The organism is Hymenobacter negativus, assembly GCF_017571495.1.
Taxonomy (GTDB): domain Bacteria; phylum Bacteroidota; class Bacteroidia; order Cytophagales; family Hymenobacteraceae; genus Hymenobacter; species Hymenobacter negativus.
This window is the reverse complement of record NZ_JAGETZ010000014.1, coordinates 57,672-115,342: the sequence shown is the minus strand read 5'-3', so window position 1 is coordinate 115,342 and position 57,671 is coordinate 57,672. Positions and strand designations below refer to the sequence as shown.

The 57,671-nt window shown below is 57.9% G+C and carries 41 protein-coding genes (1 of these 41 only partly in view); 21 read left to right on the top strand and 20 right to left on the bottom strand.

Going from position 1 to position 57,671, the window contains the following annotated elements:
* The 4 genes from J4E00_RS23420 to J4E00_RS23405 all read right to left on the bottom strand — a co-directional run.
* Positions 1 to 728 carry the 5' portion of a pectinesterase family protein gene (locus tag J4E00_RS23420; protein ID WP_317196665.1) on the bottom strand. It extends 166 nt beyond the left edge of the window, so 728 of the gene's 894 nt are visible here — the first part of the coding sequence; its start codon is at positions 726 to 728; the stop codon falls past the left edge of the window.
* A gap of 339 nt (positions 729 to 1,067) precedes the next feature.
* A complete protein-coding gene (locus J4E00_RS23415; RefSeq protein ID WP_208177793.1) occupies positions 1,068 to 2,762 on the bottom strand; it encodes a sodium/sugar symporter in 1,695 nt (564 codons plus the stop codon).
* A 286-nt stretch (positions 2,763 to 3,048) separates the two neighbouring features.
* Positions 3,049 to 4,977, bottom strand: a complete 1,929-nt coding sequence (locus J4E00_RS23410) for a glycoside hydrolase family 88 protein (RefSeq protein ID WP_208177791.1) — start codon at positions 4,975 to 4,977, stop codon at positions 3,049 to 3,051.
* A 166-nt stretch (positions 4,978 to 5,143) separates the two neighbouring features.
* Positions 5,144 to 6,844, bottom strand: coding sequence for a glycoside hydrolase family 28 protein (locus tag J4E00_RS23405; RefSeq protein WP_208177789.1), 1,701 nt, complete (start codon positions 6,842 to 6,844; stop codon positions 5,144 to 5,146).
* 425 nt (positions 6,845 to 7,269) lie between these two features.
* Here J4E00_RS23405 and J4E00_RS23400 point away from each other — a divergent pair, with 425 nt between their 5' ends.
* A complete protein-coding gene (locus J4E00_RS23400; RefSeq protein WP_208177787.1) occupies positions 7,270 to 8,346 on the top strand; it encodes a T9SS type A sorting domain-containing protein in 1,077 nt (358 codons plus the stop codon).
* A 252-nt stretch (positions 8,347 to 8,598) separates the two neighbouring features.
* Positions 8,599 to 11,919 carry a pectinesterase family protein gene (locus J4E00_RS23395; RefSeq protein WP_208177785.1) on the top strand — a complete coding sequence of 1,107 codons (3,321 nt, stop codon included), beginning with the start codon at positions 8,599 to 8,601 and terminating at the stop codon, positions 11,917 to 11,919.
* Positions 11,920 to 12,027: 108 nt separating this feature from the next.
* On the opposite strand, the gene J4E00_RS23390 is transcribed toward J4E00_RS23395, so the two are convergent.
* The gene (locus J4E00_RS23390) at positions 12,028 to 14,535 is read right to left on the bottom strand and encodes a TonB-dependent receptor plug domain-containing protein (protein WP_208177782.1); all 2,508 of its coding nucleotides are present in this window, start codon (positions 14,533 to 14,535) and stop codon (positions 12,028 to 12,030) included.
* A gap of 382 nt (positions 14,536 to 14,917) precedes the next feature.
* On the opposite strand from J4E00_RS23390, the gene J4E00_RS23385 reads away from it, so the two are divergent.
* The 3 genes from J4E00_RS23385 to J4E00_RS23375 all read left to right on the top strand — a co-directional run bounded on the left by J4E00_RS23385 (position 14,918) and on the right by J4E00_RS23375 (position 18,783).
* On the top strand, positions 14,918 to 15,949 hold the full coding sequence (locus tag J4E00_RS23385) for a LacI family DNA-binding transcriptional regulator (RefSeq protein WP_208177780.1): 1,032 nt from the start codon (positions 14,918 to 14,920) through the stop codon (positions 15,947 to 15,949).
* 802 nt (positions 15,950 to 16,751) lie between these two features.
* The gene (locus tag J4E00_RS23380; protein ID WP_208177778.1) at positions 16,752 to 17,873 is read left to right on the top strand and encodes a T9SS type A sorting domain-containing protein; all 1,122 of its coding nucleotides are present in this window, start codon (positions 16,752 to 16,754) and stop codon (positions 17,871 to 17,873) included.
* A gap of 28 nt (positions 17,874 to 17,901) precedes the next feature.
* Positions 17,902 to 18,783 carry a GEVED domain-containing protein gene (locus tag J4E00_RS23375; protein ID WP_208177776.1) on the top strand — a complete coding sequence of 294 codons (882 nt, stop codon included), beginning with the start codon at positions 17,902 to 17,904 and terminating at the stop codon, positions 18,781 to 18,783.
* Positions 18,784 to 18,910: 127 nt separating this feature from the next.
* Here the strand turns inward: J4E00_RS23375 and J4E00_RS23370 are convergent, their stop codons facing one another.
* From J4E00_RS23370 to J4E00_RS23335, 8 genes are all read right to left on the bottom strand, one after another.
* A complete protein-coding gene (locus J4E00_RS23370; RefSeq protein ID WP_208177774.1) occupies positions 18,911 to 20,698 on the bottom strand; it encodes a T9SS type A sorting domain-containing protein in 1,788 nt (595 codons plus the stop codon).
* Between the two features lie 179 nt (positions 20,699 to 20,877).
* Complete coding sequence (gene prmA, locus J4E00_RS23365; RefSeq protein WP_208177772.1) at positions 20,878 to 21,708, bottom strand: 50S ribosomal protein L11 methyltransferase; 831 nt, start codon at positions 21,706 to 21,708, stop codon at positions 20,878 to 20,880.
* 341 nt (positions 21,709 to 22,049) lie between these two features.
* Positions 22,050 to 25,454, bottom strand: a complete 3,405-nt coding sequence (locus J4E00_RS23360; RefSeq protein WP_208177770.1) for a DEAD/DEAH box helicase — start codon at positions 25,452 to 25,454, stop codon at positions 22,050 to 22,052.
* 44 nt (positions 25,455 to 25,498) lie between these two features.
* On the bottom strand, positions 25,499 to 25,852 hold the full coding sequence (locus J4E00_RS23355; RefSeq protein ID WP_208177768.1) for a hypothetical protein: 354 nt from the start codon (positions 25,850 to 25,852) through the stop codon (positions 25,499 to 25,501).
* A gap of 93 nt (positions 25,853 to 25,945) precedes the next feature.
* The gene (gene tpiA / locus J4E00_RS23350; protein WP_208177766.1) at positions 25,946 to 26,713 is read right to left on the bottom strand and encodes a triose-phosphate isomerase; all 768 of its coding nucleotides are present in this window, start codon (positions 26,711 to 26,713) and stop codon (positions 25,946 to 25,948) included.
* 82 nt (positions 26,714 to 26,795) lie between these two features.
* A complete protein-coding gene (locus J4E00_RS23345; protein ID WP_208177764.1) occupies positions 26,796 to 27,707 on the bottom strand; it encodes a hypothetical protein in 912 nt (303 codons plus the stop codon).
* A gap of 182 nt (positions 27,708 to 27,889) precedes the next feature.
* Positions 27,890 to 30,730 (bottom strand): excinuclease ABC subunit UvrA, encoded by a 2,841-nt coding sequence (gene uvrA / locus J4E00_RS23340; RefSeq protein WP_208177761.1) that lies wholly within the window; start codon positions 30,728 to 30,730, stop codon positions 27,890 to 27,892.
* Between the two features lie 112 nt (positions 30,731 to 30,842).
* Entirely contained in the window at positions 30,843 to 31,409 is a 567-nt protein-coding gene (locus tag J4E00_RS23335) for a hypothetical protein (RefSeq protein WP_208177759.1), read from the bottom strand.
* Positions 31,410 to 31,544: 135 nt separating this feature from the next.
* Here J4E00_RS23335 and J4E00_RS23330 point away from each other — a divergent pair, with 135 nt between their 5' ends.
* From J4E00_RS23330 to J4E00_RS23295, 8 genes are all read left to right on the top strand, one after another.
* Entirely contained in the window at positions 31,545 to 32,930 is a 1,386-nt protein-coding gene (locus tag J4E00_RS23330; RefSeq protein WP_208177756.1) for an alpha/beta hydrolase family protein, read from the top strand.
* A gap of 178 nt (positions 32,931 to 33,108) precedes the next feature.
* Positions 33,109 to 34,590 (top strand): alpha/beta hydrolase family protein, encoded by a 1,482-nt coding sequence (locus J4E00_RS23325; protein ID WP_208177754.1) that lies wholly within the window; start codon positions 33,109 to 33,111, stop codon positions 34,588 to 34,590.
* Between the two features lie 100 nt (positions 34,591 to 34,690).
* Entirely contained in the window at positions 34,691 to 35,743 is a 1,053-nt protein-coding gene (locus J4E00_RS23320) for a helix-hairpin-helix domain-containing protein (protein ID WP_208177752.1), read from the top strand.
* Positions 35,744 to 35,909: 166 nt separating this feature from the next.
* Complete coding sequence (locus J4E00_RS23315) at positions 35,910 to 36,548, top strand: (2Fe-2S)-binding protein (protein WP_208177856.1); 639 nt, start codon at positions 35,910 to 35,912, stop codon at positions 36,546 to 36,548.
* Positions 36,549 to 36,701: 153 nt separating this feature from the next.
* Complete coding sequence (locus tag J4E00_RS23310; protein WP_208177750.1) at positions 36,702 to 37,685, top strand: FAD binding domain-containing protein; 984 nt, start codon at positions 36,702 to 36,704, stop codon at positions 37,683 to 37,685.
* A gap of 75 nt (positions 37,686 to 37,760) precedes the next feature.
* Positions 37,761 to 40,094 carry a xanthine dehydrogenase family protein molybdopterin-binding subunit gene (locus tag J4E00_RS23305; RefSeq protein WP_208177748.1) on the top strand — a complete coding sequence of 778 codons (2,334 nt, stop codon included), beginning with the start codon at positions 37,761 to 37,763 and terminating at the stop codon, positions 40,092 to 40,094.
* A gap of 69 nt (positions 40,095 to 40,163) precedes the next feature.
* Positions 40,164 to 40,772 (top strand): NTP transferase domain-containing protein, encoded by a 609-nt coding sequence (locus J4E00_RS23300; RefSeq protein ID WP_208177747.1) that lies wholly within the window; start codon positions 40,164 to 40,166, stop codon positions 40,770 to 40,772.
* Positions 40,773 to 40,797: 25 nt separating this feature from the next.
* Positions 40,798 to 41,436, top strand: coding sequence for an NUDIX hydrolase (locus tag J4E00_RS23295; RefSeq protein ID WP_208177746.1), 639 nt, complete (start codon positions 40,798 to 40,800; stop codon positions 41,434 to 41,436).
* A 418-nt stretch (positions 41,437 to 41,854) separates the two neighbouring features.
* Here the strand turns inward: J4E00_RS23295 and J4E00_RS23290 are convergent, their stop codons facing one another.
* Positions 41,855 to 43,132 (bottom strand): MFS transporter, encoded by a 1,278-nt coding sequence (locus J4E00_RS23290; RefSeq protein WP_208177745.1) that lies wholly within the window; start codon positions 43,130 to 43,132, stop codon positions 41,855 to 41,857.
* A 128-nt stretch (positions 43,133 to 43,260) separates the two neighbouring features.
* Between J4E00_RS23290 and J4E00_RS23285 the strand changes: the two genes are divergently transcribed.
* The 3 genes from J4E00_RS23285 (at position 43,261) to nth (ending at position 45,670) form a co-directional block, all read left to right on the top strand.
* Positions 43,261 to 43,677 carry a hypothetical protein gene (locus tag J4E00_RS23285; RefSeq protein ID WP_208177744.1) on the top strand — a complete coding sequence of 139 codons (417 nt, stop codon included), beginning with the start codon at positions 43,261 to 43,263 and terminating at the stop codon, positions 43,675 to 43,677.
* Between the two features lie 300 nt (positions 43,678 to 43,977).
* Positions 43,978 to 44,613 carry an RNA polymerase sigma factor gene (locus tag J4E00_RS23280; RefSeq protein ID WP_208177742.1) on the top strand — a complete coding sequence of 212 codons (636 nt, stop codon included), beginning with the start codon at positions 43,978 to 43,980 and terminating at the stop codon, positions 44,611 to 44,613.
* A 379-nt stretch (positions 44,614 to 44,992) separates the two neighbouring features.
* Entirely contained in the window at positions 44,993 to 45,670 is a 678-nt protein-coding gene (gene nth, locus J4E00_RS23275; protein ID WP_208177739.1) for an endonuclease III, read from the top strand.
* Positions 45,671 to 45,759: 89 nt separating this feature from the next.
* Here the strand turns inward: nth and J4E00_RS23270 are convergent, their stop codons facing one another.
* Positions 45,760 to 46,962 (bottom strand): glycosyltransferase family 4 protein, encoded by a 1,203-nt coding sequence (locus J4E00_RS23270; protein ID WP_208177737.1) that lies wholly within the window; start codon positions 46,960 to 46,962, stop codon positions 45,760 to 45,762.
* A gap of 78 nt (positions 46,963 to 47,040) precedes the next feature.
* Positions 47,041 to 48,063, bottom strand: coding sequence for a gliding motility lipoprotein GldB (locus J4E00_RS23265; protein WP_208177736.1), 1,023 nt, complete (start codon positions 48,061 to 48,063; stop codon positions 47,041 to 47,043).
* A gap of 80 nt (positions 48,064 to 48,143) precedes the next feature.
* On the opposite strand from J4E00_RS23265, the gene J4E00_RS23260 reads away from it, so the two are divergent.
* The gene (locus tag J4E00_RS23260) at positions 48,144 to 48,830 is read left to right on the top strand and encodes a porin family protein (protein WP_208177735.1); all 687 of its coding nucleotides are present in this window, start codon (positions 48,144 to 48,146) and stop codon (positions 48,828 to 48,830) included.
* A gap of 208 nt (positions 48,831 to 49,038) precedes the next feature.
* On the opposite strand, the gene J4E00_RS23255 is transcribed toward J4E00_RS23260, so the two are convergent.
* The 3 genes from J4E00_RS23255 to J4E00_RS23245 form a co-directional block, all read right to left on the bottom strand.
* The gene (locus tag J4E00_RS23255) at positions 49,039 to 50,652 is read right to left on the bottom strand and encodes a ribonuclease E/G (RefSeq protein ID WP_208177734.1); all 1,614 of its coding nucleotides are present in this window, start codon (positions 50,650 to 50,652) and stop codon (positions 49,039 to 49,041) included.
* A gap of 343 nt (positions 50,653 to 50,995) precedes the next feature.
* Positions 50,996 to 51,916, bottom strand: a complete 921-nt coding sequence (locus J4E00_RS23250; RefSeq protein ID WP_236050081.1) for a tetratricopeptide repeat protein — start codon at positions 51,914 to 51,916, stop codon at positions 50,996 to 50,998.
* Between the two features lie 149 nt (positions 51,917 to 52,065).
* Complete coding sequence (locus J4E00_RS23245; protein ID WP_196286816.1) at positions 52,066 to 52,374, bottom strand: HU family DNA-binding protein; 309 nt, start codon at positions 52,372 to 52,374, stop codon at positions 52,066 to 52,068.
* A gap of 220 nt (positions 52,375 to 52,594) precedes the next feature.
* On the opposite strand from J4E00_RS23245, the gene mutY reads away from it, so the two are divergent.
* The 4 genes from mutY (at position 52,595) to recG (ending at position 57,154) form a co-directional block, all read left to right on the top strand.
* Positions 52,595 to 53,647 carry an A/G-specific adenine glycosylase gene (gene mutY, locus J4E00_RS23240; RefSeq protein WP_236050079.1) on the top strand — a complete coding sequence of 351 codons (1,053 nt, stop codon included), beginning with the start codon at positions 52,595 to 52,597 and terminating at the stop codon, positions 53,645 to 53,647.
* Between the two features lie 142 nt (positions 53,648 to 53,789).
* The gene (locus J4E00_RS23235; protein WP_208177733.1) at positions 53,790 to 54,221 is read left to right on the top strand and encodes a single-stranded DNA-binding protein; all 432 of its coding nucleotides are present in this window, start codon (positions 53,790 to 53,792) and stop codon (positions 54,219 to 54,221) included.
* A gap of 156 nt (positions 54,222 to 54,377) precedes the next feature.
* The gene (gldD, locus tag J4E00_RS23230; protein WP_208177732.1) at positions 54,378 to 54,965 is read left to right on the top strand and encodes a gliding motility lipoprotein GldD; all 588 of its coding nucleotides are present in this window, start codon (positions 54,378 to 54,380) and stop codon (positions 54,963 to 54,965) included.
* Between the two features lie 89 nt (positions 54,966 to 55,054).
* The gene (recG, locus tag J4E00_RS23225; RefSeq protein ID WP_208177730.1) at positions 55,055 to 57,154 is read left to right on the top strand and encodes an ATP-dependent DNA helicase RecG; all 2,100 of its coding nucleotides are present in this window, start codon (positions 55,055 to 55,057) and stop codon (positions 57,152 to 57,154) included.
* 62 nt (positions 57,155 to 57,216) lie between these two features.
* Here recG and J4E00_RS23220 read toward each other — a convergent pair whose 3' ends face one another.
* Complete coding sequence (locus J4E00_RS23220) at positions 57,217 to 57,444, bottom strand: hypothetical protein (RefSeq protein ID WP_208177727.1); 228 nt, start codon at positions 57,442 to 57,444, stop codon at positions 57,217 to 57,219.
* Positions 57,445 to 57,671 lie beyond the last annotated feature (227 nt).

Below are 57,671 nucleotides of genomic sequence, written 5' to 3'. Positions count from 1 at the left end.
TCCTTGCCCCAGTGGTCCCAGCCCTTGGGATGAATGGCGGCACTTAGCTCGCAGTTGAGCAGCACTGTTTTGGCAAATGGCTTCCAGGGCCGGGCAATGAAGTAGGAGTCGGCCGGGGCATCGCCTACCACCTTGCAGCGCTGCAGCACGAAGCCGTAGCGCACACTATCCGGAGTAGACGGGGCCATGATGACAGTGCCACCATCTTTGCAGAACAGCGTGCAGTCTTCAAACCAAGCCGTAGCGGCACCCAGAATAAAATCGGTCGTGCCCTCGATGTAGCAGTCTTTGTAATACTGCCGGCTGCCGTAACCGTAGGGGTACAGCGTGTCGCGGGTACCCAGAAAGCGGCAGTTCTTAAAGGTGGCTTTGTCGCCGTATACCCACATGGCAGGGCCCTGCCCTATCTTGCCCGCGGTGTTTTCGAAAGTCAGGTTTTCAGCCGTGAAGTCGTTGCCAAATACCCGGAAGCTGGATGCTTCCGAAGTGCCCATTGGCTCAATTGTATCGACGGCACGGCCGTTGTAGTCGTCGTAAGTGAGGATGGTGGTGCTTAGGTCCTCACCTACCAGGTGTACGAAATTCTGCTTTTTGGCTAGGTTTAGCTTCTCCTTATAAGTCCCGCTTTTGATGAAGATGGTAATGAAAGCCCGGTTGTTTTTAGGTACTGCATCGAGGGCGGCTTGTACGGTGCGGTAGTTGCCGCTGCCATCCTTCGCGACTGTCACTCGCTTGACTTGGGCAAAGCCAGCTAGGCTACAAAAACATAAGGCGATAAAAAATATACTGCGTATCAACATAACAAAGGAAAGGGTGGGATTATAAAAGAATGCCGATGGTCAAATAGCCGTGTCGGGCACTACGAAGTAAGCGCTCAATCAACCAACAGTGCAAATTACCAACTTAATATTTGCCAAATTTTCCACTACAGCCACTAAATAACTCAATTCATCTTCCGTTTTATTTTAGTAATGCAGCTAAGGTTGAGGTTATCAAAAAACAAAAAAGAACGGCAGCAAGCTTGCGCCTGCTGCCGTTGAAAATTGGTCGAATTCCTGCCGCCGCTACTACCAGTAGATGGTGTAGAGCACCGTGAGGATAACGATGATGGAAGATGCGCCAATCACAAAGCTGGGCTGCGGTTTAAACATGCTGCTGTCGATTTCCAGCCCTTTGGTTTTCACCCCGCGCGCATTCTCAAACAGGCTGATGATAATCATCATGATGATGCAGATGACAAATACGAAGCCCATGCGGTCGAGGAAGGGAATTTCGTATATACTGGAGCCTTTGGGCTGCACGGCGAAGCCGAATGGGGCCAAGAACGACAAGTCCATGTAGGTGGGCAGGAACTTAAACATCACCGACAGCAGGAAGCCGCCGATGGTGGCAAATAGCGCGGCCGTGGAAGTCGTCTTTTTCCAGAAAAAGCCCAGAATGAACATGGCGAAAATACCCGGCGACACGAAGCCAGTGTATTCCTGAATGTACTGGAAGCCGCCCTTTTTATCGATGCCTAGGTGCGGTGCAATGAGCACACCCAGAATCATAGCCACGACTACGGCAATCTTGCCGGTGGCTACCAATTGCTTCTCAGTGGCATCGGTTTTGAAGACTTTATGGTACACGTCCAGTGTGAAGATGGTCGCAATCGAGTTGGCTTTGCCGGCCAGCGAGGCTACCACGGCAGCCGTGAGGGCAGCGAAGGACAGACCTTTCAGACCCACCGGTAGAATGTTGAGCAGCACTGGGTAGGCACGGTCAGGGTTCAGGTCGGCACCCGAGCCAAACTCAGCAGCCCCGAATACATCCTGCTTGTAAAGAACATACGCGGCGATGCCGGGCAGCACCACAATCACGGGCATCAATAGTTTGAGGAAGGCGGCAAACAAAATGCCAGAGCGGGCCGTGGGCAGGTCGGCGCCCAGGGCGCGCTGGGTGATGTATTGGTTGCAGCCCCAGTAGTTAAGATTCACAATCCACATGCCGCCGAGCAGGACAGTGAGTCCAGGTAAGTCGAGGTAATGCTCGTTGTCGCGCTTGAAAATCATTTGGAAGTGGTCGCTGGCATGGGTGGTCATCAGGTTGAAACCGTTGATGACGCCATGGGTACCGTAGTGTTCCGAAACCAGGTTCAGGGCCAGATAGGTGGTGGCCAAGCCTCCAAGAATGAGGAAGAACACCTGGATAACGTCGGTAAACCCGATAACCTTCATACCACCCAGCGTGATGATGACAGCAAAGCCCGCCAGCATGTACATGCAGAAGTTGAGGTTGAGGCCCGCAATGCTGCTGATGGCAATGGCCCCGAGGTAGAGAATCGAGGTCAAGTTCACCACTACATAGAGCGCCAGCCAGAACAGCGCCATAATCATGGCCACCGTGGAGTTGTACCGCTGGCTGAGGAATTGCGGCATGGTGGCAATATTGTTCTTCAGGTAAACCGGAATGAAGAACACGGCCACGATGACCAGGGTAATGGCCGCCATCCACTCATAAGTGGCAATGGCCAGACCCATGGCAAAGCCCGAGCCCGACATGCCCACGAACTGCTCGGCCGAGATGTTGGAGGCGATGAGTGAGGACCCAATGGCCCACCAAGTCAGAGAACCCTCGGCGAGGAAATAATCCTTGGAGTTGCCCTCCAGAGTACCGTCGTGGCCGCTTTTACGGCGATATACCCAGATGCCGTACCCGGATACGATGATAAAATAGACGAAGAATACGATGTAGTCAATCGTACTGAGGGTGTGCTGATTCATTGAAAGAATAAGTGGGAATTAAGGAGGAGGCTTGCCTCCGAAGCACCTGAGGTGCAAGGGTGGCGAAGCTATGGGAAAGTAATGTTCCGGTAAAAAAACGGCTTCTGAAAGGTTTTTTTTCAAATAGTGCCAATTATGCGGAGGCATTTTTACGCAAACGGTTGCAACGTTTAGCTATCGGTTTCGATTGCGTATGGCAATAGTGGGAGGCATATTTTGGCCAGAATTCATAAAAAAAGCCGGGCAGGCCCGGCTTTTTTAGTCATCCTCAATAAGTAAGCACTCGCTACTTGCTCAGCAGCCAGGTGGCGAGGTCCTTACCTGCCTGAAAGTTTTCAAATGAAGCCGGAATTTTGCGGCCATCGGTGTACTCGTTGTAGAGCCAAGGGTCGCCGAGGATGAAAACCTTCCCTTTACCCAGCCGGGCCGTAGCCATGATGACTTTGCCGTTGTTGGAGACCAACGGTTGGGCTGGCGCCGCTACCGATAGCACCGACAGTTCCTTGATATAGGCCGTCTTGGCAGTTTTGAAAACGGCACTGCCCGAAGCCAAATCCACTTTGCCCTGTTCAAACTGCGAGCCCTGCACCATGTTCACACTTTGGTCGGTAAACTGCACGCCGAAGTTTTTGGCCAATTCGTTGAAGTGCTTGATTTCGCAGTTGGCCGTGTCGTTGGCTAGCAGGACGAGCGTCCCCCCTCCCTTCACCCATTCGGTGATGGCCTTGCTGTCGGTGGGCTGGATGTAGTTGGGCTTGGGGCTTTCCTTGCGCGAGTCCGGGTCGACGATGACGTACACGCTCAGGTTTTTGAGGCTGGCGGCCGTCGGAGCCGTGGGCACGGCTACCGTTTGGGCACCTAACTCGCGGAACTGGTTGCCCCACAGCCAGAAACCACCGTGGGTGTGTTCCTCCCAAGTGTAGTGCCACTGCTCCTGCTCGCCGGTGAGCGGGCTTTTGCGCATCTCGTGGTTGAAGTAGTAATCCAGGCCCACGGTTTTGCCCTGGCCAATGGCATTTTCAGCCGCGATTTCCATCTCGGTGCTAGCCAGGATGAAGGGGCCTACCCCTTTCAAATCGTTCTTGCGGAGCGGCTCAGACAGGTAGTAGTCGAAGGAGCCGTCGCGATAGGGCTTGCCGCCCAGGCCGCCCACGCTCACCGTGCCATTGAAGGCCAGCGCGCCGCCAGCTTCTGTAGCGACAAAGGATTTCAGGATACCATCATAGCCTTTTTTGGCAACGGCCGCGTACTTTTTATCGAGGTAGCCCAAGCGCACAGACTTGGCCAGCGTGTACACAAACATGCTGCTGCCCGAGGCTTCGGCGTAGTTGCCCTTTCGGCCTTCCTGGCCCATTACAATACTCCAGGTGCCAGTTTTAGGGTCCTGGTACTTAGTCAAAGCAGGAGCTAGGCGTTGCAGGGCTTTGATGAGCATGGGCCGCTGCGGGTGGTTCTGGGGAAAATAGTCGAGTACATCGACCAGCGCCATGCCATACCACCCAATGGCGCGGTCCCAGAAATTGGGGCTTTGACCGGTGGTCTTGTTAGCCCAGGCTTGCTCTTTGCTCTCGTCGTAGCCGTGGTAAAGCAGGCCGGTTTTGGGGTCGACCAAGTGCTTTTCAATCAGGGCAAATTGCTTGGCCACGTCATCAAACCCCGCTGCCTGGTTGAAAACCTTGCTGTATTCGGCGTAAAACGGCTCAGCCATGTACAAGCCATCGAGCCACATTTGATTGGTATACACCTTCTTGTGCCAGAAACCGCCTTCCTTGGTGCGTGGCTGGCCGTCGAGCTGCTTGCGCAGGTATTGCGCAGCCTTGATGTACTTGTCGTTGCCGGGCACCGACGTCTGGCTGAGCAGCAGCAAAGCATGGCCGCTAGCCATGTTGTCGAGGTTGTAATCTTCGGGTTTGTAAGTCCGGATGCTGCCATCCTTTTGCACAAACTGGTCGAGGTCTTTTTGAATGTAGGTAAAGTACTTTGGGTCGCCGGTGCGCTGCCACACGCGTTCCAAGGCCCGCATCATCAGGCCTTGTTCGTAATCCCAACGAGCAGTTTTGTTTTTGCCGATTACAATGGAATCGGGATGCCAGCCGATAAAGGCATCGGCCATGCGCTGGGAATAAGCGGCGGGGCGCGCCGTTTGGGCGGAGCTGGTTTCGGCCAGTAGCGCCAGGCCCAGCAGCGGCAACAGGAAGCGGGTGGTTTGTTTCATTAGCAGCACGTCAGGCAGCGCGTAGCAAAGCATCTCTACAGTTGAGCTCCATCATTTCACGCATTGAGCGGCGTAGGGGCCGGGGCAGTCCTCTGTAGTAGAACGAAGTCGTAAAGATGCTTCGCGGTGCTCTGAAAAGTGTGCTCTTGGTTAGTTTCGAAAGAGGCTAGCGTTGCGCTACGGTTACGGTTTTTTTGGCCAACTTATCACCCAACTGCACATCTTTCTTCGCCAGCTTGGTATTGGTGTTGGTCAGGCGAATGTCTTTGCTGCGGTCACCGGTCACGCGGAGCAGCAGGTCCGCTCCGTTGGCGTAACGGATACCATCGAGCGAGATATTGCGGCTGTTCTGCACCTCCATCACCGGCATGGTTTCAGTGGAAAGCAGGGTTACATTTTTCAGGCGGATGTTCTCGGCCTCCTGGCACAGCAGGCCCTTTTTGCTTTCCAGCACGGCGTTTTCAATACTGATGTCCTTGATGCTCATCTCGGGTAGGCCGCGCACCAGAATGCCAGTAGTGGCACCCTTGCAGGTTATGTTCCGAATTTGGAAGCCCTTGAACTGCGGCGTGCCCTCGTTCAGGGGCTGCGCGGCAATGACAGGCGGAGCCATCGATTCGCCGGCCAGCGGCACGGGGTCTTTGGCCGCATAGTACATGTCAAACAGCACGGCTTCGCCGGCAATGTCGGTCATGTCCACGCCATCCACGAACACGTTCTCGACTACGCCGCCGCGGCCCCGGGCCGTCTTGAAGCGCAGGCCAACATCGGTGCCAATAAAGGTGCAGTTGCTCACATACATGTTGCGCACGCCACCCGACATTTCGGAGCCAATCACGAAGCCGCCGTGGGCATGATACACCTTGCAATCGCGGATAATGAAGTTCTCGGTGGGCACGCCGCGCTTACGGCCTTCCTCGTCGCGGCCGCTCTTGATGCATAAGCCGTCGTCGCCCACATCAAATGTGCAGCCTTCCACCAAGCCGTTGCGGCACGACTCAAGGTCAATGGCATCCGTGTTCTGGCCATACCAGGGGTTACGAGCCGTCACATTGCGCACGGTAATGTTCTCGCAGAGCAGAGGATGAATGGTCCAGGCTGGCGAATTTTGAATAGTAAAGCCCTCCAGCAGAACCTGCTTGCACCGCGTCAGGCTCAGCATATTAGGCCGCAGGAAATCCCGAATGTCGTCAAAGTCGGCTGGGTTGAGGCTCTTCCGCGGCTTGCCGGCTGCTGCCAGCTGGTTGCCCTTCAGCGAGGCTGCGGAGGGATACCAATAATCTTTCTTATCGTTGAGCACCCCACCCGATGCTACTAGCTTCTGCCACTGCGTTTCGTTGAGCTTGTTCTTTTTAACGGGGCGCCAGGCGTCACCAGCACCATCAAACGTCCCGTTACCGGTGATGCCGATGTTGGTCAGGTCCACCCCCGAAAGCGGAGCTTGGCTGCGAATAGCATCCTCCCCTTCCCAAGTGGTTTTGATGAGCGGGTACTGGCTGCGGTCAGCCGTAAACTGCACGAGCGCACCGGTGGCCAGGTGCAGGTTCACGTTGTTTTTCAACACAACGGGCCCCGTCAGCCAGAGGCCGCGTGGCACCAGCACGGTACCCCCGCCCACGGCGCAGGCCTCAATGGCTTTGCGGAAGGCTTCGGTATTCAGCGTCTGCCCATCAGCTACGGCACCGTACTTAGCCAGATTAAATGTGTCCTTTTTAAAAGACGCTTGCAGCACCACAGGCAGGTCGCCGATGAGCATGCCCTCAAAGGGTATGTGAGGCGCCTGGATTTTCGGAGTTTCTGCCGGCCGGAAAGCAGCGGTGAGGAAGGCCGCCGAACCTGCCAGCAGCAATGCCAAGGTTGATTTCATGGGTGGGGTGAACGCGGCCACACCCGTCCGTGCAGCCATTTTTAAATAGAAAAAGGCCCTATTGCCCTAACAATATTAGGCCCCTTCCAAGCCGGAACTCCCCTGTAGTGACATGGCAAGGCACCTTTTTTTGCGCAATCGATGCCGGGAACGTTATCGAGTCAGGCTGCTTTGGACGGCAGAGGAGTAAGCAAGTGCTACAAAGCGTTCTAAGATTCGTAATAGGTGCGAAACATTAGTTCGAAAGCGAACCAGTTACGCCATCGTTCCCGGCATCGATTGCGCAACTAAAATCAACCCGTCTGATACGTTTTTCGATATAATCTGGGGAAATTGCATGAGTAATTGCTCACTTATATAACCAAACCAGTTGGCTTTTATCTGTTTCTCATCCATTTCGCATTCTCACTTTTCAATTTAACCACATGGAAAATAAATTACTATCTACTGTTGTTTTACTTGCAGGCCTGGGTTCGGCACAGGTAGCCTTGGCTCAAACGCCGGTATTCGTACAATGGCCGATGACGGCCAACAACAGCGACAACGCTGCGGTACGCTCCACTGGAGTCACTGCAAACACCCCCTTCCTGCACAGCGTGCCTACCACCGCTGCCCCCACGCTTAAACTGGTACTGTCTGATGGTGGAACCACCGGTGGCTCAGTGCCTGCTTATTCGGCGAAAGGACAAGCATTCGGTGCTGCCCCTGATGGCACCGGATTTAGCACCCTAGCTAGCTCGCCTAAAGGTGCCCATTACGAGCAATTTTCTATCACAGCTACGGCCCCGCTACGGGTTGATTCGCTCGGTTTCAACATTCGGACTACCCAAACCACCAACGGCCGTCTGTCGCTGCTATGGTCGCTGAATGGATTTGCGACTGACTCTACCGAGTTCAGCTACGCCAAAGGCCCTGCTACCAATTCTGGTAGCAGCACAAGTGTATCCTCAACACCCGGCGGAACCCTGCCCGCAGCACATAATGGCTCGTTTGGAACCGGCATCACAGGTACCAGCGCCGCGACGGCTTATGTTTATTTGCCTCAGGACAATGCCCTGAACCCCAAGGACGACTTCCACTTTGCCTTTAACAACAACGCCAATGGCCTGACTTTGGCTGCTGGTCAAACCCTCACGGTGCGCCTCTATCCGGCCATCGGCAGCAACACAGCAGGTCGTTATGTGCTGCTGCGTAACGTAACGATTAAGAGCCGCCAAGCCTATACGGCTAACGTTCTCGCCGTTCGTTCCAGCTTGGTTGCCACTAATCTGGCTGCCTATCCCAATCCTACTCAGAACCGCTTGGCGGTGCCTCACGCTGCCGCCAGCCGCGATGCCCGCGTGACGGTGTTCGGTACTACCGGCAACAAGGTGGCTACTTTTGCTGCTCAGCTTGGCACCACGGAAACCGCCGTTGACCTAAGTGCGCTGGCTAATGGCCTCTACCTGGTAGAGTACGCCGACGGCGCGCAGCGCAGCAGCGCCCGCATTGTGAAGGAATAGGTTTCTACGCATTCATAAGCTTGCCATCAAGCGCCTTCTGCTATGCAGGGGGCGCTTGTTTTTTTATACCTGTAACCTGAAAAGAATGGCAGGACCTATCGCAATCAATCATTGCAATCATCAGTGAGTGATTCATCACCCTACTGGCATCGTTGCCGGGAACGATTGCACAAATAAACCCATGAAGTATAGTGGCTTTGGCTGAGGGGCTAGGTAATATTTGGTTAGAATTCCCACTCAACACACTTCTCCATGGTAAACTTTTTCTCTTCGGCCTTCGCCTGGCGCGGGCCAACGGCTAGGTTCTGGACATTCCTGAGCCTTGTTTTATTGGCTTTTGCGTCGCCTGCTTTTGCCTATGACTTCACGGTGGCCAAGGATGGCACCGGCAATTACACCACCGTGCAGGCCGCCATCGACGCGGCCCCGACGGGTCGCACCACACCGTTCACCATCTTCATCAAGAATGGCCGCTATAAGGAGCTGGTGACTGTGGCTGCCACCAAGCCCTTTATTCAGCTGGTGGGCGAAAGCGTGGGCAACACCATTATCACCTACAACAACTCGGCAGGCACCCTCGTGAATGGCGTGGCGCTGGGCACCCAGAATTCGGCCTCGGTTACCATCAACGCGGCCGACTTCTCAGCCCTGAACATCACCTTCGAAAACTCATTTGGCGAGTCGGCATCCAACGGGCAGGCCGTGGCCATTCTGGTGAACAACGACCGGGCGGCATTCCGCAACTGCCGCTTCCTGGGCAACCAGGACACGGTGTACCTGAAGGGCAACGGCGCACCGCGCCAATACTTCCTGAACTGCTACATTGAGGGCAACACCGACTTTATTTTTGGCAGCGCCATCGCCCTGTTCGAGAGCTGCAACATTTATGCGAAGGTGAAGGCAACGGCCTCTACTTCCTACATCGCGGTGCCGAACACGCCGGCCGGGCAGGCCTTCGGGCTGGTGTTTAAGAACTGTAACGTGACCGGGCACTCGGTGGCCGGCGGCACTACCTACGACCTAGGCCGTCCCTGGCAGGCCAATCCTAAGGCGGCCTTCCTGAACTGCAACCTCTCCACACCCCTGATTCTGGCTGAGGGCTGGTCGCCAACCAGCTCGGCCGGCACGGCAACCATCCGCGACTCCTATTTCGTGGAATATCAGAACACGCACTTCAACGGCCGGGCCGTCAACGTGGGCACCCGGGTGCTATCGGGCCAGGGCCTAACGCCCGCGCAGACTTCCACGCAGCTCACGGCCACCGAAGCCGCAACCTATACCAAAGCCAATATCTTCGGTACCTGGGACCCTTGCGCGTTGATTGACTGCACGACGCCATTTGTGAAGACGGTTATTGTCAACAACTTCAAGGGCGTGAAAGGCGCTACCACATCAGCCTTCACTTGGAACACGAGCTGGCCCACCAACGGCAACGTACTGAGCGTGTACCGCGCTACGGCCACGCCGCCGGCCGCCCTCGGCGCTTTTGGCGTGGTGAACACGCAGACCGAGCCCAGCGACACGGTTTTCAATTACTCGTATTCGGATGCGGTGCCGGCTTCGGGCAGCCTGTACAAATACTTCGTGCGGGGCAGCGCGGCCACCCGTCAGACGTCGTCAGACACGGTAACCATCAGCAGCGCACCGACCATTGTGGCGGCTGGTACGCTGGGCAACTTCACGCAGCAGCTGGGGGCGGGCTCGCCGGGCCAGAGCGTGGCCGTTTCGGGTACTGACCTGACTAGCGCCGTGACCGTAACGGCCTCGGCCAACTACCAGGTTTCGCTGACTTCGGGCGGTACCTACGCCAGCAGCTTAACCCTCACTCCTACCGCAGGCACGCTGGCCAGCACCCCGGTTTACGTCCGGCTGAATGCTGCCACGGCTGCTACTTACCCCGGCACGCTTACCCTTACCAGCACCAACGCCACCAATGTGCAACTAACATTGAACGGCACGGCCATCGTAGCTCCTACCGTTACCTCTAACATTCTGCAGCAGTGGCCACTGCGTGTGAACAACGCCGACAGTGCCCAGGTGCGCAGTCCCCGCCTGGCCGCGACCACGCCCACGCTGCGCCGCCTCTACCTCTCCAACGGCACCACGCTGGCTACCGTGCCGGCCTACTCCAATCAGTTCGGGCAGGCTTTCGGACCCTCGGCCAATGGCGACGGCACCTGGACGGCTGTGGGTGGTACGCTCAACCGCATGTACTACGAGCAGTTCACGATGACGGTGCCCGCCGGCACCTCGACGGTGCGCGTGGATTCGCTGCTCTTCAACGCGGCTTTCTACAACACCAGCTCCAATACCAAAATGGCGGTGGTGTATTCGCTTAACGGCTTCAGTTCGCCCGCCGACTCTACGGAAATCACGGGGGTAACCGGCCCTGGTGGGGCTCAGACCCTCTCGGCTAGCGGCAACTTTAACAAGTCGTTTCCGCTGCTGAACCAGACGGCGGGCACCACGGCTCTCTACCGCGTGGCCCTCAACGGCCCCAGCACTGCCAACCCCAGCGGCGGTGTGAGCGTGGCCGGCGGCCAAACGCTGACGTTCCGCCTGTATTTTGCCTGCGGCAGCACCGGCACGCCCCGCTACGCCATGCTCAAAAACCTGCGCATCAAGGGCGACGTGGTTCCGGCCCCTATCGTTTCAACGGTGTTGGAGCAGTGGCCGCTGCGCGTGAACAACGCCGACAGCACGCAGGCCCGCAACAGCCGCGTGGTGCCTACCACGCCTACGCTGCGCCGCCTCTACCTCTCTAATGGTACTACCATGGCCAGCATTCCGGCCTACTCCAATCAATTTGGCCAGGCTTTCGGTGCCAGCGCCAACGGCGATGGTACCTGGACGGCTGTGGGTGGCACGCTCAACCGCATGTACTACGAGCAGTTCACGCTGACTTTGGCCGCCAATTCCACGGGCCGCGTCGATTCGCTACTGTTTAATTCGGCTTTCTACAACACCAGCTCCAACACCAAGATGGCGGTAGTGTATTCGCTCAATGGCTTCAGCTCGCCCGCCGACTCTACGGAAATAGTGGGTGGTACCGGGCCCGGTGGGGCGCTGGTATTTACGCCCAGCGGCAACTTCACCAACTCTTTCCCGCTGCTGAACCAGACGGCCGGCCCAACGGCTCTCTACCGCGTAGCCCTGCGCAATGGCGGCATCACGCTGGCTGGCGGCCAGACCCTGACAGTCCGCCTGTACTTCGCCTGCGGCAGCACGAGTACCCCTCGCTATGCCTTCCTGAAAAACGTGCGTTTTAAAGGAGCTGCGTCGGTGATTACTGCCACCTCGCCGGCCCAGGTGCTCAGCGCCCAGCTCCTACTGTTCCCGAACCCGGCTTCGGCTTCGTTCCGCGTGCAGCTGCCGGCTCTGCATAGCAAAGCCCCCGTAGCGGCCACGCTCATCAATACGCTGGGCCAAACCGTGCGCAGCCGACAGCTGACGGCTACTGCGGGCCAGCCCATCGATGCCGAGTTTGACGTGCGCGGGCTGGCGGCAGGCGTCTATACTCTCCGACTCAACGTAGACGGTACTCCGGTGACGCGCAAGGTGGTGGTGGAATAACCGCCTACCGCTCACCACAAAGGGCGCGAATTCTACCCATTCTCCCGCTCAACAAGAAGCCCCGCCGATGGATTCGGCGGGGCTTTTTTGCTGGCAAGCTTGCGCAGGCTATTTGCCGCGCACCGTGATGGTGCCGCTGCCCAGGGCGGGGCGGCCGTCGCGGCTCAGGCCCTCGGCCACCGCTTGGAAGCTGCCCCCGCCATCGGCGGTGAAGAAGTGCAGTTCGGCTTCGCCTTTGGCATTGGTGCTTATCAGGGGGTTCCAGTAGAGAGTGCTGGTGCGCGGGTCAGCGGGCGGGTTGGTGACCAGGGCGTTGTAGCGCGGCTGATAAAACTCGCGCGTCTCGTAGAAGCCTGGCAGCTTCACCACGGCAATGCCGGGCGCGGGGCCCTTGTCGGCACCTTTGTAATTGGGATTGGCCCGCTTGGTGAAAATAGCAATAGCCCCGCCACTGCCGCCGAAAATTGCCGCCTCAGTCCCCTTAAAGATTTCAACGGACTCAATATCCGCCGAAGACAGCGTACTGATAAAATCAATGTCAACCCGGTTGCCATCCAGAATAAACAAGGGCGAGCCGCTGCCCCGAATCTGGGCCGTCATGTTGGGCGGGTTGCCGCTGATGGTGAGGCCTGCTACCCGGCCTTGCAGGAACTGCAGGATGTTCAGGCCCGACTGCGCGGCTGGCTCGTTGGCAAAGTCAATCACGGTGCCGCCGGTGGCACCGTAGAGGCGGCGGGGGTCGTCGCGGGGCACGGCTACGCGCTTGGCCGTCACCGCCACATTGCTGAGGTTAATATTGCGCACCGCTTTTTCGGGGTGCAGGTCCAGTTCGGCGGCTTGGGCCTGGCGGCTGCGGCGCACAAAGGTGGATACCGCTGCCGGAGCCTGCGCCAGCGATAGCAACGCGGGCAGCGGCTGTCCCTCCGTGGGCGGGCCGGTATCAGGCTTGATGATGACGTTGCTGCCGCCCTGCGAGCGCCGCGCCTGCAGCGTTACTATGGCCGTGTCGCGCACCGGCACCCCGGCAAAGCTGAAGCGCCCATCTGCATTGGTGGTGCCTGTGACGACGGTGCGGGTAGGGCGGCTTTGCAGGAAGGTGAGTTGGCTGTTGGCGATGGGGCGGTTGCCGTGCTCGCTCACCACCTGCCCCACCAGGCTGATGTCCTGCTCGGGTGAGAAGCGCAGCGGCGCGGGCTCACCGCTCAGCACCTGCTTCCACACAAAACGACGCCAGCCCTGGGTCAGCAGCAAGTCGTCGAGGGCTTGGCTGGTGGCAGCCGACTGGTTGCGGAAGTAGTAGCCGGGGTCCTGCACGTAGCCCACCAGGTCGGAAGTCAGCAGCAGGTTGGAGGCAATGGTTTCGGCGTTGGGGTCGAGGGCGGCGAGGCCGGCATCGCTCACGCCCAGCGAGAAAGTAGTAGCTACCGGTTGCCCGGCCTCATCGGTTACGCGTACGGCCAGCTGCACGGGCGCGTGGGCCCCGTAGCCGGCCTGGTCCGGCGTGATGCTGATGCGCAGGCTAGGCGGCCCATTCTGGGCAAAAGCTAGCCGCTCGCACTGCGGCGTGCCCTGCCCATCAAACAGCGTGAAATGCACGATGCCGGTGGGGTAATTTTTCTTGGGCATGCGCCACGTGGCCGGCGCGTCGCTGGTGAGGGGTCGGGGGCCGGGGTAAGCCGCTACGCCGCGCACCTGCGTCATGAGCAGCACCGGGCCGGGCGCCGGGGCACCGGCAGCCCCCCGGTAGCGGGCTTCCACCAGAAAGTTTTCGCCGCCGTCCACTACGTGGAGCGTGTAGCCGGTGGCCTGCGCGGCGGGCAGGGGAAAGTCGGCCGCGCTGCCATCGGGAAAGGTGAGGTGGGCGTGGTAGTGCTGGCTCGCGCCGGGCACGAAGGCGAAGCGCCCCATGCCCCCGTGACGACTGCTGAAACTACTTACCACCACCGCATTCTGGGCGTTTAGAATCTGGCCTTTCACGTCGAGGCTGCGGCCACTGGCATCGGTGGCTTTGCAGGCCACCACGGCGGGCAGGCCTTCCACCAGGTAGCCACCTTCGGGGAAAAACTGGACATCGGGACGCGAGGCAGTCAAGGCCTTGGCGCGGGCGTAGGCGGTGGTGGGCGCGGCAGGCTTTGGGGCCTCCTGGGGGCCGAGGGGCGAGGCGGGCCACACGCTCAGCCGGCGGCTGTACACAAAGTCCTCGCCCGCGTTGCGCATCCAGTTGGTGTAGGCACGCAGCACGTAGGTACCGGCTGCTAGCGTATCGGCAATGTCGATGTCCCCGTTGGCACGGCCGCCCTGCAAGCGAATAGTGCGGCGGGCCACCACCTTGCGCTCGGGCGACAGCAAATCGACGTGCAGCACCGAGCTAAGGGAATCGAGTTGGTGGCGTGAGGCATCGACCACGTAGGCGCTGAACCAGACGGTTTCGCCGGTGCCGTATACCGGCCGGTCGATGTGCAGGTAAGCCTTTTCCTGGCGGGCGGCAGTGTAGAAATCGCCCAGCTGGCGCGCGATGCGGGCCAGCAGCCCGTCGTCGGTGGGCTGGGGCCGGAAGGCCGACAGCGCCACGCCCGCCGCCAGCAAGGCCACGGCCATTCCTTTTTGCAAACGCATTCTTCTCATGTTGACAAGTTGGTCGAAAACGACTGGTTCGGAACGCGCGAACCAAGTCCTAGATTACAGCACAAAGATGGCGAAGCCGTGAAGCCCATGCGGGCGCACTACGCATATTTTGCGCTGGGTGCTGGGTTAATATGTGGGCCGGGGTTCCGATTTAGCCAAAAATTTGGTACTCTTGTGGTGGATTTGGCTTGGTGAAGACTCCCGGGGAGGACGGCCGACTGGCCCCCAGCCCCGCTAGTGGAACGTTGGCGGTGGTGGAAATGGTCGGCCAGGCACGTTTTCGGAACCATCGGGCCAGTCATCTGGTAGTTACCCTAAGGCGGGCAGCATTGGTTGCCAAGGCCCTATCTCGTACTCTCCTTTCCCTAAACGCTTGGACCCCGTTACCATCAAGGACATCGCGCACGCCCTCAACCTGTCGACCTCGACGGTATCGCGGGCCTTGCGCGACAGCTACGAAATCAGCCCCGAAACCAAGCGGCTGGTGATGGAATACGCTGAGCGGCTGAACTACCGGCCCAACCCCATTGCCCTCAGCCTAAAAGGCAACAGCAGCAAGGCCCTGGCTGTCATTGTACCCCAGATTGCGAACAACTTCTTTTCGCAGGCCATCAACGGCATCGAGGCCATTGCCTACAATCGGGGCTACCACGTCATTATCTTCCAAACCCACGAGTCGTACGAGCGCGAGGTGGCCAACGTGCAGCAAGCCATGGCCCGCCGCGTAGACGGCCTGCTGCTCTCGCTGTCCAGCGAAACAGCCGACGTGGCGCATCTCAAGTCCGTCATCAGCCAGAACATGCCCCTGGTGCTGTTCGACCGGGTGTCGGCCGAGTTGCCCGTGACCCAGGTGGTGGCCGATAATTTCGGAGGCGCCTACGCCGCGACCTCTCACCTGCTGCAAACCGGGCGGCGGCGTATTGCCCACCTCACCATTCCGCCTTACCTCAGCATTGCGCAGGAGCGGCTGGCCGGCTACCGCGCCGCCCTGGAGCAATATGGCGTGCCTTATGATGAAAGCCTGGTGCGCTATGGTACCTTCGGTCCCGACGAGGCCGGCACGCTAGTGGATGAGTTGCTGGCCCTCTCGCCGCCCCCCGATGCGTTTTTCACGGCCAGCGACCGGCTGGCACTGGGCTGCCTCGCGGCGCTGCGCCAACGCAACATCGATGTACCTGGCCAGGTGGCGCTGCTCAGTTTCACCAACTCACAGTCGGCCCATCTGCTCAACCCGCCGCTCAGCACCGTGACCCAGCCGGCGCAGGAAATCGGTCAGCTCGCCGCCGAGCGCCTCATTGAGCAGATTGAGCGCAAGAGCAAAAGCACCGGCCCCAGCACCATGAAGCTGCCCACCACGCTGGTGGTGCGGGAGTCGTCGCAGCCGCTGCCGAAGCTGGTGATTTGAGCCAGGATTGAGGATGGCACGGCCCGCCTGACGATGTTGAGCGGGCCGTGCCATAACTGAATTAATCGTTGAAATGTAACTTATCCAAGTTTACAGGCTGACGAGGGCGTAGGTGGCCGTGTACAGTAGGTGTACACTTCCTTCGGACTCAGCTTAGAGTAGGCTTAGCGACAGAAATTTCACATAAGCAACTCCCAGCTACGGCAAGCGAAGCAGTGTATGCCGAAACAACGGTGGACTTGAAACACCTGCCCGCCGGGCAGTACAGCTACCGCTTTGTGGTAGATGGCAAAGCGCAAGCTGCCCATCACCTCGTTATTCAAAAATAAGAACTACGAATGCAGGCAGGTGCTACGAGGAGAATAACAATTCCGATAGCACCTGCCTATATTTAGGCAACTAATTAGCAGCGACAATGCAACGGCGCACGTTACTTCTACTGCTTTTATTGCTCTGCTTTAGGGGTATCCTACACGCCCAACGCATCACGCGGGAGAAGATTCTTGACCGGACTAGTGGCACGCCTTATGTTGGGTGTAGATATACGCCAGCAGGCTTACTACTAGTTAACAGTCTGATTAGTGCACCGCAGCCCGCATCATGGGCTAGTCATTTCCAGCTTTTCTCACGGCAGTTAGACTCGTTAGGTACTGGTCCCTTGGTTTCCAATTCAACTTGGCGAACTCAATCTGTCGTTCTTGCTCCTACTGGTGGGTACACTGTTGCTACTACTGCTATAAGCCTCAACTGGCCTACAGACCTAAGAGATTTGGCGTTCTACCGCTATACCAGCCCACTATCATTGCCTCAAATAACGCTTATTGAGGACATAGACGGTGGTAACACTGATACCAGTACGGATTTACTAGCCGCTCCAAACGGCTATTTTATTAGTGCCAAGGTGGACGGTCCAAGCGTATTCAGTCGCAAATTCTCTAAGCTTATTAAAACCGATACTACGGGCGTCATCCTCTGGCAACGAAACTATGGGCTAAGTGATGGTGATTTCATTTCCGGGATGCGCTACACGGCCGATGGCAATATCCTGCTAGCCGGGCAAAGCGCTCCGGCCCCTGGCTTTGATTCCCGTTTGCGGATGCTATTAGTCAATCAGAACGGCGACTCGCTCAACACCCTGATGTATGCTTACCCCAACGGCTTCCTGCGCGCCAACGGGGCCTTTGAGGACCGGCTGCTGGCGTTGCGAGGGGGTGGGTTTACCATGCTAGCGGAATTGGATACCGTAGGTGCGACGTACTCGATGGTGCTGAAAGTGAACCGGCGCCTGCAACCACAATGGCAATTCACCTACCGGGCACGGCCCTTGTTCGGGTTTCCGCGTCGCATGTTTTTTGCCGGGGCCTGCGAGCTACAAGACAGCTCGGTGCTAGTGTTGACCTCCAACCTGCAAGGCTCTCCTAATAACAATCCCTACTACCTGTTACGGCTGAACGGAACCACGGGTCAGCTGCTGAACACTTACCAGTTCATCAGCACCATCTGCTCGCAGTTTCAGGCCAACAAGCTACTGCCCGATGGCGATAGTGCCGTGTACGTGCTGGGTACCTGCCTGGGCAAAACCTACGCGGCACACATCAGCCTGCGGGGTCTGCCAACCGTGGTGACAGCGGCCAGCAACCCAGTAGCACCCGCAGCTACTCATGTTGCGCTCGATGCGATATACCCTAATCCGGCTGATGAGTTCGCTACCCTCTCCTACCGCTGCCCGGCGGGCCTGATGGGGCCGGGTACGCTACGCATCCGCGACGTGCTGGGACGCGAGGCCTACCGGGCGGCGGTGGCGGCCAGTGCGGCCGGGACGGTGCGGCTGCCCACGGCTGGGCTGGCGCAGGGGCTGTATGTGTGCGAGCTGAGCTGGCCCAGCCAGCCGCCGGCCACGCGCAAGCTGCTGGTGCAGCATTAGACGCAGGCTAGCTAGTTGTTCCCTGACCGTGACGGGCCTGACGGCGGCTACCACTTACCAAGTGACGCTGACGGGGCAATGCACAAGCGGTGGGGCTACGCCTAGCGCCGGTCTGTCGTTCACGACCCCTTCCGGGTATTGCACCGCTGGGCTGGGCGGCAGCTGTTCGAGTAATGCCATTACGGCCTTTACTATTCTGAATACGACGCTTGACAATGCCTACCAGATTCCGGTCTGCGACGATGGGCGCAGCTCGGGGGGCGGCACCTTACAGGCGTACTCGTACTATGCGCCCACCCGTCCATCCAACACCGCCACGCTGCAAGCGGGCGGCACCTACCAAATGTCGGTGGTGACGGACGGCAGCAGCAGCGTTTCGGTCTGGCTCGACTCCAATCACAACGGAGCGTTTGACGTTTCGGAATTTACCCAGCTAAGTACGTACACGCAGAATGGGCAAGCTTCGGTGGCCACCCTGAATGTGCCGGCCACGGCGGTATCCGGCCCTACTGGTCTGCGCGTTAGAAGCTTCAACGCCGGAAACCCCAATGGGGCTGGTGGAGCACCTTGTGTCTATTCTATCACGGGCGAAGTAGAAGATTACACCGTTACGATTGCCTTGCCAACGGGTACACAGGCCAGCGACCAAGCCAATCAAACGGAGACTTACCCGAACCCTGTTGCTGACTTATTGACCATTGCCTATGCAAAACCAGCCAACAGCTTATCGGCTGGCCAGTTGCACGTTCGCAACGTGCTGGGTCAGGAGGTCTGGACGCAACAGGTACCGGCTGGCACGCAAAATAAGGTTGAGGTTTCGGTAAAAAGCTGGGCCAGTGGTCTATATTCCTATTACATCATTTGGCCCGATTACACTACCGACGCTAAAAAGTTTATCGTAGCGCCATAGCGCATCTCAACCAGCAGTAGCTTAACAATGTAATTCGCATTACTACTGGTTGTATTGTGCCATATCTTAACAAAAAGGCCCGCCTGACGATGTCCAGCGGGCCTTTTCCATTCTCAATTCTAATTATCTACTCCCGCGTGCACTTGGCCGTCATCTTCACGTTTTCATCTGTGTACACCAGCATGTAGTTGCCCTTGGCCAGACTGCTGATGTTGACCGGCGTGTTGAGGACGCCGGTGGTGGGGGTGAATATGGCCACACGCTGGCCCACGAAGTTGTAGATGGTGATGCGAGCAGCAGGTGTGGCTTTCGGGTGCTCCACCGTCAGCTGCTCGCTGGCGGGGTTGGGGAAGAGGTGCAGCGGCTCGGTGAGGGCGGCGGTGGCTTTGGTGCCCGTCACAACGGTTACGAGGCCGTTGAGGTAGTTTTCGAGGTTGGTGTAGCCATTCGCAGCGATGGTTTGGCGGTCGGCGGCGTTGTTGGGGTTGAGGCCGTTGGCGGTTTCGTAGGCATCGGTCATGCCGTCGTGGTCGGTGTCGGCGGGTGCGGGGCCACAGGTCAGCACCGGCCAGGCGCCTTGCGACACACTGTAGGGCGAATGCGCCGGGAAGCCGCCCTGCACGTCGATGATGGCGCCAGTGCGGTTCCGCACGTCGTTGACAATGCGCTGGTCCAGAGCGTCGCGCACGGGTAGGATGCAGCCCACGCCCTGCAGCACCGACACGTAAGCATCCTGGGCAGTTTGGGTGTTGAGGGGGGCAATGTTGAATGGCGTCAGCACCTTCGACAGCACGGTATCGGCCTGGGTGCTGCCCTGCATGGTCACGCCTTTCCAGTTGGCAGCCGTCACCGTCGGGTTGCTGTCGACATAGTTGCCGGTGAGGTACACCTGAGCGTAAGGTAGCACCGGGGCGGTGGTCTGCTTATAGGGGTTCATCACCCGGGAACGGGCGCTGGTGCTGGTGCCGCTGTTGGGGCCGTACTTGTAGTAGTTGTTCACCATGTTGTAGTTGCCGCCCTCGCCGCCGTAGGTGTTGGCCCCGGTGCCCCAGTTGTAGATGACGTTGTTGCGGAAATCGCAGTTTTCCGAGCCAATGGCTGCGCCGTAGCGGGTGCCGTTCCAGCGCGGAGTGCGGCTGCTGCAGTGGGCAAACAGGTTGTGGTGGAACGAGGCCCGCCGGCCGCCCCAGATGCCGCCGTAGCCGTGGCGCTCGTAGTCCTGGTCGCCGTTTTCGAAGTGGTAGGAGTAGTTCAGCGGCTCCGAAATCATGTTCCACTGCAGGGTCATAGAGTCGGTGGCCGCGCCGTAGAAGGTGAAGGCTTCGTCCTCGCTCCAGCTCATGGTGCAATGGTCGATGACAATGTTTTTGCGCTCTTGGCTGCTGAAGGCGTCGTCGTCGCCGTTGCCGTTGACCATGCCACCGCCGCTGGTTTGCGGATAGAAATCGCCGAGGCGGAAGCGCACGAAGCGCACGATGACGTTGTCGCCGCTCACTGATACCTGCCGGTCGGCGATGCAGATGCCGTCGCCGGGGGCCGTCTGGCCCGCAATGGTGGTGTTGCGCGGAATGCTCAGGCGCGCTGTCAGGCGGATGGTGCCGCATACCCGAAACACAATGGTGCGGTACGGATAGGTGCTGACCGACTGGCTGAGGGCGTAGCGCAGGGTACCCTGCGTGTTGGTGTCGGCCAGGCTCGTCACCTCAAATACCGTGGTGGGCGTGGCGGCCCGGCCGCGGCCACCGCTTACAAAGCGCCCGGCCCCTTCCACCCCCGGAAAAGCCAGTTGCTGGGCCTGCGCCGGCGCGCTGGTCGCTAAGCCAGCCAGCGTAGCCAGAAGGCCCATTCCAAGTTGAGCCGAGCGGCGCGGGTGGGCAAGAAGGGAAGTAAGATACTGGGAGGAAAAAGACGTCATAGTGGGAATAAGTAAGGGAGTCAGCTGAAAAATTACCGGGCCGCGACGGCTTTTATTAGCCATCGCAACCCGGTAATTCTCACCTAATATTACGTCCTCCCCTACCCCCAAATAGCCGCTAATGGCCTTTTTATTCGCGCAATCGATGCCGGGAACGATGCCATCACCGGCAATTCATGCTACGCCTTCTCGAACACCGCCGACACCCAGCTCCGCAGCGTGCGATGGCGCTGGTAGCGCAGGCCGTGCTTGCTGGCTTCCGCCTGAATTTTCGGGAGGTCCTCCTCATAGAAACCGCTGAACAGGATAGGCCGGCCGCTGGGCAGCAGGCGGGCATACTCGTGCATGTCTTCGAGCAGCACGTTGCGGTTGATGTTGGCCAGGATGAGGTCGAAGGGCTCCTCGTTCGCCAGCGTTTCCACGCCGCCCAGGCGGCACTCAATGCCGTGGCATTGGTTTTCGGCGGCGTTGTCGCGGGCGTTTTCCACGGTCCAGGGCTCGGTGTCCACGGCCAGCACCTGGCGGGCCCCCAGCATCTCGGCCATGATGGCTAGAATGCCGGTACCGGTGCCCATGTCCAGCACACGCAGGCCTTTGTGGTCTACATCGAGCTGGTTTTCAATCATGAGGGCTGTGGTTTCGTGGTGCCCCGTGCCGAAGGACATGCGCGGCATTATCACGATATCGTAGTCGACGCCGGCTGGCTCGGGGTGGAACGGCGCCCGCACCGACACGCGCTCGGCAATAATGAGGGGCTGGAAGTTCTTCTCCCACTCAGCGTTCCAGTTCTGGCGGGTGATGATGCGGTGCGAGTGGTTCAAATCGCCGATACCAGAGTAACGGGCCATGATTTCGCCCACCGCATCGGGGTTAAACACGTCCTCGGTGGTGTAGGCGCGGAAGCCTTCGTCAGTGTCTTCAAAGGTATCGAAGCCTACTTCGGCCAGCTCAGCCACCAGAATGTCGGCCAGCTCGCGCGGGGCTTCGACGGTCAGTTCAATAAAATCCATGTACAAAACTAGGCCGCAGAACTTGCACCCCGAAGCTGCGCCAATTGCATCCGGCAGCCCGCCAACCGCTTCCGGATACCCGCCAACTGTTTCCGAACCACAAACCTTTGCATCCCGACGTCCGCCAACTGCTTCGGAATGCTCGCCAACCGTTTCCGAACCACAAACCTTGCCTCCGGGCACCTGCTTTTCGTTTCCGGACGCCCGCCAACCGTTTCCGCACAACAAACCTTTCGTCTGAAGAACAAACCTTCCTTCCGGACAACAAACCTTCAGCTCCTGATGGAGCCAGGCGCTCGCGCCTGGCTCCACATAGGTTGCCGTGTACGCCGCCTGATTAATCAGCTGAACAAGTCCAGCAGCTCAGCCCGCGACAGCGACTTTAGCACGGCTGCATCGGTCCGGATTAGGTCGCTAGCCAAGGCAGTTTTGCCGGCCTGCATGGTCTGGATTTTCTCCTCGATGGTGTCCGGGCAAATGAGGCGGACGGCCACCACGGGCTTGTCCTGGCCCAGCCGGTGGCTGCGGTCGATGGCCTGGTTTTCCACCGCCGGGTTCCACCATGGGTCTACTAGGTACACGTAATCGGCCTCGGTCAGGTTGAGGCCGGTACCGCCCGCTTTCAGGCTAATGAGAAACACCCGCACCTTCGGGTCGTTCTGGAAAGCAGCCACAGCACCCGCCCGGTCGCGGGTCTGGCCCGTGAGGTAGGCCGTCGGTATGCCCCGCTCTGCAAGCGCCGCCCGAATGATATCGAGCATGCGCACGAACTGCGAAAACACCAGAATCTTGTGCTGCGGAGCCTTGTTGTCGATTTCGCGTAGCAGCACCTGGAGCTTGACCGAGGCCGCGCCGAAGCCTTCCGCATCGGGCAGCAGGGCCGGCGAATCGCAAATCTGCCGCAGCTTGGTGAGGCCCTGCAGGATGTTGGCCCGCTCCTTCAGGGGGTGGTCGGGGTGCTGGCCCATCAGGCGGTCGCGGTACTCCTTGCGGTAAAAATCGTACACCCGACGCTGCTCCTCGTCCATCTCACAGCGCAGCACCATCTCGGTTTTGGGCGGCAGCTCGGCGGCTACCTGCTGCTTGGTGCGCCGCAATACAAAGGGCTCGATTTTGCGCCGTAGCGCCCGGGCATGCACGTCCGAGTTGAACTTGTCGATGGGCACCGCAAACAGGTCCTTGAAGTGCTGCTGGCTGCCCAGCAAGCCCGGGCAGGCAAAGGAAAGCTGCCCGTAGAGGTCGTAGGTATTGTTTTCGAGGGGCGTGCCGGTGAGCACCACCCGGTTGCGGGCCTGCAACAGCCGCGCCGCCCGGTAGCGCAGCGAATCGGGGTTCTTGATGGCCTGCGACTCGTCCAGGAATACGTAGTTGAACCGGTAGTTTTTCAGGAAAACAATGTCGGTAAGCAGCGTACCGTAAGTGGTCAGCACTACGTCGTACCCGGCAAATACATCCGAGCTGCGCGGGCGGTCCGGGCCGTGTGCCGTGAGCAGCCGCAGGCTTGGCGCAAACTTCGCCGCCTCAGCCCGCCAGTTGAATACCAGCGAAGTAGGCACCACTACCAGACTAACCGCGCCAGGGATTTTGGCTTTTTGCGTGAGCAGGAAGGCCAGTACTGTGATGGTCTTGCCCAGTCCCATGTCATCGGCCAGGCAGCCGCCAAAATTAAAGGTATCCAGAAAGCCCAGCCAGTTCAGGCCGTGCTGCTGGTAGGGCCGCAGCTGGCCGCGTAGCCCAGGCGGTGGGCTCAGTGGGGCAATGCCTGCGAAGTCGGCTACTTGAGCTTCGTACTCGGCCAGTTGAGCGCGGGTTTCCGGGGCAAGGGCTGCATCTTCGTACTCATCCCGAATAGCAGCGTAGTTGATTTTGGGTGTCCGAATCCGGTCGCCGACCAACTCGCCAGCGGCGAAGTAGCGAGCGAATTTCGCTATCCAGTCCTCGGGCAAAATACCATGCGTGCCGTCGCCCAGCGTCACGTACTTGTTCTTATTGCGCAGGGCTTTATGAATGCTCGCCAGCGGCGCCCGCTGCCCACCAAAGTGGACGTGCAGCTCGGTATCGAACCAGTTGACTTCGGTGCCCACCCGTACCGTCACCTTCGCTTTATTCGGGTTCAGTCGATTGTTTTTCAGCTCATTGAAACCCAGCACCGCAATTTTCTCCTTCTCCCAGACTTCAAAAGCCTCCAAAAACCATTCTTCCTCCAGAAACTGCCGGCGCGACAGATACAGTGCTTCGCGCCCCAGCTCCAGCTGCTCCTCAAACGCCGGCTGCTGCCGCACCAGCAGCACCGTAAACGCCAGCTCAGCCGCCCGGTCGCGGGGCACCGAAAAGGGCTTGCCCGTGGCTGGGTCGGTGGCGTAAATAGTTTTGCGCGAGAGAATGGGCACCTCCACGCTGCCGTACTTCATTACCGGCAGCACGTCGATGAAACCACCGGAGTCGGCCAGGTAAATCAACCGCTCCGGGGCCTGCGCGAAACCATGTTCCGCCAGCTGCACCGGCGTGGCCGGGGCCAGGTCCGTGTACACGATTTCCACCCAGTGCTCCAACTTGCTCAGAATATTCTCTTGAAACGCCGGAAACTGGCTTTTATGCAGCAGTAAGGCATTGTGGCGCGCCTTGAAGAAAGCCAGTAGCCGTGTCACCTCCGGCCGGTCGGGCAGGTACCAGGCATCGGGTTGCAGTGCCACGAATGTGCCGTATTTCAGGGGTAGCAGGCGCAAGTCGTGCGGCTTACCATTAAGCAATACGCTGGCCGAAACGGCAAAGAATGGAGCTTCTTCCTCCACCATTATCCGCACATCGGCCGGGGCTAGATGCAGGGTGAGCGGCCGCAACGTCTGGGCTGTGGTTTTTTCCGAAACCGGGGCGTCGCTCGCATACACAGGCAGGGCCAGCGGGTTGCGCACTAAGGCGCGCAGGGCCTGTTGGTCGGCCACCGGGTTGCGCTCGCTGTGCTGGTGCTGCAGCTGCGAGATGCCCGTGTAGAAGCGCACCACCGCTAGGTCATCGCCATCCAGGCCAGCCTCCAGCGGCGGCACCCAGGTGAGCGGATTTTTGGGTTTGCCTCCGGCCGTCAGCGCCGCCTCAAACAGGTGGACGGTGAGGTGGTCATAGAATTTGTGCTTGCCGACCACAATCATGCGCTGCGTGGGCAATACATCGGCCCCGGCCCGTGGCGGAAACTCCCGGCGCGGCGGCAGCAATGCCTCGGCCAACTGCCGCTGGGCCGAAACCGTGAGAGGAAACAAGCCCGCCCGCCGCGGCATAACCTCCAGCCGCTGGCCAACGTAGCGCAAGCTGAAATGCGCCTCCAGGTTGCGCTCGCTTTCCAAGCCATAAGGCCGGGCAGCGGCTACCAACTGCTGCCGGCGCATTTGCTCGTCAAAGAACACGCGCAACTCTGGCCGATGCAGTAGTGCCAATAGCACCAGCACCTGATGCTCGCACAAGTGTGACCCAGAAACCGCACACAGGCAGCTTAGGCGCAGGTTGCCCGCTGCTTGGGTCACGGCCACCGTTGGAAACCACGATTGCGCCGAAGGCTGACCGAAAGTACCGTCGTTGATAATCAGCGTCTCGGGCTCAATGGTCAGAAAGTGGCGGCCGGGAGCTGCGCTGCCTTCCGCATTTGCGCTGTGCGCAGCCACCATGCCCGCTGTCAGGTCGGCTAGCGAAAGTCCCTCAAAAATATAGGTGTGCGCGGCGGTCGGGTCGTCGTGTTCAGCGGCTTCTCTCGACATCGGCAAAGCAGGCAGGCGCGGGCAAACGGCTGTTTCGCCGGCAGCTAGTTATTGGTTTTGCAGCCGGCAAACGAGCGCACGGTGGTGTAGTGAATGCTGAAATCAGCGCGGCTACGGTCGGTTACCACCAATAACACGTAGTCGGCAAAATCGCGGGCGGGCGCATCGGCCCACAGTCCTACTTTATCGGCAAATAGCCGGTTGTTTTCCTTGAATACCAGCATGTCGGCAAAGGCCTCCTCTGGCTCCACATACACCGTAGCATGGCAGTAGGTGCGCCGGGCCGGGTCGGTTTCCAGGTACACCGAGCCGTAGATTTTACAGGGTTCTACCGGGCCAGCAACAGGGCTTTTGGCAGGTATTAGGGCCAGTAGGAAAGAGAGGACAAAGGAGAGCATCAAAGTAAGGTTGAAATTTTAATGTTGAGTATTGAATGTCAAATGCCTCGTGCGCTTGTAACTCAACACTCAACATTAAAATTTCAACACTCCTTAAAACGACTGAATAATCGTCGCAAAATCAGCCGCTTTCAAGGAGGCACCGCCGATGAGGCCGCCATCCACGTCAGGCTGAGCAAATAGTTCTTTGGCATTCTGCGCATTAGCCGAGCCACCGTAAAGAATGGTGGTATCGAGGGCAGCCTGAGCGTCGTAGGTCCGCGCAATCTGCTCCCGGATAAAGGCGTGCACTTCCTGCGCCTGGGCGCTGGTAGCGGTACGGCCCGTGCCGATAGCCCAGATGGGCTCGTAGGCAACTACCACTTGGGCAAACTCCTCGTTGCTGAGATGAAACAAGCCATCGGTAAGCTGCTTACCAATGAAATCGAAGGTTTCATCTGCCTCACGCGTGTCCAGCGACTCACCTACGCAGAAGATGGGTTTGAGACCAGCGGCCAACGCAGCTTTCAGCTTCTGGCCCAGCAGCGCATCGTCCTCGCCGAAATACTGGCGGCGCTCCGAGTGGCCCAGAATCACGTATTCGCAGCCTACCGAAGCCAGTATTTTGGCCGATACTTCGCCGGTGAAGGCGCCGCTTTCTTTTTGGTTGCAGTTCTGGGCCCCGAGGTGGAATTTCGAGCCCTTCGGCAGTTTCTCACCCACACTTTGCAGGAACGGAAACGGGGGGCAAACTACTATTTCCGGAGCGTTGGCAGTTGCGGCGGCTTCACCAGCAACGTGGGTTATTTCTTCTACCAGGGCCAGGGCCTCGGGGTAGGTCAGGTTCATTTTCCAGTTGCCGGCAACAAGGTTTTGGCGCATAAAGAGCGGAGCGAGTGAAGTGGGAGTACGCTCGCAAAGCTACAGGCCAAAGCCGGTTGCTGACTATGGATATTTACCGCGCCTAATTCTTACGCGCCGCGTTGCGGGCCGCAATTTCAGCTTCAACAGCTACAGCGGCTTCGTCGCGCAGCTGCCAAGGAGTTTTGCGGCCGCCCAGACGGGAGAACCCAATGCCAGCCAAAGCCACAATTGCTGCTCCGGCCATAGCAGCCCAGCCCAGTTCCGGCACTTCGCGCAGCCGCACCACCCACACCGCTACCAAGGCCCAGGCTATTACCAATGGGAACACCATATCACGAAATACCCGACTGATAATCAAACCTAAAGCCACTACCACGGCGATAAGTCCCAGCGTCAGTGTTACCGAAGCACCTTCGGCGGTTTGCCAACCTAACTGCCGCAAGCCAATAGTGATGTTGATAACCGACGCCACCGAAATCCAACCCAGATACAGCGAAAAAGGCACTCCTGCCAGCGTTGGAGCCGCCCCGGCAAAAATGCGCCGCCGGGCCCGGCCGTAGGTCATAATCAGGCTGCCGAGAATGACCAGCATGACGCCCACGCTGGGCAAAATCATTTCGTAAGCGAACAATACCACCCAGGCGCCGGTGGCAATGCTGGCTAACGTAAGCGGCTTGGCCAGCGCGTCGGGCAACGACAGGTTGCGCTGGGCGGGCAGCAGCTGCCACACTGCGTATACCACCAGCGCCAGAAATATCAGGCCCCAGATGCTGAACGCATAGCCAGCCGGCGTGAGCAAGGTCGGGTATTTGGCCGACACCATGCCCATCGTCTGCCCGGCAAAAGGATGCGTATTTGAATAATAATTCAGCCCAATATTTCCCACAATGGTTAACGCCGTGAACCAGCGCCATAGCTGCCCCGTCACCGAATGGTCGGGCGCAGCGTAATGGTCTGGGGCCGACTTAGAAGCAACGTTTTGCTCCAGAGGCATTGTGGAAGTAGTGGGCATAATCGCAACGGTTGGGTGGTGAGAAGCGAAGGGGTGACGAACTTACGGATTTATCCCTATGGTTGGTCGTACATCAGCCCATTCGTAACTAATAAGACGCTAATAACATTACAAAAGCTTCTCAATTAACCAAAGCAAAGTGCTATTCTTTACTTTTCGCTGAAATTATAAGCAGAACGCTGTTACACCTTCTCTGCCAGGAAGCGAGCGGTGTGGTTGGTTTCCTTCAGTTTTACCATCTCCTCAGGCGTGCCTTCAAAGAGCAGATGCCCGCCGTTAAGCCCTCCTTCGGGGCCGAGGTCGATAATCCAGTCGGCACACTTGATGATGTCGACGTTGTGCTCAATGATGAGGACGGAGTTGCCTTGTTCAATGAGCGCATTGAGGGCGCCAAGCAGCTTAGCAATGTCGTGGAAGTGCAAGCCAGTGCTGGGCTCATCGAAGATGAACAGGATTTTATCCTGCTGAAGCGTAGCGCCTTTGGTGAGGAATGAGGCCAGCTTCACGCGCTGGGCCTCGCCGCCGCTCAGCGTGTTGGCCGACTGCCCGAGGCGGATGTAACCCAGGCCCACGTCTTCTAGTGGCTTGAGGCGGTCGGCCACTTTGGGCTGGCTCTGGAAGAACTGTACGGCGTCGGAAACCGTCATTTCCAGCACATCGTCGATGCCCTTATCCTGGAATTTGATTTCCAGAATATCCTGCTTGAATTTGTGGCCGCCGCAGCCTTCGCAAGTCAGGTAGATGTCGGCCATGAACTGCATCTCGATTTTTACCTGGCCCTCGCCCTGGCACACTTCGCAACGCCCCCCATCTACGTTGAACGAGAAGTGCGAGGGCTTTAGGCCCCGTGCCTTGGCCAGCGGCTGCTCCGAAAACAGCGTCCGGATGGCGTCGTAAGCCTTCACGTAGGTAACAGGGTTGGAGCGCGACGACTTACCGATGGGGTTCTGGTCTACGAACTCGACATGCGTTACCTGTCCGTTCACGCCGGTGAGGCGGTCAAACTTGCCGGTGGTTTCGCCCGCGCCACCGCCCAACATCTTCATCAGGGCCGGCGCCAGAATGCGCTTGATGAGCGTGGACTTGCCCGACCCGGACACGCCCGTTACCACGGTCATCACGCCCAGCGGCAGCTTCACGCTCACGTTTTTAAGGTTGTTTTCGCGGGCTCCGGTTAGCTCCAGGGCGTTGCGCCAGGGGCGCCGTACTTTGGGCACGGGTACCTCCATGCGGCCGCTCAGGTACTGGCCGGTGTAGGTTTCGGTGTCTTGGAGAAGCTGTGCCATGGTGCCCTGAAACATCAGGTTACCGCCGCCGCTGCCGGCCTCAGGACCAATGTCGATAATCTGGTCGGCGGCTTCCATCATCTTCTCCTCGTGCTCTACTACCACCACGGTGTTGCCGAGTTGCTGCAGGGAGCGCAGCACACCAATCAACTGCTCGGCATCCTTGGGGTGCAGGCCGATGCTGGGCTCATCAAGCACGTACATGGAGCCCACCAGTGCCGAACCCAACGAAGTAGCCAGTGAAATGCGCTGACTTTCGCCACCGCTCAGCGTGTTACTCAATCGGTTCAGGGTCAGATACCCTAGCCCTACCCGGTTGAGGTAGCCAAGGCGGTTGGTAATTTCCGTCACGAGGCGTTCGGCTACTTTCTGCTCGTGCTCGCTCAGGCTCATGTTTTCGAAGAATTTCAGGGCTTCCGAGATGGGCAGCAGCACGATGTCGGCAATGCTGCGGCCGTCGATGCGGACGTATTGGGCGTCTTTGCGCAGGCGGGTGCCGCGGCAGTCGGGGCAGGTGGTGCGGCCCCGGTAGCGGCTTTGCAGCACGCGGTACTGGATTTTGTGGGTCTGCTCGCTCACCCACTTAAAGTAGGCATCAAGGCCCTGGAAGTACTTGTTACCGGTCCAGAGCAGGCGCTGCTCGGCCTCGCTCAGGTCATTATAGGGGCGGTGAATGGGAAAGTCGAAGCGGATGCCGTTTTTCAGCAGCGGCTTCAGCCATTCGCCCTGCTTTTCGGTACGCCACGGGGCAATTGCGCCTTCGAACACCGTCATGCTCTTGTCCGGAATCACCAAATCCTCGTCAATGCCCAGCACCGAGCCGAAGCCCTCACAGGTCTGGCAAGCACCATATGGGTTATTGAAGGAGAAGAAGTTAACGCTGGGCTCCTCGAAGGTCATGCCATCCAGCTCAAACTTGTCGGAGAAGGTGCGAACGTCGTCGCCATTTAAGTGCACCACGCAGGTGCCATGCCCTTCAAAAAAGGCCGTTTGCACCGAGTCCGATAGGCGGAACAGCAGGTCTTCGTCATTGGGGCGCAACACAGCGCGGTCAATCATGATGTATACATCGCCCTTCACCTCGGGCTGGCCTTCGGCTATCAGGTCCTCAATCTGGGAGGTCACGCCATTCACTACCACGCGGCTGTAGCCCTTTTGCAGCAGCAAATCCAGTTCCTTGCTCATGGCGCGCGTCTTGTCGGCGCGGTAGAGCGGGGCCAGAATCATGGCCTTGGTGCCCTCGGGCTGGTTGGCCAGAAAATCGACCACATCGGCCACATTATCCTTGCGCACCTGCTCGCCACTGACGGGCGAATACGTGCGGCCCACCCGCGCAAACAGCAGCTTGAGGTAATCGTAAATCTCAGTGCTGGTGCCTACTGTCGAGCGGTTGTTCTTGATGCTGACCTTTTGCTCAATGGCAATGGCCGGCGAAATGCCCCGGATGTAGTCCACGTCGGGCTTGTCCATCCGGCCCAGGAACTGGCGGGCGTAGCTGCTCAGGCTCTCCACATACATGCGCTGGCCTTCAGCATACAAAGTATCGAAGGCCAGGCTGGATTTGCCCGAACCTGACAGGCCCGTGACAACGATGAACTGGTTGCGCGGCAGGGCCACGCTGAGGTTTTTGAGATTGTGAACCCGGGCGTTTTTGATGAGGATGAATTCGCGCGGGTCGAGGGCATCAATGGCGTTGTCGGACGGGGCCGAAACTTGCAAAGCGTCTTTTTTGGGCATAAACGAACTAACAGCCAGGTGGGGCCGGAAGGTTTCGGCCGCAGGCAATTGCTGTGAGTACGAAGGTACGGCCAGAGAGAAGGCGTTGGACTAGTGAAAACCCGACAGATATCTACTTCCCATCTCTGGATACATAATAGCGCTGGTCCAAGTCGTTCCCTGCCACTTCAGGCGTGGTAGCGAAGTTGATTTTACCATTCAATTCATTGCTCCAATACACCACGGCGCGAGCTCTGAGTTCTTTTTCCTCCTTTCCTCTTGTGTGCCAAGACCGGAAATATGCGGCTGGAGAATCAACGAACCCCATCGAGAAACTTGTTGCCTCGTTCTTTCCACTCTGCGCAACACATAATCCGCTATAAAAGACCAATGCTTGTCCAACAGGAATGGTAATGGTTTGGGGTGCATTTTTTTGACACAACCAGCTACTGCATAAACCATATGCGCCCTTCTGAACCCAAGAATCAGCCCAGCTACACGACATAATGGTAATAGCACGAGGATAATTGGTCTGATTGCGGATATTCAATCTTAAGTAAGGAATAATTTGAGGCATGTTTATTAGCCGTTCACCTTGTATCACTACATGAACTATTTCGGCCGTTACAGCTAAGCCGGTAGGTTGAGATGCAACAGCTTGGCCAGTATTTTTTGATAGTGCCGACAGCAAGAGCAGCATCAAAAATCAGAATGTTTTCATGACTTCAATATAGACCCAACACGCTCAGTCTGGCTGCGGCAGATTTATTCTGTTTTTAATTAGAAGCTTGTCTAATTATCTTCGTAACATTGCACTCCACCTCACCGCACTGCCATGCACACACTTACCCGCTTCTTCCTGAGCGCCACCGCCGCCGCGCTTCTGGGCTCCAGCAGCGCCCGCGCCCAAACCAGCCTCACTGGCGACTGGAACGGAACCGTTGGACCTATTGAGTTCACGGCGCACCTCACCGACCCGGCCGGCGGGCCGCGCTCGGCCACGCTCGACATTCCTGCTCAGCATGCGCAAGGCCTTGTGCTGCAATTCACGGCGCCAGCCGACAGCGTGTACCTGCGCCTGCGCCAGCCTGCTGCGCAGTTTGCTGGCCGCCGCTCGGCCGATGGCCAGCACTTGGAAGGCGAGTGGCAGCAGGGTCTGCGCTCGTTTCCACTCACGCTCACCCGGGCCGGGGCCTCCAAACCAGCTGGCCCCAACCGACCCCAGACGCCTCAGCCGCCCTTCCCCTACCAGTCGGCCGACGTGACGTTTAAAAACGAGAAAGCTGGTATCATGCTGGCCGGCACCTACACCCTCCCCGCAGACATGGGTCCCTTCCCGGCGGTGGTGATGCTCACTGGCTCGGGGCCCGAAGACCGTAACGAAACCATCCTGGGCCACCAGCCCTTCGCGGTACTAGCCGACTACCTCACCCGCCACGGCATTGCCGTGCTGCGGTTTGATGACCGGGGCGTGGGCCAGTCGGGTGGCACCCAAAAAGGCATGACCAGCGCCGATTACACCACTGATGCGCAGGCAGCACTGGCGTGGCTGCGAGCCCAGCCGGGCATCCGCAAAAACCAGGTGGGCGTGCTGGGACACAGCGAAGGCGGCACCGCAGCCATTGGAACCGCCACGCAGCCGAATGCACCAGACTTTCTGGTGCTGCTGGCCGCGCCGGGCATTGCCGGCGATGAGCTGATAGTGCAACAGTCGCTGGCCCTGGCCCGCCTGCAAACCACCGACCCCATCCAGCTCGCGGCCCTCGAAAAGCAGCAGCGGACCATGACGCAGATTATTCAGAAGACATCAGACGATACCCAAGCCCGCACCCAACTCACAGCCTTATATAATCCGACCAACAACCCGACCACTACGGCCGCACTGGAGTCTCAACTAGCAGTCATGACTTCGCCCTTCTATCGCCACCTGCTGGCCGACCGCCCGGCCCAAACCCTAGCCAAAGTTCATTGCCCGGTGCTGGCCCTCGGCGGCAGCAAAGACCGGCAAGTGCCCGCCGCCGCCAATCTAGCTGCCACGGCTTCGGTATTGAAAACAGGCGGCAACCACGATGTGATAACCAAAGAATTGCCCGGCCTCAACCACTTATTCCAGACCGCTAACACCGGTGGTCCAGATGAGTATGGCACCATCGAAGAAACATTTTCGCCCGACGCCCTGACAGTGATTGGTGACTGGATAATGCAGCATACCAAGAAATAGCTATGCTTCTGTTGGCGCTATTGCATGAAGAAGGCCGCTCTTGCGGAGCAGCCTTCTTCATGTAGGCTCTACTATAGCCAAAGAGTGAAAATTATTGCACACAAAAAACATTTGTTGTACTTTTCGGACTCGGTTCTTCTTTATTGCTTATTATCTACTGTTTTTATAGTCTGATTCCATGATAAGATTTATACGCACCGCGTTATTTCTACTGATACTACTCACCCAATATACTGTTGTACTGGCCGCTCCACCAGTGCCCACGCCACTAAATGGCCAGTGGAGAGGCCCGCTGAAATTGCTCGGCGGCGAAATCACCATTGTCATCACCATTGTGCCGCTCACCAATGGCACCTACTATGCTGCCCTCGATGCGCCGCAGCAGCGCATCAGCCGCATGCCCGTGGAAGTTGAGCTGAAAGAGGACAACCTGACCCTGCGCATTGAGCAAGCTGGCAGCAGCTTCGTGGGCAAGGTGCAGGACGATGGAGCCACCCTCAGTGGCACCTGGAAGCAGCCCGGCGTAAATGGTCCCATGGTGCTCAAGCGGGCGGCCACTTCCACGCAGGCTGTCACCAGGTTTAAGGCCACGCCGCCCTACCGCGAAAGCAACGTCAGCTTCATCAATCCCAGCACCAAAAACCACCTGGCTGGTACACTCACCATCCCGGCCGGTGAAGGACCGTTTGCAGGTGTAGTACTCATCTCCGATTCCGGCCCGCAAACCCGCGACGTGGAGGTGAATGGCTACCGCATGTTTGGCCAAGTGGCCGATTACCTCACGCGCCATGGCATTGCCGTACTGCGGTTTGACGACCGGGGAGTGGGCAAATCGACGGGCAACTATTCAACGGCTACTACTGCTGATTTCGTGACCGATGCGCAGGCAGCCATGAACTTTCTGCGCTCGCAGCCGCTGGTGGCAGCGTACCGCGTGGGCCTGCTAGGGCATGGCGAGGGGGCAAATGTGGCCCTGCTGGCCGCCGCCACACCAGGCCGGGTACCGGCTTTTGTAGTCTCGTTGGCAGGCTACGGGCAGTTGGGCAGTGAAGTACTCCGGCGCCAGCAGGTGGAAATCATGCGCCTGATTGGGGCGGACCCCTCGCAGGTAAAGGCCGCCCAGGATGTGTACCAGCGCACGGTGGACGTTATCCGGCAAACGCCTGATAATGCCGTCGCTCGTCCTAAAGTAGCCTCCCTGCTCACCGGTGCCAACATGGGCATCGATGCCAATATGGCCCGCGCCCGGGCCGCGCAGCTCACCTCGCCATGGTCACGTTATTTCTTCGACTTCAACCCTCAGGCTAAGCTCGATAAGGTGCAATGCTCGGTGTTGCTGCTCAACGGCACTTCCGATTTGCAGGTATCGACTAAGCGCAATATGGTGCCGCTCTACAAGGCCCTGCGCCACGCCAAGCGCTCGGCCACCGAATACAAGCTCGACGGCATCAACCACTTATTTCAGCCCGCGCCCAGCCAGTGGCCCATGATAAATGGCGTGCAGCAGGCCATCTTTTCGCCCGAGGGTCTTAAGCTGATTCACACGTGGGTGTCCCAGGAAACGCGCCCGCCCGGCGACCCGCTCCCCGTGACAGTGAAACGCCCCGGCCCCACCCGCAAGACGAACCGCACGCCCAGCATAACCAAGGCGCGGAGCTAATAGCAACAGGGCGAGCGCAGCATTACTGTTTTGCTTATACTTGCAAAGTATCCTCCTATAAATGAGGATGACTATTGCTGCGCTCACCTTTTCTACCGCTATGCCTGCCCCCTCTATTCCGCGCTCGCACGGGCCCCAAAATGCCCTTAATCCAATGCCGTGGGTGCGGCGTCAATTCGGCTACTCGCGTGGCGAAGCCCGGGGCATGGTGGGTATCTTGCTGCTGATGGCTGGCTGTGTATTTGGGCCTATTCTGCTTCGACCGGAACTGCCCAGCTACCTCCCTGCCGCCGACCAAAAAGGCCTGAACGAGCTGGCCGCGCAATTAAAAGAGCACCGTGCAACGGACCAGAGCTACGCCAGCCGCTACCCAAAACGAGCGTATAAGAAATCTGAACGGGGTGCTTCGCGCTACCCCAAGGTAGCACAGGTACGCCTAGCTCCGTTCGACCCCAACGCCCTCACGGCCGAAGGCTGGGAAGCACGGGGCGTGCCGCACTTCGTGGCCATCCGCATGGTGAAATACCAAGAGGCAGCCGGTGGCTTCAAAGCCAAAGCGCAAGTGAAGAAGATGTACGGGCTGGAAGATTCGGTGTACCAGCGGCTGGCTCCGTTCATGCAACTACCCGACGAAGCACCCAAGCGCGACTATGCCGCCAACAAGCCGGGGCCGGATGGCAAATTCCCACCCTTTGCCAGCGCCGACGGCACGCCCGCCAAATTTGCCCGCAAGCCGCGCAACCTTCAACCCTTCGACCTGAATACCGCCGATACGACGCAATTGATGCAGATTCGCGGCATTGGAGCGGGCCGGGCCAAGTGGGTGGTAAAGTACCGCAATCAGCTCGGTGGCTACCGCAGCGAAGACCAGTTAGACGAGGTATTTGTGCTGCGTGATGCGCCGGACCTGCGCGACAGCCTCAAGAAATACACCTTCGTGGCGCCAGGCTACGCGCCCAAAACAGTGAATGTGAACACCGCCACCTTCGATGAAATGTACCTCCAGCCCTACATCGGCAAGCCCAAGGCGCGCGTCATCGTGGCGTACCGGCAGCAGCACGGTCCGTTCAAAACAGTGGAGGATTTGAAACAGATTCCCATTCTAAAGCTGGCCGATTGGGAAAAGATGCGGCCCTACGTGCGTTGCGAATAATGCCATTTTTTAGGAGTTTATGTAAAAGATTTCGGCTAATTAGTAACTATTGGGAATGATAGTATCGTAGTAGAAGGTTGGATTTACCAAGGCGACTCCTCGCCTTGACCTGACCAATGCCACCCGGCAACGGTTGAGGACACCAACCTCCTACTTCCTTACCATGATGGATAACCTCACGCCCGCCCCGGCGGCGCAGCCGGATGGCGCGTCTCCCAACGACGGCCGCCGCTCGTTTATCAAGCAAGCCGGGGGCCTGTTGGGCCTGGCGCTGGCTCCGCCCCTCATCGGCCAGGCCGAGCGCCTCACGGCCATGTCGAAGAAGGTGGCGGGTGTGAGCGAGATGCGCCTGAAAGTGAACGGCACCATGCGCACCATTCAGGCGGAGCCGCGCGTGACGCTGCTCGACGCCCTGCGCGAACGCCTCGACCTGACGGGCTCCAAGAAAGGCTGCGACCACGGCCAATGCGGCGCCTGCACCGTGCTGGTCGATGGACGCCGCGTAAATAGCTGCCTCACCCTAGCCGTGATGGCGCAGGGCAAAGAAATAACGACCATCGAAGGATTGGCCAAAGGCGAAGAACTGCACCCGCTGCAGGCCGCTTTCATCGAGCACGACGGCTTTCAGTGCGGCTACTGCACGCCGGGCCAACTCATGTCGGGTGTCGCCTGCATTAAGGAAGGCCATGCCAAAACCGACGCCGATGTGCGCGAGTGGATGAGCGGCAACCTCTGCCGCTGCGGCGCCTATCCCAACATCGTGGCCGCCATCCGGCAGGTAGAGCAGAGCGGGTTTAAAGGCTAAATGACAGTATAGCACGGTCCAAACAACGTCATGCTGAGCCAAGCCGAAGCATCTCTACCGCGCAACTAATTCAATTACCAGGATTTACCACTGCAGTAGAGATGCCTCGGCTTCGCTCAGCATGACGTTCTCCTTCTATTCAGGTCCAGAATCATGAACGACTTCACCTACCTCCAAGCTACTCAGGCCAAAGAAGCTACTTCCGCCGTACGCGACAACAAAGGCGCGGCGTTCATAGCAGGCGGCACCACGTTGCTCGATTTGATGAAGCTGAATGTGGAAAACCACGACCAGCTTGTGGATATCAACATGCTCGCTTTCAAAGGTATCGAGCCGACGGCCGACGGGCTGCGCATTGGCGCGCTGGAACGCATGAGCGACGTGGGAGAACACCCGCTGGTGGTGCAGAACTACCCGGCGGTGTCGCAGTCGCTGCTGCTGGCGGCTTCGCCGCAGCTGCGCAACATGGCCAGCATCGGGGGCAATATTTTGCAGCGTACGCGCTGCGGCTACTTCCGCGACACTGCGTTTCCGTGCAACAAGCGCGTGCCCGGCTCCGGCTGCCCGGCGCAGGATGGCGAGAACAAAGGCCTCGCCATTCTGGGCACCAGCAAGGCGTGCATCGCCACTTTCCCCGGCGACTTACCCGTGGCCCTGGCTGCCTTGGATGCTGTGCTGCTGCTGGAAAACGCCAAGGGCAAGCAGCGCCGCGTGCCGCTGGTCGATTTTCACTTGCTGCCTGGCAATACGCCCGAGAAAGAAACCGTGCTAGAACCTGGCGAGCTGATTGTTTCCATCACCATTCCAGCCGCCACGCACGCTCGCAAATCCACTTACCTAAAGGTGCGCGAGCGGACATCGTACGCCTACGCACTGGCCTCAGCCGCCGTGGGGCTGGATGTGCAGGGCGGCCAGATTCGCTCGGCGCGGGTGGCGCTGGGTGGCGTAGGCACCAAGCCCTGGCGCTCGCCGGAAGCCGAGAAAATCCTAACCGGCGCGCCGGCCACCGAAGCAACTTTCCGGGCCGCTGCTGCGGCTGCTGTGCACGACGCCCAGCCCCGCGAGCAAAACCGCTTCAAGGTAGAGTTGGCTCAGAATACATTAGTCCGCGCCTTGATGGAATTGGCAAAGGCGTAGCAGTCCGGAAAATTATAGAACGTCATGCTGAGCGCAGCCGAGGCATGACGTTCTCAATCGATGCACCCATTTCTCATGGAAAACGAACCCGCTTTTTTCGAAACATCTCCAAAGCCTAATGTGGTAGGCAAGCCGCTCAACCGCGTAGACGGGCGCGACAAGGTGATGGGCCGAGCCAAATACGCGGCCGAGTACCCCCTGCCCGGCCTCACCTACGGCGTGCTTAAAACCAGCGACATCGCCAAGGGCCGCGTCCAGAGCATCGACACCAGCGTGGCCATGAAGGAGCCTGGCGTGATAGCCATCTTCACCCACGAAAACCTGCCCAAGCTAGCCAAGACGCCTAACGATGCTGACGGCAAAAAGGCCATCGGCGCGCCTATGGGCTTCATGCCGCTGACGTCGGACATGATTTATTACGCTGGCCAGCCCGTGGCAGTGGTAGTAGCCGATACATTTGAGCGCGCCACCCACGCCGCCCGGCTGGTGCGCGTGAACTATGCCGCCGATAAGCCCATTGCAGCCTACACCAACCCAGCGGCCCAACTCTTCAACCCCGAGAAGATTCAGGATGGCAAGGCCGACGGCCACACCCGGCGAGGCGACGCCAAAACGGCCCTGGCCGGTGCGCCCGTGAAGCTTTCGGCTACCTACACGCACGCCATCAACCACCACAACCCCATGGAGCCGGGCGCTACCACCGCCGTGTGGGAAGCCCCCGACCGCCTCACGGTATATGAGTCGACGCAAGGTGTGACGCGCACCCAGAAGGCGTTATCCACCATGCTGGGCCTGCCGCAGGAACAGGTGCGGGTCATTACCAAGTTCATTGGCGGTGGCTTTGGATGTAAGGGCTCATGCTGGCCTCACACCGTGCTCACGGTGCAGGCTGCTAAGGCTGTGGGCCGGCCGGTGAAGCTGGTGCTCACCCGCCAGCAGCAGTTCACGAGCATGGGCCACCGCGAAGACCAGACCCAGACGCTAAACGTAGGCGCCACCCAAGATGGCAAGCTGCTGGCGCTGGTACATACCAAAACGTCTACTACTTCGCCCTGGGATAATTACGCCGAGGCTAATAGCAAAATCATCAACCTGCTCTACGACTGCCCCACTTTCGAGTCGAGCTACGAGCTGGCGCGGGCCAACGTGATGACGTCCACCTTCACCCGGGCGCCGGGCGAGGCGCCGGGCTCCTTCGCCATAGAGTGTGCGATGGATGATTTGGCCTACCAACTGGGCATCGACCCCATCGAAATCCGCCTGCGGAATTACGCGGAGAAAGACCCTAGCACCGGCCAGCCCTGGAGTAGCAAAAGCCTGCGCGAGTGCTACGCCCGTGGGGCCGAGCTGTTCGGCTGGAGCAAGCGCAACCCCAAGGCCGGCCTCACACGCGACGGCAATACCCTCGTGGGCTGGGGCATGGCTACAGCCAGCTACCCGGTGCACAACTCGCAGGGCACCGCCCGTGTGCGCCTCTACGCCGACGGCCACGCCGTGGTGCAGAGTGGCGCCACCGACCTCGGCACTGGCACCTACACCGTGATGACGCAGGTAGCAGCCGATTCTCTGGGCCTGCCACCCGAGAAAATCCGCTTCGAGTTGGGCGACACCAAGTTGCCCACCGCGCCCAACTCGGGCGGCTCGGTGGCAGCAGGCACGGTATCGTCGTCTGTCTATGCCGCAGCGCAGGACGTATGGGAGCGTCTCACCAAAATAGCCATTAAGGACCCGAAGTCGCCTCTTTTTAAGGCCAAGCCGGAGGATGTGGCAATGGAAAATGGTCGCCTTCAGTTGAAAGCCAGTCCCGCAAAAGGCGAAGACTTTATGGCGCTGATGAAGCGCGCCGGCCTCGATGACATTGAAGGAACCGGCCAGGGCAAATACGGCGCGGGCTATGAAACCGGTCGTCCTGGTAACCCTGCCGGCCCCAACAATAACACAGAGTCGGCGGGCAAGCACTCCATGCACTCCTTTGGGGCGCATTTCTGCGAGGTGCACGTCGACCCACAGTTGGGCACCGTGCGCGTTACGCGCTGGGTGAGCGTGCACGCCGCCGGCCGCATTCTCAACGCCAAAACGGCCCGCAGCCAGATTATTGGCGGCAGCATTTTCGGTATCGGCGCGGCACTAATGGAAGCCACCGCGCGCGACCCCAACTACGCCCGCTACACCAACGCCGACCTGGCCGATTACCACATCCCCGTGAACGCCGACATCCCCGATATGACCGTGGAATTCATCGACGAGCACGACCCCTACATCAACGCCATGGGCGTGAAGGGCATCGGCGAGATTTCGATGGTGGGCGTGTCGGCCGCCGTGGCCAACGCCGTGTTCCACGCCACCGGCAAGCGCGTGCGCGACCTGCCCATCACCCCCAATAAAATCTTGGGCACGAAGGCCGTTTAATTCATCCCATCTGTCATCCTGAGCATTCTGCTTTAATCGCAGAATGCTCAGGATGACAGTTACATCTCCATGCCTACCAATCCCCCCGTAGCCCTGCTGCTCCTGGCCGCCGGTGCCTCCACGCGCATGGGCCAGCCCAAACAGCTCCTGCTCTACCACGGCCGCACCCTCCTGCGCCACGCTGCCGAAACCGCCGTGGCCAGCGGCTGTGCCCCCATCGTCCTGGTAACCGGGGCCCTGCACGATGAGCTGCTGCCCGAAATAGCCGGCCTGCCCATCCGCGCCGTGTACAACACCGGATGGGCTTCCGGCATGGCCTCTTCCATCCGCGCCGGCCTGCTGGCGCTGGCCGAAACCTCGCCCGCCGCCGTCCTTATCATGCTCGCGGACCAGCCCCTCCTCACACCCGAACTGCTCCGGCAGCTAGTGGCTCAGCAGCAGCAAACCCACGCCCTCATCGTGGCTGCCGCCTATGCCGATACGCTGGGCGTGCCCGCAGTTTTCCACCAGTCCGTGCTGCCTGAGCTGCTGAAGCTGCAAGGGCAGCAGGGCGCCGGTCGGCTCATTGCCAGCCTGGGCGCAGCCGTGGGCCAGGTAGCGTTTCCGGAAGGGGTGCTCGACGTGGATACCCCGGAGCAATATGCTGCCCTGGTGCGCAGCGCGGGGCAGGTAGATTAGGCCCACACTCTTCAACTTTTCTTTTATGTCCTCCCCCACCGACTGGCTCGGCATTGCCCAGCGCCTGCAGGCCATCGCCCAAACCGGCCTTGCCTACGCTTCCACTGGCTTCGATACCGAGCGCTACCAGGAAATTCACGCCCTCAGCATGCACATGCTGGCCAACCTTACCGGCGAGCCGGTGGCCCAGCTCGATGCCATTTTTGCCGCCGAAACCGGCTACCCCACGCCAAAGGTGGATATCCGCGCCGTGCTCTTCCGGGGTACCGATGAACTGCTGATGGTGCAGGAAAAGCTGGATGGCAACCGGTGGTCGTTGCCCGGCGGCTGGGCCGATGTGGGCTACACGCCCTTTGAAGTGGCCGTGAAGGAGGTGTGGGAAGAAACCGGCCTCGTAGCCAAAGCCGTGCGCCTGCTGGCGTTGTTTGATAAAAAGCAGCACGCCCATCCACCCCAGCCCTGGTACATCTACAAAGCTTTCGTGCTGTGCCGCGCCACCGGTGGCACCATTCAGCCGCACACTACCGAGACGGCCGAAGTGCGCTGGGTTCACCGCACCGAATTGCCACTGCTCGATTTATCCGTCGACCGCGTCACCCTGGCCCAGCTCGAAACCATGCTGGAATTTGCCCGGAACCCTGCCCTGCCAACGCTTTGTGATTGAGAAAGGCCCCTGCCTTTGGCAAACGCACCAAGCCCGTGGCCCGGATGGCGCGTGACTGCACGCGTCTGCAAGGCACCAAAAAGGGCTTTTTGATGCCTTGCAGACGCGTGCAGCCTACCAAAAAGGGCTTTTTGATGCTCTGCAGACGCATGCAGTCCATCAAAAAGCCCTTTTTGGTACCCTGCAGACGCGTGCAGCCTACCAAAAAGGGGGTTTTGGTGCCCTGCAGACGCATGCAGTCCATCAAAAACCCCTTTTTGGTGCCTTGCAGTTGTGTGAAAGCCATCAAAAAGGGGTTCTGGGTGCCCTGCAGTTGCGTGCAAGGCACCCCGAACCCCTTATTTACGGGCAGCAAGCTACTTCGCACTGCGAATTGACTGTTGCCCGTCGCTTGCAAGCCCAGGTTTGGCGGGGTCGGCTACTTTGCTGCCCCCGATTCCAGCTTGCGCAGCTTATCCGCCTTCCAGGCCGTGATGGCCACCACCAGCAGCGTCATCAGCCCGCCAAAGATGACGGAGCGCACCGTGCCCAGCAGCTTGGCCGCCGCGCCGCTTTCAAAAGCCCCAATCTCGTTGCTGGACCCAATGAATATGTTGTTCACCGCCGACACCCGGCCTTTCATATACTCCGGCGTGTAGGTATGAATGAGCGTGGAGCGCACAATCACCGACACCGAATCGAACACCCCGGTCAGGAACAGTAGCACCAGCGAGAGGTAGAAGTTTCTCGACAGCGCAAAGCAGATGGTGGCCAGCCCGAAGCCCGCCACCGCCCACAGCAGCTTGCGTCCGGCGCGGCGCTGCAACGGGAAGTAGGTCAGAAAAATGGCCATTAGCACCGAGCCGATAGCAGGCGCAGCTTCCAGTTGCCCAAAGCCGGCCGCGCCTACCTTCAGAATATCCTTGGCAAACACCGGCAGCAGCGCCACCGCGCCCCCAAACAGCACCGCGAACATATCCAGCGACAGGGCCGCCAGCACCAGCTGGTTGCTGAAAATAAACCGCAACCCGCTCAGCACGCTATCTTTCAGATTGAGCCGCTCGCCTTCCGTGGGCGGCAGCGGCCGGTCGGCAATGCGAATGAACTGAAACAGCGCCAGCCCCAGCAGCCCCGTACTTACCAGGTACGAATCGGCCACGCCCAGCGTGGCAATAAGGTAGCCGCCCACGGCCGGCCCCAGCACCGACGAGGCCTGGTACGTCGTGCTGTTCCAGGTGATGGCATTGGGTAGCAGCACCCGGTCGGGCAGCAGCTGCGGCATAAACGCAAACAAGGCCGGCCCCATAAAGCCCCGCGCCAAGCCACTCACAAAAATCACCCCGTACAGCGGCAGCGTATAGAGCGAATCTTTCGCCAGCAGCCCAATACCGTAGGGACTGGCAAAAAATGCCAGCGCTGCCGCGCACAGCAGCAGCAGCGCCAGCGCCACCACTACAATGTTCTTACGCCGCACCGAATCGGCCACGTAGCCGGCATAAAGCGACACCACGATGCTGGGCACCGCTTCCGATAAGCCAATCATTCCCAGCGCCAGCGGGTTGTTGGTGAGGTGATAAATCTGCCAGCTCACCACCAGGCCCTGCACCCGCGTGGCCACCGTGAGCAAGGTACGGGCCGATACCAGGCGGCGAAAATCGGGAATGCGCAGGGCCGCGTAAGGGTCGTGGGCCGGGGTTTCGTCAGGAGTTGGAAGCATAGAATCAACAAAGCGGTCGGTGGAGCGGCCCGCCGCAAAGGTAAACTCCACCCGAGGCGGCTAGGTTGGATGAGCCCCGTACTTAGGCCTATCTTGTGCATTAGCTGCTGCCTGCTCTCCGCTCCCCTATGTCCGATTTTGGTTTGGAAATAACGCCCCGCCCCGACCTGCCGGCCATCATTGCCCGCTGGCAGCGTGAAATCTCGGAGCCCGAGCTGCAACGGGGCTACCTAGCCATTCTCGCAGCCGGCGATGCGCTAGGCTGCTGGCGCTGGCTCCTCGACCTGCGCCGCCGCGAAGAGTTGGCCTCGCCGGCCCTGACCCTGTGGCTGGATACCAGTTTCTTTCCCCAGCTCGTCGGCCGCTACGTCGCGCCCGTTCGCATGGCCTTCCTCATTTCGCCCCTACGCGCCACTCAGCAGCAGGCGTCCGTTGGTTTGGCGGGCGCTGTATCAGCGCCGAGCGCGGCTTACGGGCCCGAGCAAAGCTACCAATCGGGCCTCTTTACCGACGAAGCCGCTGCCTATCACTGGCTCGCTCAATGAGTCCAGTAGCAAGGACATAAATTTTTAGGTTTCGGTTGGAAACTTTTTTTTAAAAAAAAGACTAAGCAGTTTTCTCAAAAAACGGCCTAGATGAAGTTTTAAGGAAGGTTGCTCGGTTTTTGCAAAAAGATTTTGGCTTCTTTTGACCGGTGCCTATTGCGCAAGTGGATTCCATATTTCTACATTTGGTCTGATTCTAGCGGGCTAGAAATCACAGCCCTCGCGTCGCTCTCCAATTTTTTTCTCGGTAACTGCATACTATGGCCTAAAGCTCTACGTTCCCTTATTCCGTAGCCCTTTATGGACCTCTTGCACCCGAGCGACTCCGCGCTCATTTCGCTCTACCTGGCTGGCCAGGAATCCGCTTTCGCCATCCTCCTGGAGCGGCATCGCAGTCGTGTGTTCACGACCATCCTCCTCATCGTGCGCGATGAAGACGTGGCCGAGGACCTCTTGCAGGATACGTTCATCAAGGCCATTCACACCATGAAGGGCGGGCGCTACAACGAAGAGGGCAAATTTGCGCCCTGGATTTGCCGCATTGCGCATAACTTAGCCATCGACTCGTTCCGGCGGGGCAAGCGCGTGCCCCACATCAGCCTCACCGACAACGAGATGCTGAGCAACACCCTAAGCATTGCCGACGACGGCCCGGATGATATCCTGGCCCGCGAAGAAACCCATACCCGCCTTCGGGCGTTAATCCAGGAACTGCCCGCCGCCCAGAAGGAGGTGTTGCTGATGCGCCATTACGGCGACATGAGCTTCCAGGAAATTGCCGACGCAACCGGCGTGAGCATCAACACCGCGTTGGGTCGGATGCGCTACGCGCTGATAAACCTGCGGAAGAAAATGACCGCAAATTCCCTCGACTATGATTCAAATCTTACCCCATTCGACACTTCTCCAGTATGTGTACAACGAATTGCCTCCTGAAAGGCAGCGCGAGGTAGAGGAGGCATTGCAGCACGACCCGGACTTGGCCGCGACCTGCGCCGACCTTCTTTTGGCCCAGCGGGCTCTCGACGGCGTACGTCGGGAACCGCGGCCCGAAACCTCCGAGGCCATTTTGCGCTACTCGCGCACTTTTTTGAGCAAGTCCTGAGCCCATTCAACTTTTTGTGGTTCCCATTGCACATGTCCCGCCGACGGGCGTAGCAGCTGCCAGCTGGTACATGTAATAACGGTCATGCTGAGCGCAGCCGCAGCATCTCTGCCGCAGCAGTAATCCTGTCAATAGGGTTACTATTGCGGCCGAGATGCTCGGCTGCGCTCAGCATGACCGTTTTATTTTTTTTCCTTTTTGTTCCACCGAATGACTCGCGCCAACCGGTTTCGTTACTTCCTCGACTACTTCACCACCAACTTTCCGGAGCCGAAAACCGAGCTGGTCTACGGCAATCCTTATGAGTTGATTGTGGCAGTAGTACTCAGTGCCCAGTGCACCGATAAGCGCGTGAACCTGGTGATGCCAGCACTACTGGCCGAGTTTCCTACCGCCGCCCACCTCGGCACAGCCACGGCGGATGATATTTTTCCCTTCATTCGCAGCATTTCGTATCCGAATAATAAGGCTAAGCACCTAGCCGGCTTGGGACGCATGCTCACCGAAGATTTCGAGGGCGAGGTTCCCAGCCAGATTGACGAGCTCCAACGCCTGCCCGGCGTAGGTCGCAAAACGGCCAATGTGGTGGCATCTGTTATCTACAACCAACCCGCTATGGCTGTCGATACCCACGTTTTTCGGGTTTCGCATCGCATCGGCCTCGTGCCTAAAACGGCTACTACGCCGTTAGCGGTAGAGAAAGCACTTGTGCGCTATATCCCCGAAGAACTAGTCAATAAAGCGCATCATTGGTTGATTCTGCACGGCCGCTACATCTGCGTAGCACGCTCACCTAAATGCAGCGTCTGCCCATTAGCGCCTAGCTGCGCTTACTTCGAAAAGCATTTTGGCAAAGCTGCTGCCTATAGTCCGCTACCTGAAAACTAGCTTATCTGAGCTTCCAGGCCAGTTTTTTAGTACACAAAGTTCCATTTGAGGCACTAGGCAGTACAAAGGGCCTCTGGGTTAGTAAAAAATCAGATGCCGGCATCTTCCAGCACGCGTTGCACCACCGCAGCTAAATACTGCCTGTCGAATTCCTGCACGGCCAGTTGTTGGCCACACGCTCCGGCCGCAGCCAATACCGCCGGCTGCGCCAACAGCTGTGTTAGCAAAGTTGCTAGCGCAGGAGCGTCGCCAGCGGGCGAGTACCAGCCACAGTTCTTCTGCTCAACCAACTGCTTGCTCCAACCAGAATTGGTCACGACTACTGGCGTGCCTACGGCCAATGAGTCGTAGAGCTTGGCGGGCGAATTAGTGCTGAGTACTGGCAAACCCAAAAATGACACTACCGATACCGACGCCAAGGCAAACCAAGCGAACACCTCGTGCCTCGCCTGCCCACCCACTAACCGGATTCGTCCCGGCCAACGAGCCGCGGCTTTCTTAATTAGGGGCTCAAAAAAGCCATGCCCCAGAAACAGCCAGACCACCTCCGTGTCAGTTGCGGCCATGGCCTCGGCTGCTGCCACAAGCGTCGGGATATCATTGGCCCGCCCAAATGTGCCGGCGTACAGAATCACCCGTTTGCCGTGCAGGCCCTGTTGCAGCCGCAACGCCTCTACGGAAGCAGGCGTAGCGCGGGCAGCTAATTCCAGGTCCGTGCCGTTGAGTACGGTGGTTACTTTCGCAGTCGGAATTCCTAAATCAGTCACGTAGCGCGTCATGTCTGGCGAAAGCGGCAGAATATGCTGTGCGCTTTTATACAGCCGCTTTTCCAGTTGATATAGTTGCCGTTGAGCCAGTGCTGTAGGAACTGCTCCCATGGCAATGGGAAATGCCGGCCACAAGTCCTGCACCTCGAACACCCACGGCACCCGCCGCCAGCGTGCTACCTGCGCCGCCGCCCATGCAGCAGTGAGCGGCGTACTGATACCCCAAATCACATCGGGCTTCTCAATGCGCAGCCCTTCGCGCACAGCCCAGGCTGCATATTGCGCAAAGGCCAACGCCCGCCGTGCTGGTCCCATTTTATTCTCATACGGCACCTCAGCTTCCCGAACTTCTACCCCGGCCGGCGCCCACGGAAACTCCTGCGTCAGTCGCTGGCTTTTCCAGGCAGGCGTAGTCAACAGCGTCACCCGGTGCGTTTTGGCTATGTGGGCCAGCAGCGTGTAGTGCCGGCTAGTGGCCGGGCAATCGGGGTTGGTGTGGTACTGGCTGAAAACGGCGATGTGCATGGGAGCAATGGATAAATGAGCAAGTGAGTAGATAAGAAATCGCCTTCTGGACAATCACTTATCCACTCACTTGCCCATTTACCGCTTAGGCCGATAGTGAGAGTCGTTCAGCAGGCGCTGCGCGTTCTTTTCCGCCATAATGCGGCTTAGGCTCACGTCGGGATGCTCGGCCACGTACTTGCGGATGATTTGCAAACCTACCCACTGCCCTACCCGGCCGGGGCAGGTTTTGTCAATTTCGGGCACATTCGGCCGCTCACCCACGTATTTCTGCAGCAAAAAGGGGGTGGTTGAATACAGTAGATTTTTCTCCAGGAAATGGCCCCAAACCCGGCCTTCATTAGCTTCCAGCCCTACTATCTCACGCTGGGTGTATCCCATCAGTAACGAATCGGACGTGCAAGGCAGCACGCGGCTGGCAAAGTACAGCGACTTGCCCGCGTGTATCATGGCATCCAGCATAGTGTTGGCCGTCAGTTCATGGCGGTTGTATTTGCTCGAGACGGCTTGCGCGACCAGCGGAGTCAGGCCCAGCGGCGTGTAGCGGCGCAACATATACTGCGGCAAATCGGGCCGTTTGCTGGCTTTCGGACCCGCAAACCAATCCAAACTCGTCACTAATAAACTGTCGTTCACATAAATATCCTTGGCCAAGAAGCCACTCACGTAAGTAACTGTCGGAGGCACCCTGAAATCGGGAAAATAATAGTGCACTCGCCGAAACATCTCGCCCAAATCGTGGCGTAAGGCCGCACTATCGGGGAAAGCAGCAGCCGTTTCCTTTCCTAGTTTTTGCAGTGCCGGATTAGTAGCCAAATTCACTAGACTACTGTCCAGAGCGGCTTCGTTGCCCGGCTGGCGTTGCAGGTAGTACTTCGCAAACGTTGGGTTTGCATCCATGAATCGCTGGGCATCGGCGGGCGTTTTCAGGCTAAAAAAACCCGGCTCCAGACGTTTCAGGCGCATGGGCACGGCAGCCGCATCCTCGGCGTCGTCAGGGCGGCAGCCTTCCGCCGGCTCGCCTTTGCAGGCGCTCAGGCTCAAACCAATTCCTAGAAATAAGGGCAGCCACCGCCGCCAGGCAAAATTATTCGTATCCACACGCGTTACTTTGGAGTAAAATTAGCCAAAACCTGTCGGCTGTCGGCATTTGCCGGCTGCAATCGAATTATCCAACCCGTATGAAAAAACTACTCCTCCCCCTATTAGCCCTCGCTGCTACCATTGGCACCGCATCAGCCCAGGTCGAAATTGGCCTGAAAATATCGCCGGCCATCACCAGCCTACGGGCCGAATCAACTTCGACCAATGCTTTCAGCAGTGATGGCAGCCAGTTTGGTTTTGGCGGTGGTTTGGTAGTTGATTATTTCTTTGGGGAAAACTACGCATTTAGTACTGGCTTGCTGCTCACGGGCAAAGGTGGCACGATTAACTACAACGACGTCACCAATGATGCAATTCAGCAACCCATCGGAGTAAAGCTACCTATCACGACCCAATACCTTGAGCTTCCGCTTACTGTGAAGCTTTTCACCAATGAGATTGCCTCGGCAACCCGTATTTATTTCCAAGTAGGCGGCTCGCTAAATGTGCCCATTGGTACCCGTATCAGCAAAAACAAATTTTATGTCGACCCTGCTACGGCTACAGAGAACAAAGCCAGTGACTACGTTTATTTTATTGATGCGGATGCCTTAGCTGGTGCCGGCGTCGAGTATCAGTTGGGCAAAAGCACGAAGGTTTTCGCTGGCCTCAGCTACCACCGCGGTCTGGTTGATATCGACCATTATTTCGAAAGCAAGCGCGATTTCAAAGACGTTACCATTAAAAATAGTGGTGTTGCACTGGATTTAGGCATCAAGTTCTAATCGCTGATTAGGCCGATTTCAGCGAGTGCAAAAATGCAGACGGTTCAATGATGTTCTTCCAGCCAACGCAACCGTAATTCATGTGGACTTGGTCATTAAAAGAGAAGGTCCGGCTGCATCTGCAGCCGGACCTTCTCTTTTCGTTTGTAGCGAGGACTAAAAGCAGTTAATCAAAAGTTTCTGCGTGTTTTTAATCCCTTAAAACAGTCTAATCGACACTCTCAATTTCAACCTCACGGTCCTGCAAGCGGCTCATGGCAGCAGCCGAGGAGCGTAACTGGATTTCCTCCCCCCGCTCGTCTTCGATGCGGTAGTCGGTAAGGCCAAGGCTACTATCATTCACTACTTTCACCCACTTATAGTACTTGAGGTACCATTTCATCTGCCGCGAAATCAGGCCTTTCGTGTAGTAGGCATATAAGAACGGGTGCACCGACAGTGTAATGCCCGACTGATTCTGATTCACCAGCAAGTCGTCGATGCTGTTGTCGATGTCGTCTGTCACCTGAATGGAAGCCGAAATCTTACCCGTACCGCCGCAAGTGGGGCACACCTCACCAGTTACTATGTTCTCGGCCGGGCGCACCCGCTGACGTGTAATTTGCAGCAGGCCGAACTTCGTGATGGGCAACACCGTGAACTTGGCCTTATCGTGCTTCATCACGTCGCGCACGACATCTTCCACCTTCTTCCGGCTTTCTGCTGAGCGCATGTCAATAAAGTCGACCACGATGATACCGCCCATGTCGCGCAGGCGCAACTGACGAGCCACTTCTTTGGCCGCCAGCATGTTAATCATCAACGCGGTAGCTTCCTGGTCATTCTCCTGGTTGCTCTTGCTGCCCGAGTTCACGTCAATAACGTGCAGGGCTTCGGTGTGCTCAATAACTAAGTAGCCGCCGCCGGGCACAGTCACAGTCTTACCAAACAGGGTTTTAAGCTGCTTTTCAATGCCCATGTGCTCGAAGATTTTAATCTTCGAGTTGTGCAGCTTTAGCAGACCCAACTTGTCTGGTGCGATTTTCTGCAGGTAGTCCCGCATTTCCTCGTACATCGTCGGTGCGTCTACCATAATGCTGTCGAACGACTCGTTCAACATGTCACGGAGCATGGACGACGTCCGGCCGAGTTCGCCAAGCACCTTGTCATTAGGCTTAGCAGTGCGCAAAGTGGTATGGAGTTGCTCCCACTTCGCTACCATGTCCTGCATGTCCTTATCCAGCTCAGCCACTTCACGGCCCTCCGCTACGGTGCGGATGATGACACCAAAATTTTCAGGCTTAATACTGGCAATGAGGCGCTTTAGACGGTCGCGCTCTGCCTTGCTGACAATCTTTTTGCTGACGCTGATGGTGTTCGAAAATGGCATCAGCACGAGGTAGCGGCCAGCCATTGAAATGTCAGTGCTTACCCGGGGGCCTTTGGTCGAGATAGGCTCCTTGATAATCTGGACAACAATTTGCTGCCCTTTCTTAAATACGCTTTCTGCCTTCCCTACTTTGTCGAGGGGTGGCTCAAACGTGAATTTCTCTAGTCCGGCAGTTGCCGCGCGGCCACTCTGGACCGTGCGCACCCATTTGGTGAATGAGTTGTACTGCTCGCCGAGGTCGCCGTAGTGCAAAAACGCGTCTTTTTCGTAGCCAATGTCCACGAAAGCAGCGTTCAGGCCGGGCATCACCTTTTTCACGGTGCCCAGGAAGATATCGCCAACTGAATAGTTGGTGTCGTTGCGGTCGAAATGGTATTCAATCAGCCGCTTGTCTTGCAGCAACGCAATCCGCTCGCCTTCCTGAGTAGAATTAATGACTAATTCATTACTCAAAGCCTTGATTTAGTTAAGGTAACCTGCCGGAAATTGCCACCGAAGGCTTACCCCGAAACCGGCAAAGGGAAGCCAGAACCCGGTGGTTCTGGCTTCCCTCGCGAGCCACGGGAAAAGCACCTAGCGCGGCCTCGCTCGGAGGCTACGTGAGAGATAGGCGGCTGACTCCCTTCCCGTTAGGAAAACTGCCGGCCGCCGCTACGCCCCGTGAGGCTTACTTCTTCTTGTGGCGGTTCTTGCGCAGGCGCTTCTTGCGCTTGTGGGTGGCAATCTTATGACGCTTTCTTTTTTTACCGCAGGGCATGATGCTTGGGGGTTAAGTTGGTGATTAGTTGTGTCGTAGCTACTTCAATTTGGCGATTTCCTCCTCTACCGAAGCGGCCAGCGCCGGGTCGTTGCTGAGGCTTTTAGCGGTGAGGAATGCCTGTTTGGCTTCTTCCTTGGCGCCAGTACGGGCCAAAGTTACACCGAGGTAAAACTGTCCGTTCACATTTTTCGGATTGACTTTCACCAAATCCTGGAAACGCTTCACGGCTTTGTCGTACTGGTTGCTTTGCACCGCGAGTATACCCATGTTATACAGGGCTTTCTCGTTGCGGGGGTCAGCTTCCAGTACTTCGCGCAGGTAGGTTACGCCCTGCACAGGGTTATCGGAGGCCATGTAGGCCATGCCGAGGTTGGTTTTAGCATCAAGGTTGCCGGGTTGGTCTCTCAACACTTTGGCATACAACTCCCGCGCCTTGCCGCCGAGCAGTTTAACCCGCTCATCGGTAGCCGCAAAGCTGAAGGCCTGAAAGTAAGCATCGGCCGCCTGCTGCCAGTTTTGGGCGCTGGGTTTAGCCAGCGCAACTTGTTCTAAATAAAATCCGGCGCTGTCGAAGCGTTCTACGCTATTGTAGCGCCGGGCAAGGGAGGTAGCCGCTGTAGCTTTAGCCGTCGCGTTAGGAGCAGCGGCGTATTCGGCCAGCAACCGCGTCAGTTCCTGCCGCTGGGCGGGAGTAGCCGTGGTATGCGGGGCGGCGTTTGGGCCATTATTATCGGTGGCAGTGGCCGGCACCGGTCCCGAGGAATTCTCGGTTTTGGAGCCGTTAGTTGCCATGCCTCCACCGTCGCGATTGGCCGTTGCGGCCGCATCCTTGCTCAGCTCCGACTTGCTTTCCTTGGGCTTCATGATGCCCTTGGGCAGCACAAACAAGCCGCCAGCCAGCACGAGGGCGGCGGCGACGAGAACCAATTGATGTGGGGCAGAGCTGGTAGTTGCCATAGGCTGAAAAAAACCGGCCGCCGGGCCCTCCCTCTCGGAAAAGGCGCCGGCGGCGCGGCCGGTAGGTTTTCAGTGGTTAATAACTAATGGCTAGTGGTCAATGGCCATTATCACTTACCGTTAACCACTAAACGTTAATCATTGATAGACTAGGCTTTGGCAGCAGTCGATTTTACTTTCTTGCTGTTCTTAATTTTTGCCACGAAGGTCTTCGACGGCTTGAAGCTCGGAATGTAGTGCTCTTCGATGATGAGCGACGTATTTTTCGAGATGTTACGAGCGACTTTACGAGCGCGCTTCTTGTTTACGAACGAGCCAAAGCCGCGCACATAAATGTTGTTGCCCTCAGTCATCGAATCTTTCACGACTTTGAAGAAGGCTTCAACAGTCATCAATACATCAGCTTTCTCGATGCCGGTCTTCGTGGAGATTTCGGCGATTACCTCAGCTTTCGTCACGTTGGTATGGTACTTAGGTGGTTGAAAAAAATACAGTTGCAGGCAAAAAAAGTCCCTAATTCCAGCGTAAGCCTTTGCCTCGTAGGCGGTTCGCCCTCGAATTGGGGCCACAAAGGTAACCCCATTTTTTTGTTTTACCAATCTACCCTCCCAAACTAGTTCCTGTCCCAAATTATTCGCTTTCAAAATTTTGGCTCTAAAAACTCATCAGCCTTCCTTTTTGGCCTCAGCGCTACTGGCCTGGTACCCCCGCCACCAGCGCGACCTGCCTTGGCGCCACACCCGCGACCCATACGCTATATGGCTATCTGAAGTAATCTTACAACAAACGCGTGTCGCTCAAGGCCTTCCTTACTACAATACTTTTCTGGTCGCCTACCCCACCGTCCAAGACCTAGCTGCCGCGCCCGAGGCTGAAGTGCTGCGCTACTGGCAGGGCCTGGGGTATTACTCCCGGGCCCGCAACATGCACCGCACCGCCCAGCAGGTGGTGAGTGAGTATGCTGGAAAGTTTCCTTCCACTTACACTGAGTTATTGAAATTGCGCGGTATAGGCCCGTACACTGCGGCAGCTATAGCCTCGTTTGCCTTTGATGAGGCAGTAGCCGTGCTTGATGGCAATGTGTACCGGGTGCTGGCGCGCATCTTTGGGCTGCATTCGGACATTGCGGCTCCTAGCTCGCGTAAGGAATTTCAGGCGGTGGCCGACCAGCATATTCCAACCTCCACCCCCGCCGATTTTAATCAGGCCATTATGGAGTTCGGGGCCATCCAGTGCACGCCAGTTAAGCCAGACTGCCTGTTTTGCCCCATGCAGCATCAGTGCTGGGCCTTCCAACACGGGCAGGTGGCGTTACTCCCGGTGAAGAGCAAGGCCAAGGCCTCGCGCACGCGCTACTTCCATTACTTCGTGCTACGCCACGGCGAGCAAACCTACCTGCGCGAGCGTCGCGAGAAAGACATCTGGCAGGGGCTTTATGATTTTGCCCTAGCCGAAACCACAGTACCTGAGTTGCCGCCTGCTGAGTTGGCGCGGCACCTGGAGGCGCTAGGCGCTACTCTAGATACTAGTCAAGCGGCCGAGCCTAGCGCGGCTTACAAGCACGTATTGAGCCATCAGAAGCTGGAGGTGCGCTTTCATTCATTAGAATTGATGCAGCCGCTGCCAGCTACCACGTTGCGCGATTTAGGATTGCGACTGTACTCTACACAGGAGATTGATGCGCTGCCTAAGCCCAAGCTAATTGCTAATTATTGTGACCAAAATCTTTAAAATGGGCACTTCTAATATTTTTAGCCAAATCAGCAAAAATATTTAGCAATTACTTGTAATTATTCCGGCTTAATTCCCTACCTTTGAAGCAAGGAAAGGCCGAGTGGCTTTTTTGATTCTGTATTTCCTAACGTGCAATAATATGGCCGGAGTGAACAAGGTGATTTTGGTAGGTAACCTGGGCAAAGACCCTGAAGTGCGCCATTTGGAGGGCGGTGTGAGCGTGGCTCATTTTACCCTTGCCACCAACGACTATTACAAAGACAAGCAAGGCAACCGCGTGGAGCGCACCGAGTGGCACAACATCTCGGCGTGGCGCGGTTTGGCCGACATGGCTGATAAGTACCTCAAGAAGGGCCAGCAGGTGTACATTGAGGGCAAACTCCGCACCCGCCAGTATCAGGATAAAGACCAGCAAACGCGCTACATCACGGAAATTGTGGCCGATGAGATTTCGTTGCTGGGCGGACGGCCGCAGGGCGCTGGCCCAGCTAGCGATGCCAATGGTGCAGCCGTAGCTGAGCCGCAGCAAAGCTTCCGGCAGGAGCCGGAGCTGGACCAGCTGCCGTTCTGAATCCCAGGGGTTGGGCTGACAGGCCTATGGCTGCAGCTGTCCAAATCGATTATTAGGGAAGAGCCCTGGCACTGTGCCGGGGCTTTTTTCGTTGCGGTAGCGGTTACCTTTGAAGCTATGAAGGCTGGGCTATTTCAGGCTGGAGCCGCTTTTTACATGAGATATTTTTCAACCGTGTCGTTGCTAATGGGGCTGGCGCTGCTGGCAAGCTGCTCATCAGTCCCGGATTTTACGCCGAAGCCGAAGGGCTACAACCGCATCGACCTACCCGCGCATCGCTACCAGTTGCTGGGCGGCGGCCACCCGTACGAGTTTGAGTATTCGAAGGAGGCCGTGATTAAGCGGGATTCGTCGTACATGGCGCAGCCGCACTGGATTAATGTATATTATCCCAAGCTGCACGCCAATGTGCAGATTACCTACATGGACGTGCAACGTGACCGTCGCCTCTATAACAAGATGATGGAGGATGCCCGCAAGCTCACCGGCAAGCACGAAATCAAGGCCACAGCTATTGATGAGCGCATTCTGAAGACGCCGAGCGGTATGCGCGCCTCGGTATTTGAGCTATCCGGCGAGGTGCCGAGTCAGTTTCAATTCTATACTACTGATAGCACTAGGCACTTCTTGCGCGGCGCGCTGTATTTCAGAACCGCCACGGCGAACGACTCGCTGGCCCCGGTGATTGAGTACGTGAAGACGGATATGGTACGAATGATAAATACGCTTCGCTATAAAAATTAAGCCATTAGCTATTAGCTCCTTGCTATTAGCCTTTCATAAAATCATGGTCAAAAGCCAGCAGCCAATAGCTGAGAGCTAACAGCTACTAAATGAGCAATTTCTTTAATACCCGGCTGGAGTTTTTACGCTCGGTGGGCAGCACCCAGCGGGCGCAGCTGCTGGGCAAAGAGTTGAACCTGTTTACTTATGGCGACCTGATTCAGCGCTACCCGTTCCGGTACCTCGACCGGACGCAGGTGTACAAGGTGGCCGACCTGAACGACGACCTGCCCTACGTGCAGGTGCGCGGCATGCTGCGCGGCAAGGAGCTGGTAGGCGAAGGTCCCAAGCAGCGCCTGACCGCTAAGGTGGGCGACGGCACTGGCGAGTTGGAACTGGTGTGGTTCAAGGGCATTAAGTGGGTGCAGCAGGTGGCCAAGAACAACCAGGAATACATCGTCTTTGGCAAGCCCACAATGTTCAACGGACGGCCGCAGATGGCGCACCCGGAGTTGGAAGAGGTGGGCGAGAACAAACCCGGCCAGAGTTTTTTGCAGCCGGTGTACAACACCTCCGAGAAGCTCAAGAACTACCACCGCGTCGATAGCAAAGCCATCATGCGAATGACGGCGGAGCTCCTGAAGCTGGCACAGCCGCACATCAAAGAATCTTTGTCGCCGGCGCTGATTGAGCGGTACGGGTTGATGCCGAAGGTCAATGCCCTGCAGCAGATTCACTTTCCGCAGAGTGCGGAGCTGCTGGCGGCGGCGCAATTTCGGCTGAAGTTTGAGGAGCTATTTTTTGTGCAGCTGAAGCTGCTGCGGCAGCGCGACCAGCGCAAGGTGACCTTGGCAGGCCAGATTTTTAAGGAGGTGCCGACGCTGGTAGATTTCTATAAGAACCACCTCACGTTTGACTTGACGGGGGCGCAAAAGCGAGTCATCCACGACATCTATAAGGATTTTTGTACCGGGCAGCAGATGAACCGCCTGCTGCAGGGCGACGTAGGCTCGGGCAAAACCATTGTAGCCTTTATCTCGATGCTGATGGCCGCCGACAACGGCGCGCAGAGCTGCATCATGGCCCCTACTGAGATTTTGGCCGACCAGCATTATACCGGCCTCAAGGTGTATGCCGATGCGTTGGGCATCAAGATTGGCAAGCTCACGGGCAGCACCCGCACCTCCGAGCGGCGCGTGCTGCATGAGGAGCTGCGCAATGGCACCATGCACATGCTGGTGGGCACCCACGCGCTGCTGGAGGACGTGGTGCAGTTCCGCAACCTGGGGCTTACCATTATGGATGAGCAGCACCGCTTTGGGGTAGCACAGCGCTCGAAGCTGTGGCAGAAAAACCCGCACATTATCCCCCATGTGCTGGTAATGACGGCTACGCCTATCCCCCGCACGCTGGCCATGACCTTATATGGCGACCTGGATGTGAGTGTGATTGACGAGCTGCCGGCTGGCCGCAAGCCCATTGTAACGGTGCACCGCTTCGATGCCAACCGGTTGAAAGTGTTCGAGTTTATCCGCGACCAGGTAAAGATTGGGCGGCAGGTTTACATCGTGTATCCGCTGATTGAGGAGTCGGAAACGATGGATTACAAGGACCTGACCGACGGCTACGAGAGCGTGGCGCGGGCTTTCCCGGAGTTCCAAATCAGCATTGTGCACGGGCGCATGAAGGCCGAGGAGAAGGACTACGAAATGCAGCGCTTTATCAAGAAAGAAACGCAGATTATGGTGGCTACCACCGTGATTGAGGTGGGCGTAAACGTGCCCAACGCCTCGGTGATGGTGATTGAAAGCGCCGAGCGTTTTGGTCTTTCGCAGCTACACCAGCTGCGCGGCCGTGTAGGCCGCGGCGCCGACCAAAGCTACTGCATCCTAATGACAGGCTTCAAGTTGAGCAAGGACGCCCGTACCCGCCTCGAAACGATGGTGCGAACCAACAACGGCTTCGAAATTGCCGATATCGACCTGAAACTACGCGGCCCAGGGGACTTGATGGGCACCCAGCAAAGCGGTGTACTCGACTTGCTGATTGCCGACCTGGCTAAAGATGGCCGGATTCTGAGCGAAAGCCGGGCCGCCGCCCAAACTATTCTGGCGGAAGACCCCAATCTGGTCAGCCCGGAAAATGCCAATATCCGGCATCACATCGAGAGCCTGCCGGCTACAGCGGTGAATTGGAGCAGGATTAGCTAGGACTTTTGAGGGAAAGTGTGGGCAAAAAAAAACGACCTTTGAGAAAAGTCGCTGCTGGCCGTCTAGAACATTTCGGCTAAAAGTCCGGCACCGCTCTGCTGCGGCTGGGCCTTCTCTCGGCCAGGCTGAGCAGGCTCGGAGGCATACACCTGATGCACCAGAATCATGGATGAATCGGGAATGGCTTGGGTATTAACGGTCTTTGCAACAGCAGTTGGGGCCGGCTGTTTTGCTAGTTTGCCACTGATTATGAGAGCGGTTAACAAAGAGAATTTAAGCAGGGACTTCATAATATAGCAGAATATTTTGCGGGTGCAAAGGTACGACAAGACTTGGCCTTGTTCAACAAATTCGTTTTCAAAGAGGCCAAGGTGCCGCTAATCGGCAGTGGAATTAGCAGGCGACAGGGCGAAAAAAAGGACGTTTGAGAGCTTCCGATTGAGGCGCTGAAATCGACCACGAAGTAAACGGGTGCCATGTACGGGTGTTGCCACGGAAGTGTTATGATTGGGCTACA

Bases quoted from the DNA above. Each gene is read 5' to 3' on its own strand.
- J4E00_RS23325 (WP_208177754.1), top strand. From the start codon at position 33,109: ATGATAAGATTTATACGCACCGCGTTATTTCTACTGATACTACTCACC.
- J4E00_RS23345 (WP_208177764.1), bottom strand. From the start codon at position 27,707: ATGCCCACTACTTCCACAATGCCTCTGGAGCAAAACGTTGCTTCTAAG.
- J4E00_RS23360 (WP_208177770.1), bottom strand. From the start codon at position 25,454: ATGTCGAGAGAAGCCGCTGAACACGACGACCCGACCGCCGCGCACACC.
- nth (WP_208177739.1), top strand. From the start codon at position 44,993: ATGACTCGCGCCAACCGGTTTCGTTACTTCCTCGACTACTTCACCACC.
- J4E00_RS23315 (WP_208177856.1), top strand. From the start codon at position 35,910: ATGGATAACCTCACGCCCGCCCCGGCGGCGCAGCCGGATGGCGCGTCT.
- J4E00_RS23300 (WP_208177747.1), top strand. From the start codon at position 40,164: ATGCCTACCAATCCCCCCGTAGCCCTGCTGCTCCTGGCCGCCGGTGCC.
- gldD (WP_208177732.1), top strand. From the start codon at position 54,378: ATGAGATATTTTTCAACCGTGTCGTTGCTAATGGGGCTGGCGCTGCTG.
- J4E00_RS23280 (WP_208177742.1), top strand. From the start codon at position 43,978: ATGGACCTCTTGCACCCGAGCGACTCCGCGCTCATTTCGCTCTACCTG.
- J4E00_RS23410 (WP_208177791.1), bottom strand. From the start codon at position 4,977: ATGAAACAAACCACCCGCTTCCTGTTGCCGCTGCTGGGCCTGGCGCTA.
- J4E00_RS23355 (WP_208177768.1), bottom strand. From the start codon at position 25,852: ATGCTCTCCTTTGTCCTCTCTTTCCTACTGGCCCTAATACCTGCCAAA.
- J4E00_RS23260 (WP_208177735.1), top strand. From the start codon at position 48,144: ATGAAAAAACTACTCCTCCCCCTATTAGCCCTCGCTGCTACCATTGGC.
- J4E00_RS23250 (WP_236050081.1), bottom strand. From the start codon at position 51,916: ATGGCAACTACCAGCTCTGCCCCACATCAATTGGTTCTCGTCGCCGCC.
- J4E00_RS23415 (WP_208177793.1), bottom strand. From the start codon at position 2,762: ATGAATCAGCACACCCTCAGTACGATTGACTACATCGTATTCTTCGTC.
- J4E00_RS23405 (WP_208177789.1), bottom strand. From the start codon at position 6,844: ATGAAATCAACCTTGGCATTGCTGCTGGCAGGTTCGGCGGCCTTCCTC.
- J4E00_RS23310 (WP_208177750.1), top strand. From the start codon at position 36,702: ATGAACGACTTCACCTACCTCCAAGCTACTCAGGCCAAAGAAGCTACT.
- J4E00_RS23305 (WP_208177748.1), top strand. From the start codon at position 37,761: ATGGAAAACGAACCCGCTTTTTTCGAAACATCTCCAAAGCCTAATGTG.
- J4E00_RS23400 (WP_208177787.1), top strand. From the start codon at position 7,270: ATGGAAAATAAATTACTATCTACTGTTGTTTTACTTGCAGGCCTGGGT.
- J4E00_RS23320 (WP_208177752.1), top strand. From the start codon at position 34,691: ATGCCTGCCCCCTCTATTCCGCGCTCGCACGGGCCCCAAAATGCCCTT.
- J4E00_RS23330 (WP_208177756.1), top strand. From the start codon at position 31,545: ATGCACACACTTACCCGCTTCTTCCTGAGCGCCACCGCCGCCGCGCTT.
- J4E00_RS23290 (WP_208177745.1), bottom strand. From the start codon at position 43,132: ATGCTTCCAACTCCTGACGAAACCCCGGCCCACGACCCTTACGCGGCC.
- J4E00_RS23270 (WP_208177737.1), bottom strand. From the start codon at position 46,962: ATGCACATCGCCGTTTTCAGCCAGTACCACACCAACCCCGATTGCCCG.
- J4E00_RS23295 (WP_208177746.1), top strand. From the start codon at position 40,798: ATGTCCTCCCCCACCGACTGGCTCGGCATTGCCCAGCGCCTGCAGGCC.
- tpiA (WP_208177766.1), bottom strand. From the start codon at position 26,713: ATGCGCCAAAACCTTGTTGCCGGCAACTGGAAAATGAACCTGACCTAC.
- J4E00_RS23395 (WP_208177785.1), top strand. From the start codon at position 8,599: ATGGTAAACTTTTTCTCTTCGGCCTTCGCCTGGCGCGGGCCAACGGCT.
- J4E00_RS23390 (WP_208177782.1), bottom strand. From the start codon at position 14,535: ATGCGTTTGCAAAAAGGAATGGCCGTGGCCTTGCTGGCGGCGGGCGTG.
- uvrA (WP_208177761.1), bottom strand. From the start codon at position 30,730: ATGCCCAAAAAAGACGCTTTGCAAGTTTCGGCCCCGTCCGACAACGCC.
- prmA (WP_208177772.1), bottom strand. From the start codon at position 21,708: ATGGATTTTATTGAACTGACCGTCGAAGCCCCGCGCGAGCTGGCCGAC.
- J4E00_RS23220 (WP_208177727.1), bottom strand. From the start codon at position 57,444: ATGAAGTCCCTGCTTAAATTCTCTTTGTTAACCGCTCTCATAATCAGT.
- J4E00_RS23285 (WP_208177744.1), top strand. From the start codon at position 43,261: ATGTCCGATTTTGGTTTGGAAATAACGCCCCGCCCCGACCTGCCGGCC.
- recG (WP_208177730.1), top strand. From the start codon at position 55,055: ATGAGCAATTTCTTTAATACCCGGCTGGAGTTTTTACGCTCGGTGGGC.
- J4E00_RS23335 (WP_208177759.1), bottom strand. From the start codon at position 31,409: ATGCTGCTCTTGCTGTCGGCACTATCAAAAAATACTGGCCAAGCTGTT.
- J4E00_RS23370 (WP_208177774.1), bottom strand. From the start codon at position 20,698: ATGACGTCTTTTTCCTCCCAGTATCTTACTTCCCTTCTTGCCCACCCG.
- J4E00_RS23235 (WP_208177733.1), top strand. From the start codon at position 53,790: ATGGCCGGAGTGAACAAGGTGATTTTGGTAGGTAACCTGGGCAAAGAC.